We start from the raw sequence: 56,362 nt of genomic DNA, 5'->3' as shown, positions 1-56,362 counted from the left end.
TGGCCTGGGCGGCCGGTGATCGCCTGCGCCTGGGCGTGCTGCGCGTTTTAGCCCGCGACGCCTTTGGTGTGTTGGAGCTCTGCCAGCTCTTCGACATCAAGCAGCCGTCGATGAGCCATCACCTGAAAATCTTGTCGGAAGCCGGCTTGGTGGTGCATCGGCGAGAAGGCACCAACTTGTATTACCGACGAGCGCCAGCACCATCCGCCCTCGTCGCCGAGTTGTTTTGCGCCCTTGACGCGACCACCACCGACACATTGACCAGTCAGCGCTTAGAGGCGGTGCAAGCCACTCGCGCCGAGGCCAGTCGGCGCTTCTTCGCGCAGTTCGGCAACGAATACCGTGAGCATCAGGATTTAATCGCGCGACTGAGTGACTACGGCCCTCGCGTGGTGGAGCGTACGGCCGCCCACGCCAGTGATGCCATTGTGTTGGAAATCGGGCCCGGCGGCGGCGAGTTGCTACCCGAATTCGCGTCTATTGCAAAAGAAGTGATTGCCTTGGATGTCAGTGCCGAAATGCTGACGCAAGCCAAAGCGCGTGCGCGCCAACAGCAGGTGAGCAACATTCGCTTTGTGCATGGCGACACGGCCAGCGCCTTAGTGCTGAACCTCCCGCCCGCAAACGCCATTGTGATGAATATGGTGCTGCACCATATCGCTAAACCCGCCGACATTTTTCATCACGTCGCGGCGCTACTCGCTCCGGGCGGACGCTTTTTGCTGACCGAGCTTTGCGAGCACAGTCAGGGTGAAAAGGCCCGCGAAGTCTGCGGCGATGTATGGCCCGGCTTCCACCCAGACACGCTAACAGCGTGGGCCGCTGACGCCGGCCTCGTCCCCAGCCACGAAGAATATCAAGCGCAGCGCAACGGCTTCCGTTTGCAACTCCGCGAATTTACCCAACCGGTCAGCGCCACGACCGTAAACCCTATTGCATTGACCTGAGCAGGAACCCCGCATGAGCGAATACAGCATCTTCACCTCGGAATCCGTTTCCGAAGGCCACCCAGACAAAATGGCGGACCAGATTTCCGACGCCATTCTCGACGCCATCATCGTGCAAGACCCACACGCTCGTGTGGCCTGCGAAACGCTGGTGAAGACGGGCGTTGCGATGGTCGCCGGCGAAGTCACCACCACCGCCGTCGTCGATTACGAGAGCATCATCCGTAAAGTCATCCTCGACATTGGCTACGACTCTTCCGACGTGTGTTTTGACGGCAAGACCTGTGGCGTGTTGAATTTGCTCGGCCAACAGTCGCCAGACATCAACCAAGGCGTGGACCGCGCTAAGCCGGAAGATCAGGGTGCGGGCGACCAAGGCCTGATGTTTGGCTATGCCAGCAATGAAACCGAATTGCTGATGCCAGCACCGATTCTGTATTCGCACCGTTTGGTTGAGCGTCAAGCTCAGGCTCGCAAGAGCGGCGAACTTGCCTTCTTGCGCCCCGATGCTAAATCGCAGGTCACCTTCCGTTATGCCGATGGCAAGCCCGTCGCCGTTGAGGCCGTGGTGCTGTCCACCCAACATTCGCCGGACGTGAGCGATGCCACGCTGCGCGAAGGGGTGATGGAACTGATCATCAAGCAAGTGCTACCTGCTGAGTGGCTAACGAAAGACACCAAGTTCTTTATTAACCCCACCGGCCGTTTTGAAATTGGCGGCCCGATGGGCGACTGCGGCCTGACCGGTCGTAAGATCATTGTGGATAGCTACGGCGGCATGGCTCGTCACGGCGGCGGCGCATTCTCGGGCAAAGATCCGTCCAAGGTTGACCGTTCGGCTGCATACGCCGGCCGTTATGTGGCAAAAAACATTGTGGCTGCCGGCCTCGCAGACCGCTGCGAGATTCAGGTCTCGTATGCCATTGGCGTAGCCGAGCCAACCTCGGTGTCAATTAACACCTTTGGCACCGGCAAGCTCAGCGATGATCGCATTGTGCAATTGGTGCGTGAGCACTTCGAGTTGCGTCCGTATGGCCTAACCCGCCAGCTTGATCTGTTGCACCCCATTTATGGGCCAACAGCATCGTATGGCCACTTTGGTCGTAACCCCTTCGAGCGCACCTACGACTACACCGTGCTGGAAGCGGGCCGTAAAGTCGCCAAGTCGCACACGGCAACTGCGTTCACCTGGGAGCGCACCGACAAGGCCGACGCCCTTCGTGCGGCAGCGGGCCTCTAAGCGCCCACTCCCTCCAACGGGCCGCCCTCACCAGCCCCATTAACATCAGCCGCGCTGCGCTTCTGCACAGCGCGGCTTTTTCATGGTCAAGGCTTGCGTATTGCGACGTTCTCCGCAAAGCTCGGCTCATGCATCCTGCCCCCAGAAGCAGCGAGCGAACACGAGTGAGGAAGCCTTATGCGTCGATCAGGACGCCGTTACCGCAGTGGCCGTGCCGCTGAGCATTACGATGTGATTGTGATTGGTTCCGGTATTGGCGGGCTGAGCTTGGCCGCGCTGATGAGCAAGCTCGGCAAGCGCGTCTGCGTGCTAGAACAACACTACACCGCCGGCGGCTTCACCCACAGTTATGAACGCGAAGGCTTTGAGTGGGATGTGGGCGTGCACTACATCGGTGAAGTGCACAAACCGCACAGCACGCTACGCCGACTCTTTGATGTGATTAGCGATGGCGCGCTGAAGTGGGCGCCCATGGACCCCGTCTATGACCGCATCATCATTGGCGATCGCCGTGTTGACTTCGTGGAGGGCCGTGGCGCGCTGGCCGACAATCTCATCGCCCAGTTTCCAGCCGAAGAGGCAGCGATTCGCCGCTACATCGAGCTCATTGATGAAGCCGCCCGCTCCGCCCAAAAATTCTTTGCCGGGCAAGCGATGCCGCGCTGGTTAGGCCGAACCTATCATGCCGCTCGCCCCCTGTTGGTGCCGAAAAACTGCTTCCGCAGTGTCCGTGAGGTCTTGGAAGAACTCACTCAAGATCAGGAATTAATTGGCGTGCTCACTGGTCAGTGGGGTGACTACGGCATGGTCCCTCGCGATGCCTCCTTTCTCATGCACGCCACCGTGGTGAAACATTATTTTGGCGGCGGCAGCTATCCCGTGGGTGGCTCTTGGATGATCCCAGACACCATCGTGCCGGTGATTCGCGCAGGCGGAGGCGAAGTCTTCACTTACGCCAAGGTTGAAGAGATTGTGATTGAGAAGGGTCGCGCTTGCGGTGTGCGCATGGCCAATGGTGACATTCTGCGCGCAGATCAGGTGGTCAGTGCAGCCGGGGCGCGTGTGACGTATGAGCAACTCTTGCCCGAGGCACTGCGTGAATCACTGGGTTATCCGGCCAAGCTCAAGCAGGTGAAAACCTCAGGTGCACACCTTTGCATTTATGCCGGCTTCAAAGGCACTGCAGCGGAATTAGGGCTACCCAAAACCAATCTGTGGATTTACCCCAGCGCACATCATGAGGCCAATGTTGAGGCCTTTCAGGCCGATGTGAACGCGCCCTTCCCCATGCTCTATGTCTCGTTCCCGTCGGCAAAAGACCCCGAGTGGGACAGCAACTATCCCGGCAAGAGCACCGTGGAAGTGCTGACCATGGCCCCATGGGAATGGTTCGAGAAATGGCAGGATACGACCTGGGGTCAACGCGGCGAAGACTACGACACCTTCAAGGCCAATCTGCAGCAGCGCTTGCTCGAGGCTCTCTTCAAAGAGTTGCCGCAGCTGCGTGAGGCACTGGTCTATGCGGAGCTATCAACGCCGCTCTCTACCGCATGGTTTGGCAACTATCCGCAAGGTGAAATTTACGGGCTAGATCACGACGTGGAGCGATTCCGACAAACGTGGCTGCACCCCATCACGCCTATTCCAGGCTTGGCACTCACGGGGCAAGATGTGGTGACCGCAGGCGTGGGCGGTGCGCTTATGGCAGGCATGCTCACAACCTGCGCGCTCATGGGCCGCAAGGCTAATTCCGTCATGGACCTTTTGAAGAACTGGCAACCGACACAACAGGAGGCATCGACATGACCCATGCCACGGAAGACTTTCGTCAGCGCTATCGGGCGGGTATCAGCCCGCGCTATTCCGGGCCGCTCCACGCGATCTGGGTAGCGAGCATTGGCATCGCCGTGATGATTTATGCTGCCAGTCAATTAGCTCAGGTATCAGCAACAGAGTGGTTGGTTCTGGTGTTCACGCTGCTCTTAGGCAACGTCGGCGAATACAGTATTCACAAAAAACTCGGGCACCAGAAATGGCCGCCCGCTAAGCTTTTTTACCAACGTCACACCGGTGACCATCACAGTTTTTTCACCGAAAACAACATGCTCTGGAGCACCTCACGCGATTGGCGCGTGGTGCTCTTTCCAGGCTGGCTGATCTTGGTGGTCATTACGCTTATCGGCCTGCCCGGCTATTTCGCCCTGGGCTCGCTAGTCAGTGCCAACGCCGGCGCACTCTGGCTAACCGGCATCGTGGGCACGTATTTGCTCTACGAGTTGGTGCATTTCAGCGACCACTTACCGCATGGCCACTGGCTGCATCGCCTAGTGCCGGGCTTAAGTACCATGGCGGCACTGCATCGCATCCATCATGACCGCCGCCACATGACTGAAGTGAACTTCAACCTCACCTTCCCTCTGACCGACTGGGTCATGGGCACGCTCAAACACCCTGAGCGCACCCCGGCGAAGTAAGCGCCACTCAGACCGTTAAAGGCGCGGCAGCTTTGAAGAGTTTTGCCGCGCCCTGGCGCACTTCCCAAGAAGCCGCCACGGTTGCCGTTGTTTCAGCCTTGCTGCGGTCCGCAATAAACCAATAGTCCATTTGCGTGCGCTCACGACCAAACTCAACAACGGCGAAGCCATTCGAAAAGCCCTCGTGGTATTTCACCCAAGGATTCGCCAACGTCAGATTCAGCTCGAAAACGGGATTGATCAGCGAGCTCAGCGGGCCAATGCCAACGCCTTCCAAGGTTTCTGACAACCCAGGCGAAGTCACCGAAGGGCAAATAAACTCCACGGCCACCGAGTTGCCATTCAATAGGTAATCACCGGGATGAATAGGCACTTCGGCGGCAAACGATTCGTGGTAATCGCCGGTCAGCACCACCACGTTTTTAGCTTCGGCCATCACCGCCATCATTTCTTGCTGTTCGGCGCGGTAGCCATTCCAATCTTCAACGGTCAGGGTCGCGGGTAAAGGCGGCAGAGTGCCATCTAAGGGATCCAGTAGTTGCTCAAGCACATTGGGCAACGCGGCGCCCACCACGAAGGGATAGAACGGCACTTGGTTGCTCAGGACTTTCCAGCGCGCGGTACTGTCGGCCAGACCGGTTTTAAGCCACGTCTTTTGCTCGGCGCCGAGCATCGTGCGCGTGGGGCTATCCACGGCGGGGTCCACAGAACCATAGCCAACAATGGCATTGGTGGGTTGCTGGTCGCGATACAGGCGCGTATCGAGTGCCCAAAGATCCACTAAGTCACCGAATTGCATGCGTCGCCACGCCCGCAGCGGATCGGTTGCCGAGAACGGACGCAACGGCAGCCATTCCCGCCACGCTTGCAGGCCCGCCGCTAAGCGGTCGATAAAGGCGCCTTCACTGTCATCGTGATTTTCAGCGCCTTCACGCCACCAGTCATTGGCAATCTCGTGATCGTCATAAATGGTGATGAAGGGGTGGCGCGCATGCAGTTTCTGCAGGTCAGGATCGCTGCGGTATTGGCCATAACGCGTGCGGTAGTCACTGAGCGTGGTGATCTCTTTAGGCGGATTATGGACACGCCCAAAGCCAGCCCCGGGCGTCGCGACCGGACCATAGCTGGTACCGAATTCGTAGATGTAGTCGCCCATGTGCAACACGGCTTCAATGTCATTGCGCGCGGCTAAATGACGGTAGGCCGCAAAAAATCCGAACTCATATTCAGCGCAGGTGACCATGCCGAAACGCAACGCCGCAGGCTTCGCATTAAGCGCCGGAGCGGTTTTTGTTCGCCCCGTGGGCGACACGCCATCCTGCGTGGCAAAGCGATACCAATAAGGGGTGCTGGCCTGCAGGCCGGTGACATCAATATGCAGGGTGTGATCCCGCGCTGCCGATGACATGACCTTTCCCGACTGCACAATCGTTTTGAAGTCGGCGCCTCGTGAGAGTTCCCAAAACACTTCGGTCGGCGCGCCTTTGTTCGAGCCGGGCAAGGCATCATCGCTCGGGGTCACACGTGTCCAAATCACCACCGCCTCAGGCAGCGGCTCACCGGAGGCCACGCCATGACGAAAGCGTCGCGCCGAGTCACCGGTGGCGGTAATCGACGAGGCGCCCCCTTTCGTGTCCGAGCTGCTCTCGGAGGTGCCACAGGCCGTGGCAACGACCGTGACCGCAGACGCACCCATGAGACTTAACAGCTGACGGCGCGATAAATGGGGATGGTACATATCAATAGCCTCTCTAATTAAAACGTTGGCATGCGGAACATGAGCTCCACATTGCGATCACTGGGCTTGCCCTGACGGGTTGCCTCCGCACTGCACACCACATTCAAACCGGCATCGGTGCTGAGCGCCTGCAGGCTATTCGGATCCAACACATAGAACTGGCAGCGATCATCGGCCTCTGCCAGCTTGCGTGATTTTTCATAGCGATGAGTTAATACAGGGCCACGCAAGGTGCCGGTGCCATTGCCGTTATCGAACACTTCAATAAGCCGCTGCTCTTGCGGGAAATCAATGAGCGAGGCGGTTTCAATTTGCCAAAAGCCACGACAGTACGACCGACCATCACTCGCCTTACCGGTTTGACGGCAACTCACGGGCGTCGTGACCACGCCATTGCTGCCGGCAAGACCGTCCGCCGATGGCTTCACTTCAAAGGCGCGTACGCGATGCAGGTGGGTATGCCCGGCAACCCAAGCCAATACGTTAGGAAAGCTGGCGAGTTCGGCATTGACTTGCGCGGCTGTGACATCGGTCGGTACCGCTTGTGCGAACAGGCCAAACTCAGCAAACGTCAGGTCGGGGTGATGGGAAAACACCATGACCAGTTGCTTCGCCGCCCATGCCTGCTTCAGCTGTGCCTGTAGCCAGGCAAATTGCGCCGCATCCACCGTGCCATCCGAGAGCGCCAATGGGTTACGCACTAAGTCCGTTGGCAGGCGCGGGTCGGTGCCATCGATGATGGTGTTGAGCACAATCATGCGGAACTTTCCGGCTCCGGCATTGAATGCGTAATAGCCATCATTGCGAGGGTCTGCGTCGCTGCGGCGCGTGGCATCGGCCAAGTTAAAGCCATGACCTTTGGGCTGACTGCGCGTTTCGAAAAATTCATTAATGAACTCACGCTGATTCATGTGGTGGCGACCCGAGGTCAGAAACGACAACTCATTTACGCCAGCACCCACAGCCGCGGTACCCCGCAAGTAGCCATCGTGATTACCAAAGGCGATATACCAAGGCGTTTTTAGGGCTTGATTCAGGCAGTCCTCTTCTTCCTCATTGCAACGAAGCTCGGCGGGTAAGCCGGGGGCGCGGGTCAGGGTTTGACGCGAGGGGTCCAAGCTACCATCAGCGGCCCGACCCATTTGCGCGGCAAATTGATTCAGCATTTGGCGCACGGTACGCGTGAGCGTGAATTGGAAGCTAGGGTCATCCACATTGGGATCTTCACTTTGGCTGTCGGGCACGCCCCGCCCCGTAAATCGCGTACACGCCTGATCAATGACCGGCGCTGGCACGCCAGCCGGCAACCCTGCAACACAGTTTTTTTCGAAGGCACTGAGTTGGTCGAAGGTGCCATCTAAGTTATCAATAAAGCGGCGCGCCTCGGCCACGGTGGTCAAGTCTGCGCTATCGCCGGTCACGATCATGAACTCGGCGGGATAGCGCTTAAGGCAATCATTGGTTAGGCCAACAAGGTTGTTTAACACCTCATCGGAATACTCTTCTTGCAGTCGCTGAGCCGACTCAAAAATCGGGTAGATGGGGTCCGTGAAAGCCGCCCCATTAATGGTCTGCCCCTCGTCATCGAGAATATGGTCGTCGGTGTAATGCAAGAAGCGCAGCATGAGATTGGCATTGTTGCTGCGCGAGCCCGCCGCCAATTCTTGGCGCGTGACAAAGGCATCTCGGCTGAAGAACTCACAGGCGGCAGGTGAGCGCGCATTCGCGGCGACATTTCCCGTCGGCGACTTCGATGAAGTTTCGCGATCAAAGCCACAACTGGCGACCATTGCGGTGATAACAAAGAGCAAGGCCGCTAATGCAGGCTGGCGCATAATGTGCCTCAGTTTTATTTTTATAGTTTTGGCCCGTAGGCGCTTTTATTTGAGCGAAGTTTAGCCAGATTTCATCTTTTATGACAGCCACGTGACACCACAAGGAGCGCTTATGCACCCCATCGCGACGACCATCGGCTTACTGCTGCTATCAAACGTATTTATGCTGTTTGCTTGGTATGCGCACTTACGCACACTCCCCACAAAGCCGCTGTGGATCGCCATCGCCTTCAGCTGGGGCATCGCGTTATTTGAGTACATTCTCATGGTGCCGGCCAATCGTATTGGCCATACCGTGCTCACGGTCAGTCAACTGAAAATCTTGCAAGAAGCCATCACCCTGCTACTTTTTGTGCCCTTCGTGGTGATTTTTATGAAAGAGCCCTTAAAGCTCGATTTTCTCTGGGCCGGGCTTTGTTTAATGGCGGCGGTGTATTTTATTTTCCGCAGCTAGCAGCGGGGACCGAAGCCCCCGCCTTAACGCGTTACATGCGGAAGATTAAACCGGCTTGCAGGATGGGAAGAATCTGATAGCTGCGCAACTCATCTTCGACTTTCTTACGTTCACTGGCCGTATACGTGTCACACGCCGCTTGATTTCCAGGATTCTTACACGTTGCTTTAGAGCTTACTTCAGGCTCACCGGCATACATCGCACCCAGGCTAAGGTGATAACCCAGCCCTGTTTTGCTCAAGTCACTTTCCCAACCGAGTGTGAATGCGGGCGCAATACTCTGCGGATAGTTCGCCTCAATGTCTACCGAGCTCACCGGAGCGCTTGAAGGATCTTTAAAGTCCGATGCTGTTAAATCAAATTGGGACTGCTGACCAATCACCCCTGCAGAAAGTCGAAAGCTGCCACCGAAGGGTGCCCAATTCAAAAAGAGCTGGGGATTCTTCAGGCTCAAATCGCCGTTGTACGTGGCCTCATCCGTTTTGACATCCTTAATCGAGTAATTGAGCCCGGTGTAACCAGCCGACATCGCCAAATAGGGCGTGAAGCCCCACTGCACCGTTGCGCCCACGCCCGCTAAGCCGACTTGGGGAATGACCGCAAACGTATCGGCCTGCGCGACCATGGACAAACCCGCTAAGACACTGGCAATTACTAAACGTTGCATGATGTTCCCTCAAAAGTAGACTGGCGTAAAAACTATCACAGCGCTAACGCCAATCCCTAGGATTCGCACACAAAACCTGAACAATAAATAGAATATCGAAATATTTGGATATTAGGCTGGGCCTCGCTATACTGCGCGCCTGTCCGGCGATTGAGGGGCGCTGCAGCAATCTTTTTCTAGCGGAAAACATTGTCAGGCTCAATCGCAATTATCTTCAACGGCGCCCGTTCACCCCGGAGAGTCTCCCGATGAACGCTCAAGTTAACCTGCAAACCTTCACCGACTTTAAAGTTCGTGACATTAGCCTGGCCAATTATGGCCGCAAAGAAATCATTCTGGCTGAAGCCGAAATGCCTGCCCTGATGGGCTTACGCGCTCGCTACGCACCGACTCAACCGCTCAAGGGCGCGAAGATCATCGGCTGCATCCACATGACCATCCAAACCGCCGTGCTGATCGAAACACTGGTCGCGCTCGGTGCCGAAGTGCGTTGGTCGTCGTGCAATATTTTCTCCACGCAAGATCATGCTGCCGCCGCTATTGCTGCCGCCGGTGTGCCGGTGTTCGCCTGGAAGGGTCAGACCGAAGAAGAGTTCTGGTGGTGCATCGAGCAGACCGTGCTCAGCGAAGGCAAGCCTTGGGCCGCCAACATGATTCTCGATGACGGCGGTGATGTGACCGGCCTCATCCACCAGAAATACCCACAGATGCTGGACACGATCCACGGCATCACCGAAGAGACCACGACCGGCGTGATGCGCCTGATCGAGATGGCGGCGCGCGGCGAGCTGAAAGTGCCGGCGATCAACGTCAACGACTCGGTCACCAAGTCGAAGAACGACAACAAATTCGGCTGCCGTCACTCGCTCAACGATGCCATCAAGCGCGGCACCGACATGCTGCTCATGGGCCGTCGCGCACTGGTCATCGGCTATGGCGATGTGGGCAAAGGTTCGGCCGCTTCGCTGCGTCAGGAAGGCATGATTGTTCGTGTCACCGAGATCGATCCGATCTGTGCCATGCAAGCCTGCATGGACGGTTTCGAGCTGGTCTCTGCCTACAAAGACGGCATCGTTACTGGTCGCGCAGAAGACGTGGATGCTCGCTTACTCGGCGAAACCGACCTGATCGTGACCACCACCGGCAACGACAAGGTCTGTGACAGCGCCATGTTGGGTGCATTGAAGAATGGCGCCGTGGTGTGCAACATCGGCCACTTCGACACCGAAATCGACACCGCCTTCATGCGCAAAAACTGGGTTTGGGAAGAGATCAAGCCACAGGTTCACAAGGTCTATCGCACGGCTCCCGGCGCAGAAGCCAGCCCAACCGATCCCAACTACCTGATCCTGCTCTCGGAAGGTCGCTTGGTGAACCTCGGCAACGCCACTGGCCACCCATCACGCATCATGGATGGCTCGTTTGCTAACCAGGTGCTGGCGCAGATTCATCTCTATGGCGAGCGTTTTGCTGACCTGCCAGCCGAGCAGAAGCCGGGCAAGATTCGCGTAGAAGTGTTGCCGAAGAAGCTCGACGAAGAAGTGGCTGCGGCCATGGTCGCCGGCTTCGGTGGCGTCATGACTAAACTCACCCCGGCACAGGCTCAGTACATCGGCGTGCCGGTGGATGGTCCGTTCAAGCCAGAAACGTACAAGTACTAATATGAGCCATTTCAGCATTGAATTTTTCCCGGCTAAGACCGATGTCGGCGCCGAGAAGCTGCGTGAGGTTGCGCGTCGCCTTGGCACCTTAGGCCCCGAATTTTTTTCGGTGACCTACGGTGCCGGTGGCTCCACGCGTGATCGCACGCTGGGTACGGTCAAGGATGTGCTGGCGCTGGGCTACGATGTGGCCCCGCACCTGTCTTGCATTGGCGACAGCAAAGAAGAGGTCGGCGATTTGCTCGATCTCTATCACTCGCTGGGCGTGAAGCGCATCGTGGCACTGCGCGGCGACCTGCCCTCGGGCATGGGTCGTGGTTTAGGCGAGCTGCCGTTCGCGGCAGACTTGGTGCGCTTTATTCGCGAGCGGCATGGCGATCACTTCACGATTGAAGTGGCGGCCTACCCCGAATCGCATCCGCAATCGCCCGATTTGGCCAGCGAAGTGAAACACTTTGTGGCCAAGGCGAATGCGGGAGCCAACAGCGCCATCACCCAGTACTTTTTCAATGCGGATTGCTACTTCCACTTTGTCGAGCGCGTGCGTGCGGCGGGCTGCGATATTCCGGTGATTCCCGGCATTATGCCGATCACCAATTTCGCCAACCTCGTGCGTTTCTCGGATGCCTGTGGCGCCGAGATTCCGCGCTGGATACGTAAGCAAGTGGCCAGCTTTGGCGATGACAGCGTCAGCATCCAGCAATTCGGCGAAGAAGTGATTACCCGCCTGTGTCGTCAGCTGCTCGATGGCGGCGCACCGGGTCTGCACTTCTACAGCATGAATCTGGCCGAACCCACACAGGCCTTGTGGAAAAACTTGGGGCTTCCGCTAGCCCAATAAGCACAGATGCTTGTACCGCAAAGGCAGGTCTGCTAATTGAGCAGGCCTGCCTTTTGTTTTTTCGGACCTGCCTATGTGTCGCCTGCTTTTCTTCATCAGCGTCTTTAGTTTGTTGGCCGCCTGCCAAACTGCGCCGATCAAGCCCGTCCAACCGTTCTTCGTGGCCGGCCTAGACAGCGCCACGCTGCAAAAGCACGGCGGCTTTCGTCTCGATCAACCCGTACGCTACCCCGCGCAAACACGTTATGCCTCGCTGGCCAGCCGCGCCCCGCAATATGGCTTGCTGGCAAACTCCGACCCCAACCAACCCGCTTTTGCCGTGCAAGCCTTAGACACGCTTTTTAACGTCAACCAACAGGTCAATGCCGAGTTTCAGCGTCAGTTGCTGGTGAATGCACCCGCACTGGCCGCGCAGAAAAACGCCTCAGCCCAAGTTGCCTGGCGCTTTGATGTTCTGCGCGTGGCCATCTTTGGCAAAGACGTGGGCAATACGCGCTGCGAAGCCATGTGGTTTATGCGCGCCGACTTGGTTGATAACGCCGGACAATTAGTCTGGAGCAGTGGTTACGCCAACAGCCGCCTTAGCGATAAGGTCGCCTATAGTTGCGCCCGCATCGGCAGCGATCCGGCGTATGCCGCACAGGTCGTCCAAGCCGCCCTAAACGGCGCCGTGACCGACATCATCAGCAAAGTGGTGAGCGCACCATGACTCAATTCCCTTGGCTCGGCTTAGCCTTAGCCCTTTCGGTGGCCACCGTTCATGCCGCCCCATCTGCTGCTTCATCTGCCGCTCACGCTCACGCCTTAGCAGCGATAGCGCAGCGGCAAGCCACGCCCGAAGCCGCAACCGGTCGCTACCCGCTGAGTGTCGCCAGCGGCAGACAAGCCATGGTGGTCACGGCTCACCCGCTGGCCACCGCAGCAGCCTTGTCTATGCTGCGAGCCGGTGGATCAGCCGCAGATGCCGCCGTAGCCGCGCAAGCCGTGCTGGGCCTCGTGGAGCCTCAGTCTTCCGGTTTTGGCGGCGGCAGCTTTTTACTGCATGCACATAGCGGCGAAGTTACGGCCATTGATGGCCGTGAAACCGCACCCGCTGCAGCGACGGTGAGTCGATTCTTAAAGGCCGATCAACAGCCCATGCGATTCAATGAGGCCCTGGCCGATGCCCGCGCCGTGGGCATTCCCGGCACCGTCGCGGCGCTGGCAGAAGCACACCAGCGTTGGGGCCGACTGCCGTGGTCTAAGCTACTCGCACCCGCCATCGCGCTAGCAGAAACGGGCGCGCCGGTCTCCGATCGGCTGTACCGATTGTCTGCACAAGATGAATTGTTAGCGCGCAGCCCGAGCACGGCATCGTACTTTTTAGATCCCGAAGGCCAACCTTGGCCATCCGGTACTCGCTTAAAAAACCCTGCCTACGCCACCCTGCTGAAGTCGTTAGCGAAGGAAGGTCCTCGCGCGTTCTATCAGGAAAAATGGGCCGACTCGTTTGTGCAGCAACTGCAAGCTGCCGGTAGCGACATCAGCCCTGCGGACTGGCAAACCTATCAAGCCAAGGTCACACCAGCGCTTTGCCGACCGCTAACCTGGGCTGCACAAGCCGGTCGCATCTGCTCCTCGCCACCGCCGGCAGGCGGCCTCACCGTGATCGAAAATATCTTACTGATGACGCAGGCCAATGCCGCCTTGCCGCTGGATCATCGCCTCATTGAGGCCCAGCGCCTGGGCTTTGCTGACCGCCAGCGCTACAGCGCCGACCCCGCGTTTGTGTCCGTTCCCGTAGATGGCCTGCTCAGCTCTGCCTATGTGCAAGCCCGTGCCGCGCTGATCGGTGAGCGAGCCGCTGGAACCGTCTCCGCAGGGTATGTTTTTCCCGCCCTGAGCCTGGCCACCGACCCGCAAGTGCTGGAGCATGGCACCAGCCATTTCACCATTGTGGACGCTCGTGGCCACTGGCTGGCCATGACCAGCTCCATTGAAGATGCGTTTGGCAGCCGCCTCATGGTGAATGGCCTGCTCATGAATAATCAGCTCACCGACTTCAGCTTTGTGCCAGAGCTCGATGGTCTGCTCTTGGCGAATCGCGTGGCAGCCGGCAAGCGCCCGCGCAGCGCCATGTCACCTACCTTGGTGCTAAACGCCGCCGGCAAGCCCGTGCTCAGCGTTGGCTCGCCCGGGGGCAGCCGCATCATTGGCTTTAATACCGGCGTGATTGCGCGATGGCTTAACGGCGAGCACGATGCCGGTGCGCTGGTCAGCGCGCTGCATGTGCTGAATCGCAACGGCATCACCGAATTGGAAGAAGGCTTTCCCGCCGCACGTCGCGACGCGCTTACGGAGCGCGGCCATGAGGTGAAAGAAGCCGGCATGGCCAGCGGCCTCGGTGTCATCGTGCGTAAAGCCAACGGCTTACAAGGTGCTGCCGACCCGCGTCGCGAAGGCCGCGCAGCCGGCTATTAATTTGCTCATTGAGAAATCACCATGCCCCTGCACCGTCAGATTTTTCTCGCCCTTCTGGTTGGCATTTTGCTCGCGGCGGGGCTATCGCAGGTAGACCCCGGCTCGCGGGCATTGGCGCTGGAGATCAGCCGCGTTATCGGCAACCTGTTCCTGAATGCGCTGAAAGCGGTGGCGCTGCCGCTGGTGGTGGTCACGCTGATTGCCGGCATCGGCAACTTGAATCAACGCTTAGGCCGACTCGGCGCGCTGGCGATCAGCTTTTACGGCCTCAGCACCTTGCTCGCCGTACTGGTCGGATTGTTCGTGGCGAATACCATTGCCCCCGGCCTGCACGCCACCGCACCGGCCGGCGGCTGGCTGGCCTCGGCGGGTGCGGCAGGTAGCCTGCCCGCCCTGGCATCGCCGAGCTGGGCAGACTCGCTGCTCGCCATCGTGCCCAGCAATCTGTTCAAGGCGGCCAACGAGGCCAATTTGCTCGCTTTGGTACTTTTCGCGCTGCTCGTGGGCATGGCCATTCGCACGCTGCCCGAAGCCCTGCGCGAGGTGCAACGACAGTTTTGGGACGGCCTGCAGCAGGTGCTGCTAACGCTGGTGCTGTGGCTGTTGAAAGCCGCACCGATTGGCGTGGCGGCACTGGTCTGCAACAGCGCCAGCCAGATGGGCTGGGCCGCGCTGCAACCGCTGGCGTGGTTCATGGCCACGGTCATTATCGGCCTGCTGATTCATGCCGGCGTCAGCCTCGGGCTGGTGCTCTGGCAGCTCGCTCGCGTTTCACCGCGCGACCATGCTCGCGCCATGAGCCCGGCTCTGTGGATGGCCTTCTCCACCGCATCATCCACCGCCACCCTGCCGCTGACCCTGCGCTGCCTGAACGAACGCGCCGGCGTCGACCCCGGCGTGACCAGCCTGACCGTGCCGCTGGGCGCGACGCTGAACATGGATGGCACCGCGCTCTATGAATGCGTGGCCGTGCTGTTTCTGGCGCAGCTGCTGGGCTTCGACCTCAGCCTCGCGGATCAGCTCGTGGTGGTCGCGCTGTCACTGGCCACATCCATCGGCATGGCCGGCATTCCGGCCGCCAGCCTGGTCGCCATCGCGCTGATCCTGCAACGATTGGGCATGCCGGCGGAGGCGCTGGGGTTGTTGCTAATTACGGACCGGCCGCTGGACATGTGCCGCACGGCGGTGAATGTTTGGAGTGACTCGGTGGCGGCAAGGATGGTGGCGCGGTATGCGCAGCGGAGTGCGGGCTGACCGGCGGTCGTGTCGCGAGATTTTTTCTGCGTGGCAGATGTGACATGCTCAGAGGCATAAGCTTTGCGGTGTTGGCTGTTTCAAGATTTTGAAATGGTTAGCTTTTCAAGCTAGCCATAGGCTTTATGCAGCAAGTCGAAATTATTAGGCCGCATAACTGCGGTATAAGCAGCGTTAGTCGTCTCTAAGTTCACGGAGTATTAATATGAAGTTAGATAGGCTCATAGTCTTATTTATTGTAGTTTGGATTGCGTGGGCCGTTGCTGTGCCTAGTCTACTCGGCGACTTGGATCGCGCTGCGAGTTTTGGAGATAGTTTTGGGGGAATTTCCGCACTGTTTTCCGGCCTTGCTTTGGCTTTAGCTGTGTACTCAATGGTTCTTCAACAGAAGCAGTCATCCGAATTTGAGAAGGTTACTCTAGCAACACTTGAGCAACAAGCAGCAGCGATAAAGCTCATAGAAGAGAGCCTAAAGGCGCAAGCAAGTGCTGCTAAGGTTGGAGCACTTTCGATTCTAATTGAGCAAGAGAAACAGCGTGTCGAGAGCTTGAAGCAATGGGGTGAGTCGGCAGGCGATGACAGTAAGTACGCTAATGGTATTAAAGCTGCACAACGTCGCATTGATGACTATCAGGACAAGCTCAGGCAACATGCCGACTAACAATTCATTCAGGCCGACGCTACTTCGCAGCGCGACTTAACTCCAGCGTTAGAGCCCACTATTTGCGAGGAGACTCATGGAGCAGGCATACGAAGGCAGGCAACTAAGCCAGCCCATCGTTGTCACTGATCTCCTAAACGGGAGATCAGTGACAACGATGCAGCCGCCGTATTTGCTGACAGAGGCAGACTTCCTTCGGCTGAAGGGTGGGCAGCCGATCACCGCGACGCTCGCAACAATCGTGTTCTCCGGTGTAGTCGGTTACGCGGTAAGTCTTGGTCCCAAGATTGCGCCGATGTTTGAGGATGAGAAGTCCCAGCTTTCGTCGGGTGAGCTAAGCACAATAGTGGTTGGGACAATTGCATCTGCCGCTTTCTACGCAATTGGGTTCTGGTGGCCAAACGACAAGATGAAGACGATGAAGAAGATATCGAAACATTTCGATAGTGCTCCACCGTCCTCACACTTTGTGGGAGGAAAAGAATGATTACTCGCACAACATTGCCCAGTACCTACAAGCCCTATCAGACGCTTACCATTTGTAGCAACAAGCTCATCGGCGGAGGGCATATTGTCGTTCTTGGTGAGGTACTACCGTTACTCATTGGAAAAGGTGAAGGACCGACAATATGGCTACAGGCTCCGACAGATAAGGGCGGTAAGTGCTATATCCCGCTTGTTACCGCATCAGTTGCATCGCATCCGGCAGTAGGGGTTGTCAGTAGCAATGACAGCCTCACGGTTTCGGTCGGTGGCGTGCCCGTAATCAGCGTTAAACAGCTAGATCAAGACTCCGCAGTAATTGATTTTCTAGACCTCCGACCAGTAGGTCTTAACATCTATGGGAATGCCGCTGCGCTAACAGCGGGTGGGACAACGTTTTCCCAAAACACATTTAGCGGTGGAGGTACACTCATTGCCTTTGGCGGTGAGCTCTAAAAAATCGCGGCAGGTGAAGCTTGATCTACACAGCTGCGAATGGATTAAAAACCTCCAATCCAAGCGCATTGAAATCCGCCACATTTCGAGTGGCAACGATTAGCCCGTGTACCTTCGCTATCGCAGCGGTCATTGCGCCTTCATAGATCGTATCGGACTTCCACTTCCTGTGCATGAGTCGCGCCCACGCTCTGAACGCCGCCGTATCCATCGGCAAGATGTTATTAGCTCCAGCCACCAACTCCAGCAAGGCCTCAATCTCATTGGCTTTGTCAGGGTCTTGCTCTCGCGTCAGCTCAATACTTGCTTGTATCTCGCCAAGTGTCACAGCAGACAAATACAGCTGGGCTTCATCTATTGATTCCAGTCGAGATGTGCCACCTCGAATAGCAGGACTCGTTAACGCAAATGGCCACACTGATCGAGCCCGAGATTCAAAGGTAGTAATGTGATGCCCAGAGCTTGATCCAGCGGAGCCTTAGCCCATACTTCAAAAGTCGTACGAATACGCGTACGATAAAGGCTCATCGGGAGCAAAAACATGAACACCCTTACTGCCAGTGAAGCACGCTCAAACCTGTACCGACTCATGGATCAGGCAGCCGAGTCACACCAACCGATCGTTATTTCAGGCAAGCGCAACAGTTCTGTGCTGATCTCGGCAGAAGACTGGGAGGCAATTCAGGAGACGCTGTATCTCCTGTCTGTTCCAGGCATGCGTGAATCCATCAAGCAGGGCATGGATGAACCCGTTGAAGATTGCGCCAAGGAACTTGGCTGGTGAGCTGGCAGCTTGTTTATACCAAGCAAGCTCAGAAAGATGCAGAGAAACTGGCAGCTGCAGGTTTGAAGGAAAAAGCCAAAACCTTACTCGGCATCGTTGCAGACAATCCGTTTCAGAACCCTCCCCCGTATGAAAAGCTGGTCGGCGACCTTGCCGGGGCCTACTCACGGCGCATCAATATTCAGCATCGCCTCGTGTACCAGGTGTTAGAGGCGGAGCATGTGGTGAAGGTTCTGCGACTCTGGTCGCATTACGAATAAACACTGAATCAACCCACCACCAACGACCACCCCAATCCCAACAGCCCTGCCCCCAGAATCACCTGCATGACACTGCGCTGATAGCGGAACAGCGCCAGCGCCGCCAAACCAGCAATCACGATCGAGCCCCAATCAGCGCTGGCGAGCACGCCGCCAGCGACGCCTTTTGGCCAGAACACATGCCAGGCAAAGAACAGCGCGAGGTTGACGATGACGCCGACCACGGCGGCCGTGATCGCGGTTAGTGGTGCGGTGAACTTGAGGTCATCGTGCGTGGATTCGACCAGCGGGCCGCCGGCGAGAATGAACAGGAACGAGGGCAAAAAGGTGAACCAGGTCACCAGGCAGGCGGCGACAGCGCCGGCCAGAAACAGCTGATCCGGGCCGAACACGGCCTTCACGTAGCCGCCGACAAAGGCCACGAACGCGACCACCATGATCAGCGGGCCGGGCGTGGTTTCGCCGAGCGCGAGGCCGTCGATCATTTGCGTGGGCGTGAGCCAGCCGTAGTGCGTGACCGCGCCCTGATAGACATAGGGCAGCACGGCATAGGCACCGCCGAAGGTCATCAGCGCGGCGGTGGTGAAGAACCAGGCCATCTGCGTGAGCGTGCCATCCCAGCCTTGCGTGAGCGTGAGCGCGGCCATGGGCAGCAGCCAGAGCAGCGCGCCGACGGCGACGACTTTGAGCAGGCCCATCCAGCGGAAACGGGCGTGCTCGGGCGTCGGAGTATCGTCGTCGATCAGAGCCGGCGCCGTGCGCGCCTTGACCTTGCCGCCATGGCCGCCGCCGAGCGCGAAGGCATCCGGCAGATAGCGCCCGCCGAGCCAGCCGAGCGCGGCGGCCGTGATCACGATGAGCGGGAACGGTAGCTGTAACGCAAAAATGGCGACAAAGGCGGCGGCAGCGATGGCCCAGAGCCAGCCGTTCTTCAGCGCCCGCGAGCCGATGCGATGCGCGGCCTGCAAGACGATAGCTGTGACCGCCGGCTTGATGCCGTAGAAGATGCCGGCGACGACCGGTAGCTCACCAAACGCGAGATAGATCCACGACAGCGCGATCAGGATGAACAGCGATGGCAGCACGAACAGTGCGCCGGCAGCGATGCCGCCCCAGGTACGGTGCATGAGCCAGCCGATGTAGGTCGCCAGCTGTTGCGCCTCCGGCCCCGGCAGCACCATGCAGTAGTTCAGCGCGTGCAAAAAGCGGCGCTCGGACAGCCAGCGTCGGCGTTCGACCAGCTCTTGATGCATGAGCGCGATCTGCCCGGCCGGGCCGCCGAAGCTGATGAAGCCGAGCTTGAACCAGAAGCCGAGGGCCTCGCGAAAAGAAACCGGCGCTGGCGCGCTCATGGCTGGTGCGTTCGTGGCTGGTGTATTCATGGCTGGGCCTTGAAGCCGCGCACGACCAAGATCAGCGCCTGCTTTTCTTCCGCACTGAGGCTGTCTTCAAACGACGGCATGATGCGCGGGCCAGAATTTATCTTGTCGAGAATATAGGCATCACTTTTGGCGCGCTGCCAATCGGCGCTGGTGAAGTTGCGGGCAAAATACAGATAGCCTCGGAAGCTGTCGGCGGCACCGGAAACGCCGTGGCATTTGGCGCAGTTTTCCTGATACAGCGCCGGGCCATCCACCGCCGCATGCGCCGGCAGGCAGGCCAGCAATGTCATCCCTAAAAAGATTTTCGCGTTCATTGTCATGCTCTCGGGATCAGGCCATAGGCCTTGATTGACTCATCGCCGATAATCATACCTACTAAAATCACGAACCTGACATTGGCAAACCCACAACTCATGGCCAGCAACGAAGAAATCTCCCGCCGCGACCTCAAGCATGTCTGGCACCCCTGCACGCAGATGCACGATCACGAGCAGCTGCCGCTGGTGCCGATTCGCCGTGGCGAGGGCATCTGGCTGGAGGACTTCGACGGCAAGCGCTACATGGACGCGATCAGTTCGTGGTGGGTCAATCTCTTCGGGCATGCCCACCCCGAGCTCAACGCCGCGCTCCGGCAGCAGGCCGATACGCTGGAACATGTCATCCTCGCCGGCTTCACCCACGAGGCCATCGTCGAGCTCAGCGAGCGCCTGGTCGCGCTGGCCCCGCCCGGCCTGAGCAAATGTTTTTATGCCGACAACGGCAGCTCCGGCATCGAGGTCGCGCTGAAGATGAGCCTGCATGCCTGGCGCAACCTCGGGCAAGCGGGCAAGACGCGCTTCATCGCGCTGGAAAACAGCTATCACGGCGAGACCATCGGCGCGCTCGGCGTCACCGACATTCCGCTGTTCTCAGAGACGTATCGGCCGATGCTGCAGCCGCCGTTGCGAGCACCCTCGCCCGCCAGCCGCCTGCCCAATGAATCTCCGATCGACGCTGCCCGCCGTGCCATGGCCGCGATGGAGCTGCTGCTCGCCGAGCATGCGCACGAGGTCGCCGCCGTCATCGTCGAGCCCCTGATTCAGGGCGCGGCCGGCATGCGCATGTACGACCCCATTTACCTGACGCTGTTGCGCGAGGCCTGCGACCGCCACGGTGTGCACCTCATTGCCGATGAAATCGCTGTCGGCTTCGGCCGCACCGGTACGCTCTTCGCCTGCGAACAGGCCAACATCACGCCCGACTTTCTGGTGCTGTCCAAAGGTCTGACGGCGGGCTATCTGCCGATGTCGGTGGTGATGACGCACGAGCGCATCTACGAAATCTTCTACGACCGCTACGACACGCTGAAGGGCTTTCTGCACTCGCACAGTTACACCGGCAATGCCCTCGCGGCACGCGTTGCGCTGGCCTCGCTGGACCTGTTCGCGCGTGACGATGTGATAGCTCAGAACCGCGAGCGTTCACGGGTGATGGCCGAGGCGCTGAAGCCGCTGCACGATCATCCGCAGGTGCTGGAAGTCCGGCAGACGGGCATGGTCGCCGCCATCGAGCTAGTGCGCGACAAGGCCACGCGCACGCCCTACGACTGGCGCGAGCGACGCGGCCTGGCAATCTTCCAGGCGGCGCTGAAACGCGGCCTGCTGCTGCGGCCCATCGGCAATGTGGTGTACTTCATGCCGCCCTACATCATCACCCCGGAACAGATTCGCTGGATGGTCGCGACGGCGGCGGAGGCCATTGATGAGGGTCTGCGTGCGCCGGCGGGGATGGGGTCGGAGCGTGGGCCGGCAATGGCTTAAGAAATTTTCAAGCCAACACGCTTTTTCTTGCCTACACTTGTCAAAGACTTCGTGTCATCGAATAACTTGGCTAATCGACTTGGTGGACATCGCCATGAATACAAAACTGCTCATTGATTCCGCATTGAAGCTATCTCCAGCAGAGCGTTTCACGTTGATCGACGAACTCATGAACAGCCTAGATCGCCCCGATCCATCTATTGACCGCTTGTGGGTCAAAGAGGCTGAACTGCGCTTGGCAGAACATCGTGCTGGACGAGTTAGTGGCATTTCAGCCAGTGATGTTGTCGGTGAATTCTAGTGCGCGTGGAGTTCTCGCCTCAAGCCAAGGCAGAGTTTGAGGATGGCGAGCGCTACTATGAGCAACAACTACTCGGTTTGGGCATGCGCTTTCGCAAAGATACTCGTGATGCCTTGGCTCGATTACGCCACTGGCCATTGGCAGCACCTATAGAGCACAACGAAATTCGGCGGCTCCTACTAAGCCGCTTTCCGTACAAGCTGCTGTACTCTGTTGAGCCTGACTATATCTACATTATTGCGGTCGCTCACTTACATCGCGCACCAAACTACTGGACAGCCGAGCCGCGCAAATGACCCGCCTTTACGCACCCCTGCCCTACGCCCTCGACACCGAATTCGATCTACCCGAAGACGCCCACCATCACTGGATTCGCGTCCTCCGCGCACGTCTCGGTGACACCGCGGAACTCTTCGATGGTGCCGGCCACGCCGCACGTGTCGAGCTCATCGACATCCACAAGCGTGGCGCCCGTGTGCGCGTGCTCGCACTCAATGCCAGCGCCAACGAGTCACCGCTGCACACCCATCTCGGCCAGGTCATGAGCAAGGGCGAGCGCCTCGATTACGCGCTGCAAAAAGCCGTGGAGCTGGGCGTCAGCGAGATTACGCTGCTGACCAGCGAGCGCTGCGAGCTGAAGCTGCGCGGCGAGGAGCGAGCAGACAAAAAGCTGGCGCACTGGCAGCGCGTGATGATCGGTGCCTGCGAGCAAAGCGGCCGCAATACGCTGCCGCTGTTGCACGGCCCGATTAGCGTGGCCGACTGGCAAGTGCAGGTGCAGGCCGAGCAGAAGTGGGTGCTGGCACCGGCGGTGACGGGTGGGCCGCAAGCCTCAGCCCAAAGCCCTGCCAGCGTGGCGCTGCTCATCGGCCCCGAAGGCGGCCTTAGCGAGGGAGAGATCCAAGCGGCACAACAGGCGGGCTTCCAGCCCTGGCAGCTTGGCCCGCGCGTGTTGCGCACGGAAACCGCGCCGGTCGCAGCCCTCAGTGTGTTGCAGCTGCTCTACGGCGACTACAAGACCCATCAGTAGGTGTAATTCACACCCATCGTCAGCTCGAACTGGCGCATGTCCAGCGTGATGTCCTGATCGCCCGCATCAACCCCGGCATTGATGGTCTGACCCCCGCTGAGCAGTTGCACATTGCTCAGCGGGTTCTTGCCTTTCACCGGATTCGGCGGCGCATACATGAAGCTCAAATCTAGCCCCAGCTTCTTGCTCGCCTGCCAGGCCGTGCCCACGGTGTAGTGCTTCTCAATCACGCCCGGCGCGAGGATGTTGAACAGCCCTTCGCTGGATGGAATCGGCTGCTCGGTCTGGCTGTAGCCGGCGCGCCATTTCCAGTCGCCCTGCTGATACTGATAGCCCACTTTCACCACTGAAACATCCTGCCAGCCGAAGCCGGGGCCGCCATCCGCACCGAGGCAAGCTGAACTCGCCGCCGTGCTGCCGGTCAAGCGCGGCAAAGCGCAATCATTAACGAAGCGATTCGGGTCCAGCGGCAGACCAACCGAGGCGATGTCGTTGAAGTTGATGCGCTGGTAATCGAGCAGGATGCGCTGGTTCGGCGTCGGCTTCAGCGCCAGCCCGAGGTTCCAGGTCGATGGAATATCAAAGTCGCCCTGCTCGGCGAACAAGCCTTCGTATTTCTTGAAGCGCGACATGCGGATGCGCGACTGCCAGGATGCGCCGGCATCGAGACCGGGCAGCAACTCCGTCTGCACGCCAAGGCGGAAGCCGCCGCCGTAGGAGAAGTCATAGCCTTGATCCGATACACGATCCGGACTGTTGGAGAAGGCACCGAAGGCCTGCAAACCCTTGGCCTCGAAGCGCTGCGCGGCGAAGATCGGCGACACACCAAAGGCGGTTTTCTCCCCGACCTTGACCGAGATATTCGGCGCCACAAAGAGCTGGATCAGATCTACCGAGGCCGTACCGTTGCCATTGCCGCAGAAACCCAGCAGGTCGGCATTGCCGGCCGCCGGCGCGCCGCCGCCAAAGACACCCCGGCAACGACTCACGGTCGGTGCCTGCCCCAAGACGCCACCCAGCAAGGTGCTGAGCGGGCTGCCCGAAGAGCCGGCCTTGAAGAAACTGGCGGTACTTTCACCCTCTTTATAGACCGTGTTCAGACCGCCATTGCCGTAGACCGCCAAGCCCACCGTGGTGATGTCATCGAGCGGTTTCACGAAGGCAAAACCGGGGATGGCAAACAGGTTGTGCTGGCTTTCCACCGTGCCCGGTTCGATGCCGACAATGCCAAGGCCGAGCGCGCCCGGCTGCGTCGTGCCAGCCGTGTATTCGCGCAGGGGCACGAACAGGCTGAGATTGAGATCCCAGCGCTCATCAACAAACGCGGTGCCAGCCGGGTTGATGGTGCTGATCAGGGCATCCGACGGATTCGCTGTGCCGGCACCGCCGAGCGCCCGCTGCGAGGCGCTGTAGCCGTGGGCAAAATAACCGTTGGTTGCCTGCGCCGCAGCCGGCAGCAGGAGCGTGGCCAATACCGCCAGACGCTGAATGTTCGTCACCTTGCCCACAACCCTCACCTCATTTTTGTGCTGGAAAAAGATGCGCTTTGCGTGGGTGAAGCCAAAGCTCATGCCCCGGTGTCAGATCGGCATCGCCACCATCTAAGCCAAAGCCGTCACGGCTAGACAGCTCGATCTCGAGCAAACGGTCGCCATGCGCCAGATCGAGCTGCCAGCGCGGACCGACCGCACGGATATCGCGCAGGATCACGGACTGGCTGCCGTCCACGGCATGATGCGACAGGCTCCAGTCGCTGGGTCGCACATAGGCTACGCCAGCACCATCGGCACGCGCGGGCGCGGGCAACTGCCAGCCCAGCACATCGGCACGACCGGCCGTGATATGCGCCGGCAGCTTATTCGCTTGGCCAAGAAATTCAACCACAAACGGGGACGCCGGCTGGTGATAGACCTCGGCCGGCGAACCGACCTGCTCAATGTTGCCGCGATTGAGCACGACCACGCGATCGGCCACTTCCAGCGCCTCTTCCTGATCGTGCGTCACGAACACGGACGTGATGTGCAGCTCATCATGGAGACGACGGAGCCAACGACGCAGCTCCTTGCGCACTTGCGCATCGAGGGCACCGAAGGGCTCGTCGAGCAGCAGCACGCGCGGCTCCACGGCCAAGGCACGCGCCAAGGCAATACGCTGACGCTGGCCGCCGGAGAGCTGGCTGGGATAGCGATCCGCCAGCCAATCGAGCTGCACCAGTTGCAGCAGCTCGGTGACCTTGGCCTTGATGAACTCATTGCTCGGGCGCTGCTTGCGCGGTCGCACACGCAGACCGAAAGCGACATTTTCGAACACCGTCAGGTGGCGGAACAGCGCGTAATGCTGAAACACGAAGCCGACCTGGCGTTCGCGCACCGGCGTCTCCGTGGTGTCTTCGCCGTGGAAAGACAAGCGACCGCTGTCGGCCGTTTCCAACCCAGCGATGATGCGCAGCAAGGTGGTCTTGCCGCAGCCGGATGGCCCCAGCAACGCCACCAGCTCACCGCTGGCAATCTCCAGATTGACTTCATTGAGCGCCTGAAAGGCACCGAAGTGCTTGCTAACGGACTCGATGGCAATGCTCATGCCTGTTTCTCCTCAATACTGTTTGGCGCTGGCGTTGGGCCAGACTCCTGAAAACCGCTGGACTGTGCCGCCAGCTCCGCGCTCATGCGCCATTCCACATAGGACTTCACGGCCAGCGTGACCAGCGCCAGCAGCGCCAGCAGGGTGGCCACGGCAAACGCCGCGACGAACTGATACTCGTTGTAGAGAATCTCGATGTGCAGCGGCATGGTGTTGGTCAGGCCACGAATATGACCAGACACCACCGATACCGCACCGAACTCGCCCATGGCTCGCGCATTACACAGAATCACGCCGTAGAGCAGACCCCACTTGATGTTGGGCAGGGTCACGCGCAGAAAGGTCGCGAAGCCGCTGGCGCCGAGCGTGATCGCCGCTTCCTCTTCATCCGAACCCTGGGCCTGCATGAGCGGAATCAGCTCCCGCGCCACAAACGGGAAGGTCACGAACAGCGTCGCCAGCACAATGCCCGGCACCGCGAACAAGACCTGAATGTCGTTCTCCGCCAGCCACGCACCAAAGCTGCTGTGGATGCCAAAGATGAGCACAAAGACCAGACCGGCGATTACCGGCGACACCGCAAACGGCAGGTCGATCAGCGTGATCAGGAAGGACTTGCCACGAAACTCGAACTTGGCGATAGCCCATGCCGCCGCCACGCCGAAGACAACATTGACCGGCACGGCGATGGCCGCAGCCAGCAGCGTGAGCCGGATTGCCGACCAGGCATCGGGATCATCGAACGCCGCCAAATACGCGCCCCAGCCTTGCCGCAAGGCTTCGGTAAAGACCGCAATCAGCGGCACAAACAGAAATAGGGCAAGAAACGTAAAAACCAAACTGAGCAGTACAACGCGCACCCACAATGGGTCACGCAGGGCCGCCGACTTCTTGCCGGGAATGGATACCAGAGCCATGACTTAAACTCCCCGTCCGCCGCGTTGGCGGACCCAGGCTTGCAAACTGTTGATGAGCAGTAGCAACACGAAGGAAATGACCAGCATGACGGCCGCAATGGCGGTCGCACCGGCGTAGTTGTATTGCTCCAACTGGGTCACGATCAGCAGCGGCGCGATCTCCGACACCATCGGCATATTGCCGGCGATGAAGATCACCGAACCGTACTCGCCGATGGCGCGGGCAAAGGCCAGCGCAAAGCCGGTGATCAGCGCCGGCAGCACCGCTGGCCAAATCACCGCGACAAAAGTCTGCCAGCGGCTGGCACCGAGGCTGGCGGCAGCCTCTTCCAGCTCCGTCTCCAGATCGGCCAGCACCGGCTGAACTGTGCGCACCACGAACGGCAGACCGATGAAGGTCAGCGCCACCACAATCCCGGCTGGCGTGAACGCGACCTGAATGCCATGCGGCTCCAGGATGCTGCCGAACCAGCCGTTGCCCGCGTAAAGCGCAGTCAGCGCGATGCCAGCAACCGCTGTCGGCAAGGCAAAGGGCAGATCCACCAGCGCATCCACGATGCGACGGCCGGGGAAGGAATAACGCACCAGCACCCAGGCCACGAGGAAACCGAAGAAGGCGTTGATCACGGCCGCAAGGAAGGCCGTGCCAAAGCTAATTTTGTAAGCCGAGAGTACGCGTGGCGAAAAAATGATGGTGCTAAATTCCTCCCACGTCATGCCGGCTGTTTTCAAGAACAGACCGGCCAGCGGGATCAGCACCAGCAGGCTCAGGTAGACCACGCTGTAGCCCAGCGTAAGGCCAAAGCCAGGCAAGACGCGCCTGGCTTTGCGGGGCACCGCGATATCAGGTACAGAACTTGCCATCAACGCAGACCTGCGGAATAGATGCTGTCAAACACGCCGCCATCGGCAAAGTGCTTGTCCTGAGCTTTCTGCCAGCCACCAAAGGTCTTGATGTCGAACAGCTTCACGTTGGTGAACTGCTTGGCGTACTTGGCCGCCACGGCTGGGTCACGCGGACGGTAGTAGTTCTTGGCCGCAATTTCCTGACCTTCGGCACTGTATAGATAGTCGAGATAGGCTTTGGCCACCACGGTATTACCCTTTTTCGCAGCGACACGATCAACCACCGCCACCGGCGGCTCGGCGAGGATGCTTACCGACGGCACCACGATGTCGAACTTGTCCGGCCCCAGCTCACGCGTGGCCAAGTAAGCCTCGTTTTCCCAGGACAAGAACACGTCACCAATGCCGCGCTCGGTGAAGGTGGTGAGTGCGCCGCGAGCCCCGGTATCGAGCACCGGCACATTGCGGAACAGCTTGCTGACAAACTCCTTTGCGCTGGCCTCGTTGCCGTTCGGCTGCTGCAGGGCATAGCCCCAAGCGGCGAGGTAGTTCCAGCGCGCGCCACCAGAGGTTTTGGGGTTCGGAGTAACTACCTTTACACCCGGCTTAACGATATCGCCCCAGTCCTTGATGTGCTTGGGATTACCCTTACGCACCAGAAACACAATCGTGGAGGTATAGGGTGAGCTGTTGAATTTGTAACGACTCTCCCAGTTCGGGTCGAGTAACTTAGCCTTCTCAGCGATGACATCGATGTCGTAGGCCAGTGCCAATGTCACTACGTCGGCATTGAGACCGTCGATCACCGAACGCGCCTGCTTGCCGGAGCCACCATGCGATTGGCGAATAGACACGGTATCGCCAGTCTTTTTCTGCCAGTATTTGGCGAAGGCGGCGTTGTAGTCCTGATACAGCTCACGCGTTGGGTCGTAGGAAACGTTGAGCAGGCTGTAGTCTTTGGCAGCTACAGCGCCGCTGAACAGCGTGGTGGCCAAGGCGGCCGCGAGGCTTACTTTACGAAATGACATGGTGTTCTCCAGTCGGTCAGCTGCGGACGTGCAGCGAATGGAGGCATCCTAGTCAGATGTTTTTAATCTTAAAATACTGTTTTTTCATATTTATAGAACTTTTAGTGCTATAAGAAGCGCCGCCATCATATATTCAAAATGAATAACTAAATTCATATTTATTCTTTTTAAATCTCAAAAAGAGCCGGCATGCTTGCCTCCATCAAAACCTGATCGGAGTTTCAAGATGTCTGTTTATACCGCTGCACCACGCCTGCTGGCACTTGCTGCCGCCATCTCTGCCTCGTCTGCCTGGGCGGCCGAACCATTTAGCAACGACGCCAATCGCGTTGCCGAGCTCGAACAGCGCCTGCTGATTTTGGAGCGTAAGCTCGAAATCCAGACCGAAGAAAGCGACAAGAAAGCAAAAGATACTCCGGTCGTAAGCGCGGGCGACAGGGGCTTCGGCATCAAGAGTGCCAAGGGCGATTACGAAATCAAATTCAGTGCCGTGGCTCAAGCGGACTATCGCGCCTTCCTTAGTGATGACCCTGTTGCTGCTGGCGCAACCGGTAAGCTCCAAGATGGCTTTGTATTACGCCGTATCCGTCCCACCATTTCTGGCAACCTCGGCAAACTCGTTGCCTTTCGATTTACACCTGAGTTCGCTGGAAGTGGCTTCGGTGACGCTTCAGGCAACAGCATTGTTGATGCGTATGTTGACTTGAAGTTCTCGCCCAAAGCCTCTGTGCGTATCGGCAAGCAAAAAGGACCTGTTGGCATCGAACGCTTGCAGTCAGGCTCGGCACTTCCCTTGATTGAGCGCGGCTTAACCACCGAACTGGTGCCCAATCGCGATATTGGCGTGGCAGTATTTGGCGAACTCGCCAATAAAACCGTCAACTATTCTGTTGGGGTATTCAACGGCACGGCAGATGGTCGTGATGTCTCCGTTGCCGATGATTCGGGGAAAGAGCTCGAAGGCCGTATCTTCCTCACGCCATTTAAGAATGATTACAGCCCCTTGGCAGGGCTTGGCTTTGGTGTTTCAGGCACTTACGGAACCAAGCACTCGTCACAAGGTAATACCGCAAACGCTAACAACACACTGGCGCGATATCGCTCTTTTGGTCAGCAACTAATCTTTGGTTATGAGACCGGCGTAGTTGCGGAAGGTAAGCACACACGCCTTGCGCCCCAAATTTCCTTCTACAAAGACTCCCTTGGCGTCGTTGGCGACTACGTGGTGTCGCAGCAGGAGGTAGTACGCAGCACCAACCAAGCCAAGTTAAAAAATGATGCGTACTCCATCACGGCAAGTTATGTGCTGACCGGCGAAGACGCTTCGTTTAACGGCGTCACACCCGGCAATAACTTTACGTTAAATGGTGAAGGCTGGGGCGCCCTAGAAGCAGTAGCACGCATCGGTCAATTGAGAATTGATGACGACGCTTTTGTAGGCAGCAACGCCTTACGTTTCGCTAATCCACAAACCTCTGCCAGCAAAGCCAAAAACTATGTGGTTGGCGTGAACTGGTACTTAAACAAAAACGTGAAACTGTCCACCAACTACAGCGATACCCGCTTTGATGGCGGGGCAAACGGTGGTGGTGCTGTTGTTGCCGATCGCGATGCTGAAAAGGCCCTCTTCACCCGCGTTCAGCTCAGCTACTAAGCCTCTCACTTTCCGGAGATCCCATCATGGCGGGCATTTGAATGCGCAAAGCCAGCTTGGCGACTGGCCGACAGGACAGATTTTGCTGCATGATCTGGTTTGGCGCTGACGCCGATACTAAGCTCGGCATGGCGCACTCTTCTTTGTTCCCTCTCAGGAGCTTTCCGATGTGCCAGCTGCTGGGCATGAATGCCAATGTGCCCACCGACATCTGCTTTTCCTTCAGCGGCTTCCGCCAGCGCGGCGGTCTCACCGACCATCATGCCGATGGCTGGGGCATCGGCTTTTTCGAGGATGCCGGCTGCCGCTTGTTCATCGACACCGAAGCCAGCGTGACCTCGCCGATTGCCGCGCTGGTGAGCGCTTACCCGATACGCTCGCGTCAGGTCATCGCGCATATTCGCAAGGCCACGCAAGGGCAGACGCTGCTGCAGAACACGCACCCGTTTCAGCGCGAACTCGGTGGCCGCTACTGGCTGTTCGCACACAATGGTGACCTCAAGGATTTTGTGGCGACGCCCGGCCCGGTGCGTCCGGTAGGCGATACCGACAGCGAAATGGCGTTCTGCCATCTGCTTAATCAGATCCTGCTGAGCTGCTCGGATGGCCGGCCCAGTGACGAAGAGCTGCTCACGGTGGTGACGCGCGTGGCCGGCGAGATTGCCCGCCATGGCACCTTCAATTTTCTGCTGTCCAACGGCGACTGGCTGCTCGCACATTGCTCCACGCTGCTGACCTGGATCGTGCGCGAGGCCCCGTTTTCGGTGGCACATCTGAGCGATGAAGATGTGAGTGTGGATTTCAGTGAGCACACCGGGCCGGACGATCGCGTGGCCGTGATCGCCACCGCGCCGCTCACCGACAATGAAGTCTGGACGCCGGTCGCGCCCGGCACGCTGCTGATGTTTCGTGATGGCGCGCTGCAGGCGTCGATCAGTACCTCAGATCACGCCGTGGGTATGCCATTGAATCCGCACCACACTGCCGATGCCGGCACGACATCGGAAGCTTAGTCGTCCTGATGGCAAGCCCATCACCACCTCGCGCACAGCAGCCACGCCCCAGCCTCTGCCCGCCATCAAATCCGGCGTCTGGGCTGGCCGGGCCTGACCGCGACCATCATCGGCCACAACAAGGCTGAAATGCTCACCTCGGCGGCGCAAGCGCAGCCAGACTTGTAGGCGCTCGGGCTTGCCATCAGCGAGCCGGACATCGCCTGATTCGCCGCCATGCACCAGCGCATTACGGAGTAATTGCGGCCAGACATCCCAGAGCAACGCATGGCTACTCGGCCAGTGCGGGTCGAGCTGAAGATGCAACGTCGCGGGCTGACTGCCCAACCTGACTTGCGCGGCGAAGCTTTCGCGCAAAGCGCGGCGCAGGCTTTCCGGGGAAGTCGCGACTGGCAACTTGCCTGCATCGTCCAGCCACGGCATCAACGCCGCAGAAAGCACAGGCCAGCAACCCAGCGCCTCCACTTGCTGACCCGACTGTAAATGGCTTTCGAGATCGTGCAGCGCCTGCGCCACAGCATCGGCGGAGACCGTGAGCGCCGCGCCCTTGAGCAAATGCACGGCATGGCGCAGCGGCGTCAGCGCCGACTCATCGCCCGCTTGCCAGCGCTGCCAATGTGCCGTGATCGTGACATGCAGTCGCTGCGCCTGCTGGCGAAAAAGACTCGTCAGCGTGGCATCGCTCATGTGAGGTGCGGCCAGGCATCGAACAGCAATTTGCTGCCGATGAGCACGGTGAGAACTTCGAACGAGCGCTTCACCAAGCCATTGCCGTGGCTATGCGCGAGATGCGCACCGACATAACCGCCAAGGAAGGATCCAAGCAATAACGCCGGCAGCCAATCCCAGCGCACCGGCGCTTGTTGCGCGATGAACCACGCACCCGTGCCGTTCCAGAACAGGCCAACCAAGATGAGCGTGTAGGTCACCGCTCGCGTGTAGTCCAGGCCAAACCAGCGCACCAGCCAGATCGTCACAAACAGGCCCGTGCCCGAGGTCAGCGAACCGTTGAGCACGCCGATGCCAAACAACACGCCACCGCCAATGAGCAGGCCGAGACGGTCGGTATGCTGCACGGCATGGACCTTGCCCAGCTGTGGCCGCGCCATGGAGTAAGCGCCCAACCCCAGCGTCAGCACACCCAGTGCTGCACGCGCCCAGGCCTCAGGAATTTGCAGAATGATTTGTGTACCTAGCCAGACACCGGGCAAGCCAGCCAGCAAAATGAAGCCGGCAAAGCGCCAGTTGATCGGCTCAGCCCGCAGATGCCGCAGCGTCGCACCCAACCCCAGCGCCACGCTGGCAATCTTGTGCGTGGCCAGCGCCGTCGGAAACGCCAACCCAAGAAAGATCAGCACCGGCAGTTGCAGCAGCCCGGCACCGCCACCCGCCAGCGACGACAGCGTGTTGGCGACAAACGAAATCGCCAGCAGGCCGACCTGCTCCAGCACCGCCTCCGACATTATTTCTTGCGGGCGCGGTTGCTGATTAGCGTACCCATGCCTTCGTCCGTGAAGACTTCGAGCAGGCAGGCATGCGGCACACGACCGTCAATAATATGTGCCGATTGCACGCCGCCTTTTACCGCATCCAACGCGCAGGCGATCTTCGGCAACATGCCGCCGTAGATCGTGCCGTCGGCGATGAGTGCGTCCACATCCTTAGTGGTCAGGCCGGTCAGCACCTGCTTATTCTTGTCCATCACGCCGGGAATGTTGGTGAGCAAAATCAGCTTTTCAGCCTTCAGTGCCTCAGCCACTTTGCCTGCCACGAGGTCGGCGTTGATGTTGTACGACGCGCCATCGTCGCCCACGCCTACTGGCGCGATGACGGGAATGAAATCGCTGCCGAACATAAGCTCGAGCACGTCGGTCTTGATGCCGGCCACTTCGCCGACCTGACCGATATCGACTTCCTGCATCACACCGTCGGCATCTTTGTGCGACAGCGTCATGCGCTTGGCGCGGATCAGGTTGGCGTCTTTCCCGGTGAGACCAATGGCACGACCGCCGTTCTGGTTAATCAGATTGACGATGGACTTATTCACCAAGCCGCCGAGCACCATTTCCACCACATCCATGGTCTCGCTATCGGTGACGCGCATGCCGTCGATGAACTCAGACACCTTGCCGATTTTCTTCAACAAGTCACCAATTTGCGGACCACCGCCGTGCACCACCACCGGGTTCAGGCCAACGGTTTTCATCAGCACGATGTCGCGCGCAAACGAATGCTCCAGCTCCGGATCGGTCATGGCGTTGCCACCGTATTTGACCACGATGGTGGCGCCATTGAAGCGCTGAATATAGGGCAGTGCTTCGGTCAGAACCTTGGCAATGTTAAGAGCTGCATCTTGCGTGAGAGCCATGAGATATCTCGCGTTACTGAATAGGAGTTAGTGACGACCCGAGCTGCCGAAGCCGCCAGCACCGCGTGCCGTGGCCTGGAACTCAGTAACAATGTTGAATTCGGCTTGCACCACTGGCACCAGCACGTATTGCGCGAGGCGCTCACCGGGCTGCATGACAAAAGGCTCACTGCCGCGATTCCAGCACGACACCATAAGCTCGCCCTGATAATCGGCGTCAATCAAGCCCACCAAATTGCCGAGCACGATGCCATGTTTATGGCCCAGACCCGAGCGCGGCAGGATCAGGCCGGCATAACCGGGGTCGCTGATGTAAATCGCCAGACCGGTGCGAATCAACACCGTGTCGCCTGGGTTCAGGGTCAGCGGCGCATCCAGCAATGCGCGCAGATCCAAGCCAGCAGAACCTTCGGTGGCATAGCTTGGGAGCGGCAGATCGCGACCGATACGGTCATCAAGGATGCGAACTTGCAAAGGGATTTTCATGGTTGGAGATTCCGTTTCTTCAAAATCAATGTTCAAGGCGTCAGTCGGGCGGCTAGCAGGCGCACCAGTTCGCGGGCAATCTGCGACTTCCCAGCTTTGGCTAACTCCACACGCGCCACCTTTTCGTGTGCCTGCGCATCGGGCCAAAACACGGTCATGGCATTGTCGTCGCTCTGGAAGCCGATGTCGGCCCGCGACACATCATTGCAGGCGATGAGATCAAGCTTTTTGCGTGCCAGCTTGTCACAGGCATAGGCTTCCACCGCATGCGTTTCTGCGGCGAAGCCCATCACAAACGGTTTATCCGCCTGCTCGGCAATGCTCGCCACAATGTCTGGATTTTTCACCAGCGTGATATCCAAGGTGTCGTCTTTCAGGCCTTTCTTAATCTTCTGTGCTGCGACTTGTGCCGGCCGGTAATCGGCCACAGCCGCGGTGGCGATGAACACGGTACGCGCCGAGCCCACAGCCGCCTTAGCGTCATTCACGACAGCAGCACTCGCCGCCAGCATGTCTAGCGCACTGACCACATCCACGCGCTGCACGCGAGCGGGTGTGGGCAAATGCACCGGACCGGCAATCAATGTGACGCGTGCACCGGCCTCGACACAGGCCTCGGCCAGCGCAAACCCCATCTTGCCCGAGCTGTGGTTACTCAAATAACGCACCGGGTCCAACGCTTCACGCGTGGGGCCAGCGGTGATCACCACATGTGTGCCACTGAGCAGGCCGCTCTCGAATTGATCGGCACAGAGGTCAGCGAGTTGTTGCGCCTCCAGCAAGCGACCAGCACCAATGTCGCCACAGGCCTGCGCGCCGCTGCCGGGCCCAAACACCGCAATGTCACGGCTTTTTAGGGTCTCTAAGTTGACCTGCGTCGCTGCGTCAGCCCACATCTGTTGATTCATCGCGGGAGCCACGGCCTTCTTGCCCGATGCCGCCAGCCAGCAGGTCGTCAGCAAGTCATTGGCGATGCCCTGCGCCAGCCGCGCTAAGGTGTCGGCCGATGCCGGCGCCACCAGAAACAGATCGGCCCAGCGTGCCAGCTCAATATGGCCCATGGCCGCTTCCGCCGCCGGATCGAGCAAATCCACATGCACCGGATTGCCCGACAGCGCCTGCAGCGTCAGCGGCGTGATGAATTCGCGGGCGGCCGCGGTCATCACCACCTGAACGTCAGCGCCAGCGTCGCGCAAACGGCGAATCAATTCGGCACTTTTATAGGCCGCGATCCCGCCGGTAACGCCGAGCAAAATATGTTTGTTTGACAGCCGCGCGAGCATGCGAAAGCTCCAATCCGGGTCTATACCTTATGCAGCTGCGAAAGATACCACGGCAGCGTAGGGATTTTATGTTCGACAGGAGTCACAGCTGATGCGTATTCGAGATTGGCCAGCGGCAGAGCGGCCACGGGAAAAGCTCTTAATTCAGGGGCCGGGAGCCCTTAGCACGGCTGAGCTGTTGGCCCTGCTCATAGGCCATGGTCGTGAAGGCCTGACTGCGGTGGACATGGCACGGCAAGCGTTACAACACTACGGCGGCATTCGCGACTTACTCGATGCCCCCTTGGAAGACCTGCTATTGCGCGTGAATTGGGGGCCAGCGCGTGTGGCCAGATTACATGCTGCCGTTGAGCTGAGCCGACGCTACCTCAGTGAAAGCCTGAGCCGCCAAGGCAAGCTCACTAGCCCAGCAGCCACCCGTGAATTCCTGCGCGCCCAGCTTCGCGGCTACGACCACGAAGTCTTTGCGGTGCTCTACCTCGACAATCAGCACCGCGTCATTGCCTTCGAAGAGCTCTTCCGAGGCACGCTAGACAGCTGCTCTATTCACCCCCGTGAAGTGGTGAAGCGCTCGCTGGCCCAACGCGCCGGCGCGGTCATTTTTGCGCATAACCACCCTTCCGGCGTGGCCGAGCCCTCCGCCGCCGACCGGCACATCACGCAACGACTGAAAACCGCCCTGGAACTCGTTGAGGTACGCACCCTCGACCATCTGGTGATCGGCGACGGCGAGCCCGTGTCGTTTGCCGAGCGCGGCTGGCTTTGACGGATAGCCTGAAAACTTACTGTAGCCACAATAATCATGACTGAACTATCCTACGATCCCGACAAGGCCAGACAGAATGAGCTTTTGCGTGGGCTGCACTTTGATTTGGTGCACGCATTTTCATGGAATACAGCATGGATTATCGAAGATCTGCGCCATGATTATGGCGAGCACCGGTTCAGAGCCATTGGGCTCATCGACACGCGATTGCATGTCGTGGTCTTTACGCCACGAGAAAACCGGCTTCACATCATTAGTTTGAGAAAAGCGAATGAACGCTAAATCAAGCACTTCAGCCAGCAAGGCCGCCAGCCAGCCGGATGAAACTAATCCCGAATGGATGGCTGACGACTTCCAGCACGCCCGAAGAGCAGAAGATGTGTTGCCTGAAATCTTGGGTAAGGAGCAGGCGAGCGTCTTACTGACGCGAGGCCGCCCGAAGAGCAGCAACCCAAAAGTGGCGCTGACGATTCGCTACGATGCCGAAGTTATCGAGTCGTTCCGCGCCACTGGCCCGGGCTGGCAAACTCGCATGAACTCGGCATTACGAGAATGGCTAACGCTGAAGCACTAAACGCAAAAGCCCCCGCACATCGGCGAGGGCTTTTGCTCTACATCACCACGATCAGAACTTATAGGTTGCTGACAGACGTGCCGCGATGGGCGAGCCCGGTGTGATGTTGTTGTTGTTGTGCGCGTTTACGTAGTAGTCGCGGTTAAGCAGGTTTTCGATGTTGAGTTGTAACTGCAGATTCTTCGATGCATTGAGGAAGGCCGCGGCATCGACACGACCATAGCCAGGCAGTTTCACCGTGTTGTCGTCCTGAGCGAACATGCGGCTACGGCTGACAAAGCCCAGAGCGACACCGTAACGATCGTTTACGTCATAACGATTCCACAACGAGAAGGTGTGACGCGGTGTTTGGTTGGTTTCGTTACCGGCTTTAATCGACATCGTTTGCGACTTGGTGATGGCGCTATCCGCAAACGCGTACCCACCCGTTACCGACCAGGCGTGATTGATTTTGCCGGTTGCGCTCAGCTCGGCACCCTTAACTCGTTGACCGTCGACTAGGATAGCTTGAGTGGTAACTGCGGGGTCGGTAATAGCGACATTACCGCGCTCCAAGCGATACAACGTCGCCGCCAGCGAGAGGTCTGCGCGAGGATCCCATTTCACACCCACTTCCTTATTTAAAAAGGACTCAGGATCGAAATTTCGGTTTGCGCCCGTTAACGAACTCAACTGATCCCCAGCGCGCGGAACGAAGGTTTTGCTGTAGCTGGTATAAATAGAGACTGAATCAACCGGCTTGTAAATCAACGCAGCGCGAGGAGACAGCTCTGTATCTGTTGTTTTGCCTGAGTTTGTACCCACCTTGTCGGTAAAGTCCGTCACAAAACGATCCTGACGCAGACCTAGCACCATTTGCCACTGCTTGTTGAAGGTCAGCTGATCCTGAATATAAACCGCTGAAACATCCACTTGGCTAACACTATCGCGTGCACGTGTAGCAGCAAACGTCGCTACGCCACGAGGATTAGAAGCCGACACCGAGGATGGAGTGACAGTACCATTGATACGGAAGTTCTCCGTATCCTGACGGCCAAACTCCGTACCAAGGAGCAAGTCGTGCTTGATAGAACCGGTGGTTGCGCGCACCAGTAAGTCAGTCTGATTAAACACATTCTGACGCTGGGTATCATCATGGTAGGCCGCTAATGCCACCATATTGGCACCGCTGACGCTGCCGTTGGCATACACATTCTGATAGTACTTGTCGTAATCGGCGTAGCGCGTCTTGTTGCTCAGCATCACGCCATTCTTGAACCTATGCTCAATTGCCATACCCACCGTACGCACCGTGGTTTCAGTTGGGCTTTGCTCGGCGTTGCCAAAGAACGTGGACTCGTCCGTTTTGAACGGCTTACCATTTTGTGACGGAATGCCACGATCGGTGACGCGCAGGTCATTGAAGTATTCGGCAGACAGAACCACTTTAGTGCGGTCGCTGGGCTTCAGTGTCAGGGTTGGGCTAATGCCGTTGCGGCGCACGCTGACGCCATCACGATAGCTGTCCGAGTCTTCGCTCACGACGTTGACTCGACCTGCAACCGAGCTCGTCAAGCCACCGCCCACGTCCAAAGCAATTCGCTTGTGGTCATACGAACCTACCGACACATTCACTTCGCGCACCGGCGTCCAGCCAGCCTCTTTGCTCACGCGATTGATGACACCGCCAGCGCCGCCACGACCGAAGGCCAGGCCGTTAGAGCCCTTCAGAATTTCAACGCGATCGATGTTGTAGACATCACGGTAGTACTGCACATCGTCACGCACGCCATCTAAGAAAAAGTCACCGGTGCTGGTGCTCCCGCGAATCACCGCAGCGTCACGGTTGCCTTCACCCTGCGCAAAGGTGATGCCCGGGGTGTAACGCACGGCTTCTGCCATGCTTTGTACGGCTTGATCTTTGATTTGCTGAGCCGTGACCACGCTCACAGACTGTGGGGTATCAAGCAATGCCGTATCGGTTTTGGTCGAGGCGCGGCTAAACACCGGCTGGTAGCCGTTGGTAGCGGGGGCATCTGCTGCTGCTGACACTTGCACTTCAGCCAGCACTTGCTCTTCCGCATAAAGACTGGGGGCAACGCCTGTACAGGCAAGCATGATGGCAACACTGAGGGGGTTAGGCTTGAACACGGCGCTCTCCGGCATCGAATTTGATGCGGAGAGCATAATAGAGGATACGAACGAAAACAATTCTCATTTAGAAAATGTTAGAGCTGCAAGCGCTCCGGCATGCTCTGCCATTCCGACTCTTGTATCCACTCGGGATGGCTCGGTTCCGTGAAGATAAACACAGACAACAATCCCATCAGGAAAATCACTTTCAATAGGCGATCACCATAAGTAGGTACGGGCACGCCCATGAGCGCCGCATGGGTGGGGCCCACTTCTACGCGCTGACCATCACGGATAAGCCAGGCCGCGAGCAGCAACAATGCCACCACAAAGACCCAACCTCCGGCAAAGAACAGTCCCAGCCCAATGAATAACGCGAATATCGCGACCAAGGGCATGAACGCACTGAGCCAGACCGAGAAAACTGCGGCGAACAAAATGGCCCACGCAGACACCGCAACGACAAATACGCGCATCATGATCCAACCGCGACCACCCACACGCACTTCGCCCTGATACAGCGGCCTTGTCGCCCAATACGCCGCTAGCGCCACCGGTCCCAGTAGGCACAGTAAAACCACCCAAGCGCCCGGCGAATTCATCTGCCGGCGCTGGGCATCCTGATACAGCCAGATGCTCAGTGCCGCCAACGTCAGTAACAGTGCGGTCATGCTGTCTCCTCGACCGGTTTATCTTGAGCGACATGCTCGCGGCCGAGGTAAAGATACATCGCCGGCACCACAAACAGCGTGAACAACGTACCAATGGTCATGCCGGTGGAGATCACCAGACCCATGGAGAAACGGGCAGCAGCGCCGGGGCCGGTCGCGAACAGCAGCGGCAGCATGCCCAGCACCAGCGCGGCGGTGGTCATCAGCACCGGGCGCAAACGAATCGACGAGGCCTCTTCAATCGCCAATCGCTTAGAGTAGCCCTGCTTCTGTAGCTGATTGGCGAACTCCACGATCAGGATGCCGTGCTTGGCAATGACCCCGATCAGCGTCACCAACCCCACCTGCGTATAGATGTTGATGCTCGCCCCGGGCGTCTGGAACATGGCTGCGATGTTGAGACAGAGCAGCGCGCCGCAGATCGACATCGGCACCGTGACCAACATGATGATGGGGTCACGGAACGATTCGAACTGCGCCGCCAACACCAAATAGATGATGACCATGGCAAAGAAGAAGGTGACGACCAACGCCGAACCTTCGTTTTTGTACTGACGTGAGCCGCCAGCGTAATCAACACCGTAGTCCTTGGGCAGCACTTGCGCCGACGCTTGCTCAAGCACGCCCAACGCGTCACCCAAGGTTACGCCCGGACGCTGCACGCCCGAGATGGTGACGGCGTTGAGCTGCTGGAAACGGTTCAAGGCTTGCGGCTGCACGGTATCGCGCAGGGTCACTACGGTAGACAGCGGAATCAGCTCACCCGATGCTGTGCGCGTGTAGTACTGCGAGAGCTGATCCGGATTCAGACGCTCACTGCGCTCAACCTGTGGAATGACCTTGTACGAGCGTGACTCCATGCTAAAGCGATTGGCATAGCCGCCAGACAACATGGCCGACATGTCTGCCGCCAGCGTACTCATGTTAATACCGAGCAAGGCGGCCTTTTCGCGATCCACATCCACCTTGACCTGCGGCTTGTCGATCTTCAGGTCGGCACGCATGAAGATGAACTTCTTGCTTGCCATGGCCTGTCCGACCACCTCATTAGCCGCCTCCAGCATGGCCTGGGGTGATGCCGTGCTGGTGATGATGAACTCAACCGGGAAGCCGTTACCGCCACTGGGCAGCGACGGCGGTGCGAAAACTGCATTCTGTAGACCGGCAACGCCATTGGCTTGCCCGGTGACTTCGGTCAGCACTTCCTTGGTCGTGCGTTCGCGCTCCGTCCACGGCTTCATCACGATACCGGAGATCGCCGTGTTACTGCCCACTGCCGAACCACCGCCACCCACCCCATTGAGCAAGAAGAAGTTGTCTTTCTCGGGAATAGCATTGGCGATCTTCACCAGCTCATCGGTGAACTTGGTCAGATAGTCCAGCGACGAAAACGAATCGCTTTGCGAAAAGATCAGGAAGAAGCCCTGGTCTTCTTCCGGTGCGAGCTCCTGCGGCGAGCTCTTAAACAGGAAGAAGCACGACACCAGCACAATCGCGCCAAAGGTCGCGATGACATGCTTGTCATCGAGTGCGCCGTGCAACTTGCGCTGATAGTTCAGGCGCAGCGCTTCAAACTTCGTATCCAGCCAGTGCGCGAAACGGTTGCCCTGCTCTTCCTTTTTGGAGTGCAAGAGCATGGCCGACATCATCGGCGACAGCGTCAGCGCAATCACACCCGACAGCAGCACCGCGCCCGCCAGCGTAAAGGCAAATTCAACAAAGAGCGTACCGGTCAGCCCGCCAATAAAACCAATCGGCAGATACACCGCAACCAAGGTGATGGTCATGGCAATCACCGGCCCGACCAGCTCGCGCGCGCCCTTAATCGCCGCATCGAAAGGCTTCATGCCATCTTCGATATGGCGATGAATATTTTCCAGCACGATGATGGCGTCATCGACCACCATGCCGATCGCCAGCACCATGGCCAACAACGTGAGCAGGTTGATCGAGAAGCCCATTAGCACCATTAAAAAGCAGGCACCGATCATGGACAGCGGCACAGTGACCGCCGGAATCAGCACGCTGCGCATGGAACCCAGGAACAGATAGATCACCACGATGACAATAGCCACCGCTTCAATCAGCGTCTTGATGACTTCGTTAATGGCATCCTGAATGTAGCGCGTGGAGTCGTAAGGAATATTCGCCTTCAGACCTTCCGGCAGCTGTTTGAGGATGTCCGGCCAGACGTTTTCGCGCAGGTCCTTGATGACATCCAGCGAGTTCGCGTCCGGGGCAATTTCAATGCCCATGAACGTGGCGCTCTTGCCGTTGAACGACACCTGCGTGCCATAGCTTTCGGAGCCCAGCACCACATCGGCGATGTCGCCAAGACGAACCATGGCGTCGGGCGTGGAGCGCACGACCAGGGAGCGGAATTGCTCAGGCGTATTTAGATCGGTTGCGGCGGTGAGATCGACCTGCACCATCGACCCCTTAGTGGCTCCGAGGGCAGCCTGCACGTTGTTATTACGCAGAGCGCCGTAAACATCGCTCGCGGTCACACCCAAGGCGGCCATGCGTTCCGGCTTCATCCAGATGCGCATGGCGAAGGTGCGATCACCGAGGATCTTGGCGCGCTGCACACCCGCCACCGTAGCCAGACGAGGCTCGACGACACGCACCAGGTAGTCGGTGATCTGATTGTTGTCGAGAATGTCCGAATAGAACGACAGATACATCGCCGCCGTGGTGTCACCCACCGACAGCTCGACGGTCGGGTCTTCCGATGCTTCCGGCAGCTGGTTGCGCAGCTTATTTACCTTGGCGGCAATCTGCGTGAGCGCCTCGTTGGGGTCATAGTCCAGACGCAGGTAAACCTGAATCGAACTGACACCCGAGATGCTCGTCGACTTCACATAGTCGATGCCCTGCGCCGAGGCGATCTCACGCTCCAGTGGCGTGGTGATGAAGCCCTGAATCAGGTCGGCATCGGCACCGACATAGACCGTGGTGACGTTGACCACGGCATTTTGCAGCTCGGGGTACTGACGCACGTTCAGGTCAAACGCTGATTTCAAACCCAGCAGCAGGATCATCAGGCTGACCACCAGCGCCAGCACCGGGCGTTTGATGAAGATATCGGTAAAGTTCATGGTCGCGACCCTGCTCAGCTGTCAGTCGGTGTAGGCGTTGCCGAAGCGGACGGCTGCACGGTGTTATTGATCTTGACCTTGCTGTCGTTCTGCAATTTCAGCAGGCCGCTGGTGGCGACTTGCTCGCCAGCCTTCAGGCCATCGGTGACCACCACCAAATCACCGCGTGTCTCGCCGGTCTTAATGAAACGGCGGCGCACCACCAGCTCATCGGTGACCTTGCCGTCAGCCGCTTTGCCTTTTACCGACTGAATGACATACACCGAGTTGCCGTAGGGGTTGTAGCTCACGGACGTTTGCGGGATGGTGACCACACTAGCGGTCTTGGCGAGACCGATGCTGGCGCGAGCAAACAGGCCCGGACGCAACGCTTCATCGGCATTGTCGAAGCGCGCACGCACCTTAAAGTTACGTGTTTTGCTATCCATCATGGGCTCAATGGCCGAGATTACGCCGCTGAACGTGCGGCCCGGCTGCGAGTCCACCACCACGGTCACGGTCTGGCCCTTTTCCACGGCGGCCTGATTTTGCTCAGGCAAGGTGAAGTCCACAAACACGGGGTTGATGGCCTGCAACGACACGATGGGCGTGCCGGCACTCAGGTACTGGCCCACATTGACCTGGCGTATGCCAAGCTGGCCGCTGAACGGCGCACGAATCTGCTTTTGCGCCAACTTTGCACGCTGAGCATCGGCACCGGCACGAGCGGCACTGAGGTCGGCCTGAGCACGATCCAGTTCAGACTTAGAAATGGCATCGAGCTTAAACAAGCGCTCTAAACGCGCATATTCGGACTTGGCTAAATCGGCCTGAGCTTGCAAGCGTGCCAGATCCGCCCGTTCTGTTCCGGCAGAAAGGGTCACCAACAGATCGCCCTTTTTGACGCGCGCGCCCGACTCAAAATGCAGCGCTGCAATAATGCCGCCCGACTCCGTAGTGACATCGGCGCCATTGCTGGCGACCACCGTGCCTACGCCGCTCAGACTGGCCGCCCAGGTTTCTGATTTGGCCGTAGCCGAGGAAACGACGGCCGGTGGCATCGGCATATTGTCGAAATACTGGTTCATCATTTTGCCGCCGAACCACTTCATGCCGAACACGCCACCGAAAACGATTCCGGTGCCAATCAACATCCACATCATGCGTTTGTTCATCTTTTTTATTCCTGGGCGCGCGGCGCTTAATTCGAAGTCAGTAGCGTGTCGACAGTGGTCAGGTCATTGGCATCCAACACCCCGGCCTGCTGTTTTAGTTGCAGCATTTTTAACAGCACGTCGTAACGGCTGCGATCTAAATTACGTTTGGCTTGCACCGTATTGGATTGCGCATTCAAGACATCGGTAATGGTGCGCTTACCGGCCTCGTAGCCATACCGCGTGGCTTGCTCAGCCGCTTGCGATGACTCTAGCGAGCGCTGAAAAGCCTGGCTTTGCGCGCGCGCCGTTTGAACTTCACGGAACAGTCGACGCGTTTCACGCAACAGTTCGCGCTCGCTGCGCGCTTGCTCGGCTTGGGCTTGCGCCAAGCGTGCTTGCGCTTCACGGACCTTACTCGACATGGCGCCACCCGCAAACAGTGGCAGCCTCAGCTCAACGCCCACCTCCGTGCTGTTGGCCTTGGAACCAATGCGTGATTCAGACATATCCTGACGCCCATGCGTGGCGACTAGGTCTAATACCGGCAAGGACTCCGAACGACGACTGGTGGCATTGGCCTGTGCAACGGCGACTTGCGCCAGCGCTTGCTGATACGCTGGGTTGCTGGCGCGCGCGCGGGTCAGCCAAACTTCGGCATCCAAACTATCCAAAGCGGGTAACTCAGTCGCCGACTTCAGTACAAATAACTGCGCACGGCCATTGCCCGTGACTTCATCTAGCGCATCCTGTGCCGAATCCACGGCCTGCTGAGCGGCCAGCAAATTGGCCTGAGCCAAATCTTCACGCGCCTGCGCTTCCTTCAGATCAGTACCCGCGACTAACTGCACGTCATAACGTTTGCGCACATCGCCCAGCGACTTGCTCACCGCCTCCGCCTCGCTCTGCGCCAGCGCCAATTCATTGCTGGCATTGAGCACCGCTAAATAGCGCTCGGCCACACGAATCACTAGCGCTTGCCCGCGCTGAATAAAAGCTTGCTCCGCGAGCTGATCTTGCGCGTCTGCCCGACGACCACGCGCCAACAGGTCATAACGGAATAAGGGCTGACGCAACTCCGCGCCGAGCTGCCAGCTATCGTAGCGCTCTTGGAAACCGCTGGTCGTTGCAGTCGGATCCTTAAAAGGCGTGCTAATCACATCTGAGTCGGTATTTTTTATCGCGCCGGTCACGTTCAGTGACGGTAAGCGTGTGGCGCGTTCTTGCACGCCCGCTTCGCGATCTGCAGCTCGCTCTGCCAACGACGCGGCCACCGCAGGATCACTGGCGATGGCGCGTTGCAAGGCCTCGCGCAACGTCATGGTTTCCGTAGCCGCTGGCTCCGGTGCCAGGCGCATGGCATACGCAGATACCGATACCGTGCTGGCGAATACGGCACAGCCCAGCAACAAGGCCGCCGGTTTTAACGTGACTCTATTCTGACTCATCAAACACCTCAGTTCGGACGCGAGCAATCAAGGCCTCTAGTGCGCCAGTATCCGCCGGATCAATTAACGGTAACCAGCCCATACCATTGAGCAAATGTTGCATATGGCGGGCGAGCAAAAAGTAAGGGGTATGCACATTAAAGTGGTCTAGCAGACCATCCGCATGGACCAAGTTGTGCACGCCTAGGGTCAAGGACCAACAACCCGTGGCAACAGACTCAGGGCGCATCCCCCGCGGATCGAGATCACCGCAGGCAATGGCATCATTCACAATCGCTAACACGGCATCACAGACAGGCTGGCTAGCAGCAAAATGTGCCTCACGACGACATAAGCTGGCTGCACTCCAGACCACCTCGCAATGCGCATACTGCGCCACGCGAAAATGTTCTGGACTGCGCTGCACAAAAATCATGTCGGCCACCGTAATGGCAAACATGCGTTCGCGCGTGCTGGCTTTCCAGCCTGACGCTTTTTGAAATAGAGCCGCTTGCTCAGCAACCGACTCCGTCATCAGGGCAACGAGCAAGTCTTCCTTACTGGCAAAGTGCTGATAGAGCGTGCCCATGGCGTACTCACTGACTTCAGCCAGCTTCGCCATCTGCAGATTCAGCAAGCCATCGCGCACAATGAGCTGTCGCGCAGCGGCTAATAGTCGCTGCTCGCGCTCCTGAAACTGCCGCTCGCGTCGCTCTTTGGTACCCATGGCATCATCGATAAAAATTAAGGCTCGAATACTGAACTTGATTCACTTTTTCTGCAAGCCAACAAAACTCACAGTGAATAAGGCCAGATGAATAAACATTAATGTCTGAGTAAGCCCCTCGAAAGACCGCCATATGCAAGATCCTCATCCTCTTAGTGAGAGTCCGGTATGGCCACCACACGCAAACCCTACGATCTACTGGTGTGGCTAGGATTAGCCCTAACCGCCGTTTTTATTTCACGCTGCAGCCCGATTGACTGGCAAGTAGCGTCCTATTTTCACGGTAACGAGGCAGGCGGCTTTCCGCTGCGAAATAACGCTTTCTGGCTAATGGCGCATTCGCTGACGCGGGGGCTTAGCGCTGTGATGTGGCTGGCGCTATTGGCGTTCACCGTGCATCAATATTCGGTGAAGCAAACCACGGCCTTTTACGCCGGCCGTTTCATTTTACTCACCTCCCTATGGGCATTAGCCATTAATGGCTTATTGAAAACCCACTCGGTGCACAGCTGCCCCTGGAGCCTGGCGGCATTCGGCGGCCACTCCGCATTTTTCCGTCTGCTCGACCCCGAACCTATAGATGCCGGTAGCGGAGGTTGTTTTCCCAGTGGTCACGCGGCTGTGGGTTTTATGTGGTGGCCCGTGGTGTATGCCTGCGCGCTTTGGCGGCCACGACTCACGAGGCACGCTGGCGTTGCGGTGGCGGTCTTTGGTGCCCTCTGTGGCGCGATTCAGATCGTAAGAGGCGCGCACTTTGTCAGTCATGTCGTGATGACGGCTGCCGTCACCGGCGCCTGCACCAGCTTGGCTTTTCATATGTATCTGCGGATGCGGGCTGAACAGCCTCCTGCCATACCCTCTCTTCTGACTTAAGGTAACTCCCTCGTGCTCTCACACTTACCCAAGCTTCAAGCCCGACTGACGCAAAAACTATGGTTGATTAATGCGCTTGTTTCGCTGTGGCTCGCCGTCTTGGCCAATACCACCTTTATCCAAAAAGTCGCTGAATTAACGCCTTATCACGATGGGCGTTTTCCCGTTTTTATCGTGGCCATGCTGGGATTGCTAGCGGCGTACATCAACCTCTTTCTGACCTGGGTTACGTGGGGCCGTCTCGCAAAGCCCGTACTGACTTTTATCTTGATTGCCTCCGCCCTGAGCGCCTATTTCATCAACTCGTTTGGCGTTGGCATTGATGCCGGCCAAATTCAAAACATGATGGAAACAGACGCGCACGAAATCGGCGATTTACTGACATGGAATATGCTGGGCTATGTGGTTGTAATTGCGGGTCTTCCACTCATTTGGATCTGGTCTAAGCCACTGGTCAGTGAAGGCTGGCTCCAACGCCAACGCAATCGCGTACTCAGCAGTGCCGCAAGCTTATTGCTCATCGCTGCCGTTGCCGCAGGCTTCTACGCCGACCTCGCCTCAATTTTTCGCGAACATCGCAGCATTCGCTACTCCCTCGTGCCGCATAACTATGTCACGGGCCTACGCGCATATTTCAAACATCAGGAGGTCATTGAAGCTATCCCTATGCAAGCCTATGGTCAGGATGCGCACCGCTCACCGCCTCTAAGCCCGCAGGCAAAACCACGGCTTATCGTATTGGTCATGGGCGAAACCGCGCGCGCCGAAAGCTTTTCGTTACAAGGTTACGCCCGTAACACCACACCCGAATTAGCCGCTCTGCCCATCACGTATTTCACGCAAGTCAGCTCCTGCGGCACAGCGACTGCGGTGTCGTTACCCTGTCTTTTTTCTGGCTTTACCCGTTCACGTTACGATGCCGACGTAGCCAAACATCGCGAAGGGCTACTCGATATTCTGCAACGCAGCGGCTACGCCGTGAGTTGGCTAGACAATAATTCTGGCTGCAAAGGCGCATGTGATCGCGTCGAAAAAGTTCCCATGCTGGCGAATCGAGCATCGGTTTGGTGCGTCAACGGCGAATGCCAGGACGGCCTTTTACTGGAGAGTTTTCAGCAAAAACTCGCTACCGCACCAGCCATCGATCGCGTGCTCGTTCTGCACCAAGCCGGCAGTCATGGCCCCGCTTACTACCGACGATACCCCAAGGCATTTGAGCGCTTCACACCGACGTGTAACAGCAACGCGCTGCAGAGCTGCACACCCGCGCAAATCACCAACACCTATGACAATACCATTGCGTACACAGACCACATTCTTGCCAAAATAATCCAGACGATGGCTCAGGACTCACGCTATAGCAGCGCCTTGCTTTACGTGTCTGACCATGGTGAATCCACAGGCGAACACGGGCTTTATTTGCATGGCGCGCCGTATCTGTTTGCACCGTCACAGCAGACGCACGTGCCGATGCTGTCTTGGTTATCAGCTGATTTTGCCGGGCAAGAGCCCGCGCGTGCCGCCTGTTTGATAAAGCGAAAAACGCAGGCCATCTCTCACGATAATGTTTTTCACAGCGTGCTAGGGCTTGCTGGGGTGAGAACGCAGGTGTTCAACCCTGCGCTTGATCTCACGAGCGGCTGCTGACAGCGGGGTTTAACTGCGACGCTTAACTAAGCCGTCGTCAATGAGCTGCTGGAAATGCTCGCAGACGGCCTGACGCACATCGCGATACTGGATGCCCAGGCCTTCGCGGCTGCGGGCGTTGTTGAAGTGCATCGGCCAGCCCATGTTGCGCCAGACGAAATCACGGGTGTAGCCGTAAAAAGGCGACACCAGCCAGAATAAAATTTTGGGCACCGTCATGCGCGGGAAGGGATACTTCGAACCAAAGTGGGCGCGCAGTGCTGCGGCCATATCAAGCAGCGTCAGCGACTCGGCACAGAGAATGTAACGACCATTCGCTTCGGGCTTGAAGCCCGCAATAATGTGAGCGTCCGCAACATCACGAACATCGACCAGACCGTTCCACATGCACGGCGCACCCATGGCCAGCGTGCCATCACCGAATTGCTGCAGCGTGGTGATGCTTGCCGAAATGCTGTTGGTGGTCAGCGCCGGGCCCATGACCAGACCGGGATTGATGCAGACCAGATCCCAGCGACTCTGCGCTTTCTGCATGGCCCAGGCTTCTTGCTCAGCTACTGTCTTCGAGTACAGGTAGGGCTGGTGATCAACGCTGCTGGTCGTGTTCCAGAAGGTTTCATCAAGACGATTACCGGGCACATCGCGGGCATCCCAGTTGTCACCAAAGGTCGCTGCCACGCTGGAGGTCAGCACGACGCGGCGCACGCTGTCGGTGGCATTCACAGACTGCAGCACATTGCGCGTGCCTTCCAGCGCCGGACGCACCAGTGCCTCGTTGGCATCGGTAAAACCGGTGACCACAAACGGTGAGGCTGTGTGAATGACCAACTCGCAACCCTGCATCGGCACTGCAAACGCGCCTTGATCGAGCAAGTCAGCTTTGAACAATTTCAGCGTACCCGTGCTGGCATCTGCAATTTTCTGCAAATGCGCCACGCTCGCGGTTTTGCTCGGATCACGCACCGTGGCATGAACGGTATGACCTGCCTCAAGGAGTTTTTTAACAATCCAGCCGGCGACATAACCACTGGCGCCGGTGACTAAAACGGGGGCTTGCGGGTTGATCAATGACATCGTGAAGGCTCCATGGGCGAATGTCCGAGTATGGAGCCAGAAGCGTCCAGCGTCGACGCTACACCGCCGAGCGGCGTCTTATTTACTTGGTGTCGGTATCCACGCGGGAGCTGAGCACTTCGCCCTCAATGGTATCGCCACGCCCTGCGACTGATGGCTCCGCCGTATGCGGCGACGCCCGTCCTGCCCCGCCCGCTGTGCCCCGCGTTGCGAGTTTTATACCGAAGCGTTTGAGCAGAAAAGCCGAAAGCATCCCCAGAATTCCCACGCCAGCCACTGCGGTAAGGGCCAACGTTAATCCCGGCAGGAAGACTAAGAAGGCTAACCACCACGGCCAAGACCACGCATAGACAGCGCCCATAAAGCCGAAAATGGTCGCCACAATGGGCGCCAGCAGGGTCAAAGCCAACGCAACAATCGCCGTCGGCAACAGCGGCCACTCGTGATACTGATGGAAATAGGCAATCAAACCCGCCATTTGTACCAAGGCAATCAGGAAGCGCAACACACTCATCAGGACGACCGGCAAGACAGCTCTCCGAGCAAGTAAAGTGGCATCATAACGCGATCAATCCCCCGTGCAGGATCACCCGCCTCATGATTACGATTTTTCATCATGCCCGCTGCTCAAAATCTCGGGCCGCGCTCATGCTAGCGGAACAAGCAGCCGACCGCCTCGATGAACCTCTGCTTATTCGTGATTATGTCGCTGAGCCGCTCAATTACGCAGAGCTTGAAACACTTCTGGCACAGCTCGGACAGCCCGCTTCGGCGCTTTTACGGGAGGACGATGCGTGCACACTATGCCCCGCCGTGTTAGCGCATCGCGAGGACGCTATCGCCGTGCTTGAGGCTCTAGCCAAGGAACCACGCCTGCTACAACGACCCATTGTGGTACGCCAAGGGAGAGCCATTATTGGTCGCCCGCCAGAAGCGATTTTGGCTTTATTCGACTAAGGTCATGAGGCGCGTTTCTTTCGTTGCTGCAAATGAGCCGGCTCCAACGCCTCTATCTCATAACGGTTGCCAGGATAGGTACGGTTAGGCGCGTCGGCCAGCAGCGTGGGATATCCCCCCATCACAATAACTCGCTTCATACCCGCCAAGGCCTTTAGGCTGTGTCTGACGACTTTTCGCATCAACACGGGGGCTGGTTTAAGTTTCACTGCCGCAAGGAATGCTGGCTCATCAATCAGGCTGGCCACGGCTGGCGCCACCAAACCCTTTAATGGCGCGGGCAGCCATGCACGCACAATCGCCAGTGTGGCTTCAGCGACGCGCGCACTGGCATCGTCGGGCACAAAATGTCGCTCACCGTATGCCTGCACAAAGGCATCAAAAGCCGGCTTACTTTCAGGGATCCCAACCAAGCCCATGCGACGGCCGATCTCGCACCAGAAATTAAACCAAGCATTTTGCTCATGCGCCGTCATTGGCCGCCAGCTGAACTCACTCGTCCAGCGCATGGGGAACTCGATGAAGGTCCAGAGCACAAACAGAAAGTCATCTTGTGGAATGCGGTAATTGCCATGGGTCTGGTTGATGCGGGCGAGCGCACGACTGCCAACGTCGCCATCCCAGCCTGACTCCATGAAGTGGGCGATGAGCAGGCGCGTGTCGTCGTAACGCTTTTGGCCGTGATCTTGAAATTCGCGGGTGCGATCTAGCAGTTTAGAGACAGTATCGCTGGCATAGGTGTAGAACAGCGCCACCTCAAGCGACCGGGTGATATCCCAGGGGAACTCGTAGGCCGTGAGCAAATAGACAATACGCTGGCAATCGGCTTGCGCATCCAGTCCAGCGATTTCACGAGCCACGGCAGGATTAGGCATGAAGCCCAATTTCTTGGAGTATTTACGGCCTGAATGGGAGGTCATCATGCTCAAATTAACTTTTGTCGAATATTGTTACGAGCATAAATGACCAACCGGTCACGATCAAGGCTTTGCGCATCCCGCCAAGATATCTGCACATTTTGCCAATGCGCCTTTGCGTGTCGGAAAATCACGTGCGGACTGATAATAAAAGCTAAAACGCGGTAGAAATTGAGCGTCTGCAAGCAGACGATTATCGGCATCTGCGAAACCCATTTCGCCATCCCGCTTCAGCCAGCGATCAAGCCAGGCCAGCGTGTAATGTTCAGCCATCGGTCGCCCCCAGCCTCCCACACAGCGCCCGTCAATGACTTCTGGACACCATGACGTGGCCGGGAAAGTTGGCAGCAGCGACCACTCATAGTGTGAACTGCCACGAATGGTGAACTCGAAAACGGGAACGCCAGCCGTCTGCCACGCTTTAAACGGTGCCAGCTGGCCGTCTTTAGGAGGCGCTGATGTAAATGGCACGGGTGTTAAGCCGTATTCACTGTTCTGCCCCATGCTGGGCACTCGCGCCACAACTTTAGGCATTTCTCCACCCTGACCGAGCAAGCCCGTGAGCGTAGACAAGCCACCCGATGAGTCTTCACCGGGAGCCCGCAAACCATCCCAACCCACGGCCACATCGACGGGATTGCTGGCATCTATTTTTCCCGGCCACGGCTCTGCACCCGCCGCACCATAACTCTGCACGACCGACACCCCGGTAGCGCCCAAGGAGTGACCGACAATGCCGAGTCGCTCGCGATCCTGCACGCCATGCTGTGGATTAAACGCGGTGACTACCGTGGGATACGTGCCTGCACAGCTGGTGTTGTGCGGGTAGGGCTTGGCTGGCGTGGAGCGAAAGAAATCAATGGCATCCACCAAGCCTTCCCAGAACACCGCTGAATTCGCGTTACTGCCCTGCCCGCCCGTGGGCGTCTGCTGATCGGAGCGACCCTGCCCGCGCGGATCAAAGGTCATCACGGCATATCCCGATCGCACTAACGCCTGTGCCATCCACCAATACAGCGGCTCTGGCGCCTGCACAGAACCGTTTTCGATGACCACGGTAGGCAACGGCCCCGTTGAGTTTTTCGGGCGCCAGACATGGCCCGAAATTCGCGCACACTCGCGATCGTAGTAGGTCACCGACTCAACAACGGCCTCGCGCTCGTAAAACGGATCTACCCCGGGATAGCGAAACGGATCACCGGCACATTGCATGCTCCAGCTCGCACACAAGGGCGTTACCGGGGTGTTGAGCGGAATGCCGCCTGCGCCCACCGGCAAATAGCTGGGGTCAGACGCGATTCGGGCTAGATACGCCTGCAAATTCGCCAGGCTTTGCGCTTGTAAGCGCTGCAGAAAAACGGGATTGGTCGCCTCTTCTCGCGCCGCCTCGCTGACGCGTGCAAAATTCTTCAGCTCGCAGGCAGCGAACCCAGCACTACCATCTGAATACGTACCGCAGGCTGGGTCATCCTCACCGCCGCCCAGACCACCCAGCAAAGGCAGGCCCGCGGCCGCGGGGGCAGGATCGTTAACGCCTGAAGGCGAAGAGGAGGAAGGGCCTGGGCCATCGCCACAAGCCAGAAGTGCAGTGGCGAGCAAGCCCATGCTTAAACTGCGAACACCGTTCATGACAGCAAACCTTTTCTTATTTTTATGCTCGAAAGGTACTCAGAAAACGGGCATGGAGCCAGCGATGATTCAATCAACTTTTTGGGATTTGGCGAGCGTCTTGAGTACGTCTAAGGCGATGAGCTGATTCGCTGAGGTGAGGCTGCGATAAATACGGCGAAGTTGGAGACCTGAAGCATCGTAGTCACTGGGCACTTCGCGCGCCAAGCTAGAGGCCATGGCCGAGGCACGCTCGGCCTCATTAAAAATATCGCTGACCTTCACGCCAAGCGCCTCTGCTAGCGCTGCTAACACGTCCAGCGAGGGGTTGCGACTACCGCTTTCAATACGCGACAACGTACTGGCGGCCAGATCAAGATCGTTTGCCAGCGCCTCTAACTTAAGGCCCTGTTCGATTCGTAAACCCTTGATGACTAGACCAATTTTCATGGCCTGATTGTTCTGGTTGCTTTGCCATCAAGGCAAAGCCAATAAAGCAATTTTTATTCTTTATTTTGCCTTAAAGACAAAATCGGATCGCGAAGCGAGCCGCCTGCGTATCAAAGCGCAGCCAGATGCGATAGCCATCGACATAGCGGGCGTCAGTGCTCATGCGCATCATAAAGTCATCGCCCAACAAATTTGCCAGCGTGTCCAGCAAATGTTGTCGCCGTGACAATGGAGTTTGTCCGGATAAGTCATATGCCCCCTCTCAGCGGTGAATACATCACTTGGCTAAACTCGTATCCATAAGAATCGCACTCAAGGCAACATTGACATAATAGTTGCTGCGACCAATCTTTTGCTTCTGCACAAATCCGCCATCCGCTAATGCATCAAGGTACTTAGCTGCCGTCAAACGCGACACTTTGAGGTCTCGCTGCACAAACTCGACCTTGGTATACGGGTGCGTGAACAGGTTATTGATCAGATCCTGACTATAGAACTTGAACTGTTCACGGATGCGATGCTTGTAGTCGAATAGCGCCGTCTTAATAGCGTGAATCGTATTGATGGTTTGGCCCGCCGTCTGCTCCACAGCTTCCAGCATGTACAGCACCCACGCTTCCCAAGTATCGTTTTCGCGCACTGTTTGCAGCAGCGCATAGTAGTCGGCCTTGGTGCGCACAATATGCCGCGACAGGTATAGCACCGGTACATCAAGCAGGCCTTCCTTGACGAGATAGAGCACATTGAGCAGGCGACCGGTGCGGCCGTTGCCGTCATAGAACGGATGGATAGATTCGAACTGGTGGTGCATCAGCGCCATTTTAATCAGTGGGTCAACATCAAAGTCGGCGCTGTCATTCATGAAGCGCTCAAGATCGCCCATCAAGCGAATAATCTCGTCAGGATGCTGAGGCGGTGTATAAACCGTAAGTCCTTGGCTGTTTTTCAGGACAGTGCCCGGCAACTTCCGCAACCCGGCTTGGTTGTGCTCCAGCTCGGCCTGCATCTCAATAATGTGGTTGGTAGTCATGAGCTGCGTGCTCTGTACCAGCTCATAGCCGCGCCGCAAGGCCTGACGGTAGCGATGAACCTCTTTCGCTGCCGGATTGGATACTAGCGCCACATCTTGCTTGAACAACTCATCATGTGTGGTGATGATGTTTTCAATTTCCGAGCTATCCTTAGCCTCTTGCAAGCCTAGCGTATTGATCAGGATGCCTTGATGCGGGATGGATGCCGCAACACCCTTCAGCTCAGCCAGCTTCCGGCTGCTAACAGCCAATCGCTTCAGGATGACTGGCGTATCGAAACGCGCAGGGTTCAAGGCTTGCAGCGGTAGTAATGCGGTCATGGCAAAATCCCTGCACCCTGCAACAGGGCTCGTGTATAGAAACTACTTGATTCTATACACGACCACCGCAATATGTATAGAAAATCGGATTTTCTATACATATTGTGCACGCATAAGCCGCTAAACCTCACCCCGCCGGCGTGATCTGCACCAACAACTGCCTTAAGCCAACCTGTGCGCCAGCACTCGCCGTCACCAGCTCGACCATGCCGGCCACCGGGGCCTGCAGGCGGAACTCCATCTTCATGGCTTCCAGCACCAGTAATAAGTCACCCTTGGCTACCTTCTGCCCAGCTTGTACAGCAACGCTGACCACCTTGCCGTCGATAGGCGCGAGGATGCGGCCATCGCTGCCGGCTTCGACGGTCTGTGCCGGCTCGTAGGTGGCATCGATGAAGCAGGTGGTGAGCGGCTGCGCGACATCGGCATTGGCGAGCCAAAGCTGAGCGCCCTGTGCAGAGGCTCCCCGTGCGAACCAAGCGTGCTGGCGACGGCCATGCGCGAGGTAATCAACGCGGCAACCTTGCACGGAAACGATGCGCACAGCCTCGGCCGCTGCTTCGCTGTCATCGACCGTTACGGTGTATTCGCCGAAGGCCGTGACTTCAACATCGAGCGTGACCTGCGTTTCGCCGTGACGCAGCTTGAGCAAAACCGGCGTGCCGTTGGCGCTGTGCCAGCCCAGCAAGGTGCTATCGAGCTCGCCTTTCTGCTGCAGCGCCTGGGCATCCGTATGCACGATGAGCGCCGCCGCCAGCGCGCGATGCGCCGGTGTTGGCTCGGCCAGCGCGGTGATGCGCTCAGCTGGGAAGTGTTCGGCGATGAAGCCGGTGGTCACGCCCGGGCCTTGGAACTCGTCGTGCGAGAGCAGCTGAATCAGGAAGTCGCGGTTGCTGGCGAGGCCGAGGTAGGCGGTATCGGCGAGCATGGCGATGAGCTTCTTGATCGCCTGCGTGCGCGTCTCGCCCCAGACGATGAGCTTGCCCTGCAGCGAGTCGTAGTACGGCGAGATGACGCCGCCTTCGATGACGCAGTGGTCGGCGCGCAGGCCGGGGCCAGTCGGCGTTTGCCAGGCGAGGATCTTGCCGGTTTGCGGCAGGAAACCGCGCGCCGGATCTTCGGCACAGAGACGCACTTCAATGGCGTGGCCGTGACGACGCTCATCAAGCTCAACCTGCGTCAGCGGCAGCGGCTCGCCCTGAGCGACCAGCAGCTGCCAGGCCACGAGGTCGAGGTCATAAATCATCTCAGTGACAGGGTGTTCAACCTGCAGGCGCGTGTTCATCTCCAGGAAGTAGAAATGACCATCGGCGGCGAGCATGAACTCGACGGTGCCGGCACCGACATAGTTCACGGCCTTGGCAGCGGCGACTGCGGCCTTGCCCATGCGGGCGCGCAGCGATTCGCTGACCGCTGGCGATGGCGCTTCTTCGATGACTTTCTGGTTGCGACGCTGCACCGAGCAGTCGCGCTCGCCGAGGTAGACGACATTGCCGTGACGGTCGCCGAAGACCTGGATCTCGACGTGGCGCGCCTGCAGCACGGCCTTCTCGATCAGCAGCTGGCCATCGCCAAAGGCATTCTGCGCCTCGCTGCGCGCGGACTGGATGGCGGCCTTGAGCTCGGACGCTTCGTGCACCAGACGCATGCCACGACCACCGCCGCCAGATGCGGCCTTGACCATCACCGGCAGGCCGACCTTGATAGCCTCCGCGACCAGCAGATCGTCATCCTGACCCGCGCCTTGGTAGCCCGGCACGCAGGGCACGTTGGCGGCGATCATGCGTTCCTTGGACGCGCTCTTGTTGCCCATGGCTTCGATGGCGAAAGGGTCCGGCCCGATGAACACCAGCCCGGCATCCTGCACCGCCTGCGCGAAAGCTTCACGCTCGGACAGGAAGCCGTAGCCGGGATGCACGGCGCCGGCACCGCTCTGCTGCGCGGCGGCGATTAGCTTGTCGATGCAGAGGTAGGACTCGCCGACCGGGCCCGGGCCGATACAGACGGCGGTGTCGGCTTCGCGCACATGCAGGGCATCGCGGTCAGCTTCCGAGTAGACGGCCACGGTGCGGTAG

Annotated in this window: 57 protein-coding genes and 1 riboswitch (2 of these 58 cut by a window edge); of the genes, 28 read left to right on the top strand and 29 right to left on the bottom strand. The window is 58.2% G+C overall.

The annotated features are described in order from the left end of the window. The 4 genes from A8710_RS02805 to A8710_RS02790 all read left to right on the top strand — a co-directional run. Positions 1-947 carry the 3' portion of an ArsR/SmtB family transcription factor gene (locus tag A8710_RS02805; RefSeq protein ID WP_068857943.1) on the top strand. Its footprint begins 55 nt before the window's first position, so the window shows 947 of its 1,002 coding nt (coding positions 56-1,002); its start codon lies off the left edge, out of view; the stop codon is at positions 945-947. A 13-nt stretch (positions 948-960) separates the two neighbouring features. Next, the gene (gene metK, locus A8710_RS02800; RefSeq protein WP_068857942.1) at positions 961-2,187 is read left to right on the top strand and encodes a methionine adenosyltransferase; all 1,227 of its coding nucleotides are present in this window, start codon (positions 961-963) and stop codon (positions 2,185-2,187) included. A 177-nt stretch (positions 2,188-2,364) separates the two neighbouring features. After that, on the top strand, positions 2,365-3,993 hold the full coding sequence (locus A8710_RS02795) for a phytoene desaturase family protein (RefSeq protein ID WP_068857941.1): 1,629 nt from the start codon (positions 2,365-2,367) through the stop codon (positions 3,991-3,993). Further along, on the top strand, positions 3,990-4,661 hold the full coding sequence (locus A8710_RS02790; RefSeq protein WP_068857940.1) for a sterol desaturase family protein: 672 nt from the start codon (positions 3,990-3,992) through the stop codon (positions 4,659-4,661). The genes A8710_RS02795 and A8710_RS02790 overlap by 4 nt, the downstream gene beginning before the upstream one ends. Before the next feature lie 7 nt (positions 4,662-4,668). Here A8710_RS02790 and A8710_RS02785 read toward each other — a convergent pair whose 3' ends face one another. Further along, entirely contained in the window at positions 4,669-6,399 is a 1,731-nt protein-coding gene (locus tag A8710_RS02785) for an alkaline phosphatase D family protein (protein WP_082968610.1), read from the bottom strand. 17 nt (positions 6,400-6,416) lie between these two features. Next, complete coding sequence (locus A8710_RS02780) at positions 6,417-8,234, bottom strand: metallophosphoesterase family protein (protein WP_068857939.1); 1,818 nt, start codon at positions 8,232-8,234, stop codon at positions 6,417-6,419. Between the two features lie 112 nt (positions 8,235-8,346). Here A8710_RS02780 and A8710_RS02775 point away from each other — a divergent pair, with 112 nt between their 5' ends. Further along, a complete protein-coding gene (locus A8710_RS02775; RefSeq protein WP_068857938.1) occupies positions 8,347-8,688 on the top strand; it encodes a DMT family protein in 342 nt (113 codons plus the stop codon). 31 nt (positions 8,689-8,719) lie between these two features. Here the strand turns inward: A8710_RS02775 and A8710_RS02770 are convergent, their stop codons facing one another. Then, positions 8,720-9,355, bottom strand: a complete 636-nt coding sequence (locus A8710_RS02770; protein ID WP_068857937.1) for a hypothetical protein — start codon at positions 9,353-9,355, stop codon at positions 8,720-8,722. 146 nt (positions 9,356-9,501) lie between these two features. Then, a riboswitch (S-adenosyl-L-homocysteine riboswitch) is annotated at positions 9,502-9,588 on the top strand. A 15-nt stretch (positions 9,589-9,603) separates the two neighbouring features. On the opposite strand from A8710_RS02770, the gene ahcY reads away from it, so the two are divergent. The 8 genes from ahcY (at position 9,604) to A8710_RS02730 (ending at position 17,171) form a co-directional block, all read left to right on the top strand. Beyond that, complete coding sequence (ahcY, locus tag A8710_RS02765) at positions 9,604-11,016, top strand: adenosylhomocysteinase (protein WP_068857936.1); 1,413 nt, start codon at positions 9,604-9,606, stop codon at positions 11,014-11,016. A gap of 1 nt (position 11,017) precedes the next feature. Next, positions 11,018-11,857 (top strand): methylenetetrahydrofolate reductase [NAD(P)H], encoded by an 840-nt coding sequence (metF, locus tag A8710_RS02760; protein ID WP_068857935.1) that lies wholly within the window; start codon positions 11,018-11,020, stop codon positions 11,855-11,857. Positions 11,858-11,930: 73 nt separating this feature from the next. Further along, a complete protein-coding gene (locus tag A8710_RS02755; RefSeq protein ID WP_068857934.1) occupies positions 11,931-12,566 on the top strand; it encodes a hypothetical protein in 636 nt (211 codons plus the stop codon). Next, positions 12,563-14,317: a gamma-glutamyltransferase family protein gene (locus A8710_RS02750; RefSeq protein ID WP_068857933.1), complete on the top strand. Its 1,755-nt coding sequence runs from the start codon at positions 12,563-12,565 to the stop codon at positions 14,315-14,317. Before A8710_RS02755 ends, A8710_RS02750 begins: the two co-directional genes overlap by 4 nt. Positions 14,318-14,338: 21 nt before the next feature. Next, positions 14,339-15,571, top strand: a complete 1,233-nt coding sequence (locus tag A8710_RS02745) for a dicarboxylate/amino acid:cation symporter (RefSeq protein WP_068857932.1) — start codon at positions 14,339-14,341, stop codon at positions 15,569-15,571. Positions 15,572-15,776: 205 nt separating this feature from the next. After that, on the top strand, positions 15,777-16,232 hold the full coding sequence (locus tag A8710_RS02740) for a hypothetical protein (protein WP_068857931.1): 456 nt from the start codon (positions 15,777-15,779) through the stop codon (positions 16,230-16,232). Positions 16,233-16,308: 76 nt separating this feature from the next. Then, the gene (locus A8710_RS02735) at positions 16,309-16,719 is read left to right on the top strand and encodes a hypothetical protein (RefSeq protein ID WP_068857930.1); all 411 of its coding nucleotides are present in this window, start codon (positions 16,309-16,311) and stop codon (positions 16,717-16,719) included. Next, positions 16,716-17,171, top strand: a complete 456-nt coding sequence (locus tag A8710_RS02730) for a hypothetical protein (protein ID WP_068857929.1) — start codon at positions 16,716-16,718, stop codon at positions 17,169-17,171. Before A8710_RS02735 ends, A8710_RS02730 begins: the two co-directional genes overlap by 4 nt. 25 nt (positions 17,172-17,196) lie before the next feature. Here A8710_RS02730 and A8710_RS02725 read toward each other — a convergent pair whose 3' ends face one another. Then, on the bottom strand, positions 17,197-17,589 hold the full coding sequence (locus tag A8710_RS02725; protein WP_068857928.1) for a PIN domain-containing protein: 393 nt from the start codon (positions 17,587-17,589) through the stop codon (positions 17,197-17,199). Positions 17,590-17,712: 123 nt separating this feature from the next. On the opposite strand from A8710_RS02725, the gene A8710_RS02720 reads away from it, so the two are divergent. Together A8710_RS02720 and A8710_RS02715 are read left to right on the top strand one after the other, a co-directional pair. After that, positions 17,713-17,955 carry a type II toxin-antitoxin system Phd/YefM family antitoxin gene (locus A8710_RS02720; RefSeq protein WP_068857927.1) on the top strand — a complete coding sequence of 81 codons (243 nt, stop codon included), beginning with the start codon at positions 17,713-17,715 and terminating at the stop codon, positions 17,953-17,955. Continuing rightward, positions 17,952-18,215, top strand: coding sequence for a Txe/YoeB family addiction module toxin (locus A8710_RS02715; RefSeq protein ID WP_068857926.1), 264 nt, complete (start codon positions 17,952-17,954; stop codon positions 18,213-18,215). Before A8710_RS02720 ends, A8710_RS02715 begins: the two co-directional genes overlap by 4 nt. Before the next feature lie 8 nt (positions 18,216-18,223). Here the strand turns inward: A8710_RS02715 and chrA are convergent, their stop codons facing one another. Together chrA and A8710_RS02705 are read right to left on the bottom strand one after the other, a co-directional pair. Next, the gene (gene chrA, locus A8710_RS02710) at positions 18,224-19,567 is read right to left on the bottom strand and encodes a chromate efflux transporter (RefSeq protein ID WP_227512982.1); all 1,344 of its coding nucleotides are present in this window, start codon (positions 19,565-19,567) and stop codon (positions 18,224-18,226) included. A 26-nt stretch (positions 19,568-19,593) separates the two neighbouring features. Then, positions 19,594-19,911, bottom strand: coding sequence for a c-type cytochrome (locus tag A8710_RS02705; protein ID WP_068857924.1), 318 nt, complete (start codon positions 19,909-19,911; stop codon positions 19,594-19,596). A 99-nt stretch (positions 19,912-20,010) separates the two neighbouring features. Here A8710_RS02705 and A8710_RS02700 point away from each other — a divergent pair, with 99 nt between their 5' ends. The 4 genes from A8710_RS02700 to A8710_RS02685 all read left to right on the top strand — a co-directional run bounded on the left by A8710_RS02700 (position 20,011) and on the right by A8710_RS02685 (position 22,727). Continuing rightward, positions 20,011-21,396 (top strand): adenosylmethionine--8-amino-7-oxononanoate transaminase, encoded by a 1,386-nt coding sequence (locus tag A8710_RS02700; RefSeq protein WP_068857923.1) that lies wholly within the window; start codon positions 20,011-20,013, stop codon positions 21,394-21,396. Between the two features lie 94 nt (positions 21,397-21,490). Continuing rightward, positions 21,491-21,697, top strand: a complete 207-nt coding sequence (locus A8710_RS02695) for an addiction module protein (RefSeq protein WP_068857922.1) — start codon at positions 21,491-21,493, stop codon at positions 21,695-21,697. Continuing rightward, positions 21,697-21,993, top strand: a complete 297-nt coding sequence (locus A8710_RS02690) for a type II toxin-antitoxin system RelE/ParE family toxin (RefSeq protein ID WP_068857921.1) — start codon at positions 21,697-21,699, stop codon at positions 21,991-21,993. The genes A8710_RS02695 and A8710_RS02690 overlap by 1 nt, the downstream gene beginning before the upstream one ends. Next, positions 21,990-22,727: a 16S rRNA (uracil(1498)-N(3))-methyltransferase gene (locus tag A8710_RS02685; protein ID WP_068857920.1), complete on the top strand. Its 738-nt coding sequence runs from the start codon at positions 21,990-21,992 to the stop codon at positions 22,725-22,727. Before A8710_RS02690 ends, A8710_RS02685 begins: the two co-directional genes overlap by 4 nt. Here A8710_RS02685 and A8710_RS02680 read toward each other — a convergent pair. From A8710_RS02680 to A8710_RS02660, 5 genes are read right to left on the bottom strand one after another with little or no spacing between them, the layout of a single operon-like run. Continuing rightward, positions 22,721-24,235 (bottom strand): OmpP1/FadL family transporter, encoded by a 1,515-nt coding sequence (locus tag A8710_RS02680; RefSeq protein WP_068857919.1) that lies wholly within the window; start codon positions 24,233-24,235, stop codon positions 22,721-22,723. The genes A8710_RS02685 and A8710_RS02680 overlap by 7 nt on opposite strands. A 10-nt stretch (positions 24,236-24,245) precedes the next feature. Beyond that, positions 24,246-25,307 (bottom strand): sulfate/molybdate ABC transporter ATP-binding protein, encoded by a 1,062-nt coding sequence (locus tag A8710_RS02675; RefSeq protein WP_068857918.1) that lies wholly within the window; start codon positions 25,305-25,307, stop codon positions 24,246-24,248. Further along, positions 25,304-26,224 carry a sulfate ABC transporter permease subunit CysW gene (gene cysW, locus A8710_RS02670; RefSeq protein ID WP_068857917.1) on the bottom strand — a complete coding sequence of 307 codons (921 nt, stop codon included), beginning with the start codon at positions 26,222-26,224 and terminating at the stop codon, positions 25,304-25,306. The genes A8710_RS02675 and cysW overlap by 4 nt, the downstream gene beginning before the upstream one ends. Before the next feature lie 3 nt (positions 26,225-26,227). Next, complete coding sequence (gene cysT / locus A8710_RS02665; protein ID WP_068857916.1) at positions 26,228-27,088, bottom strand: sulfate ABC transporter permease subunit CysT; 861 nt, start codon at positions 27,086-27,088, stop codon at positions 26,228-26,230. Continuing rightward, positions 27,088-28,098 (bottom strand): sulfate ABC transporter substrate-binding protein, encoded by a 1,011-nt coding sequence (locus A8710_RS02660; RefSeq protein WP_068857915.1) that lies wholly within the window; start codon positions 28,096-28,098, stop codon positions 27,088-27,090. The genes cysT and A8710_RS02660 overlap by 1 nt, the downstream gene beginning before the upstream one ends. Before the next feature lie 226 nt (positions 28,099-28,324). Between A8710_RS02660 and A8710_RS02655 the strand changes: the two genes are divergently transcribed. Together A8710_RS02655 and A8710_RS02650 are read left to right on the top strand one after the other, a co-directional pair. Beyond that, on the top strand, positions 28,325-29,752 hold the full coding sequence (locus A8710_RS02655) for an OprO/OprP family phosphate-selective porin (protein WP_068857914.1): 1,428 nt from the start codon (positions 28,325-28,327) through the stop codon (positions 29,750-29,752). A gap of 167 nt (positions 29,753-29,919) precedes the next feature. Further along, entirely contained in the window at positions 29,920-30,765 is an 846-nt protein-coding gene (locus A8710_RS02650) for a class II glutamine amidotransferase (protein ID WP_068857913.1), read from the top strand. On the opposite strand, the gene A8710_RS02645 is transcribed toward A8710_RS02650, so the two are convergent. From A8710_RS02645 to coaBC, 5 genes are read right to left on the bottom strand one after another with little or no spacing between them, the layout of a single operon-like run. Further along, on the bottom strand, positions 30,694-31,452 hold the full coding sequence (locus A8710_RS02645) for an Hpt domain-containing protein (RefSeq protein WP_068857912.1): 759 nt from the start codon (positions 31,450-31,452) through the stop codon (positions 30,694-30,696). The two genes, A8710_RS02650 and A8710_RS02645, sit on opposite strands and share 72 nt — an antisense overlap. Next, a complete protein-coding gene (locus tag A8710_RS02640; RefSeq protein ID WP_068857911.1) occupies positions 31,449-32,228 on the bottom strand; it encodes a sulfite exporter TauE/SafE family protein in 780 nt (259 codons plus the stop codon). The genes A8710_RS02645 and A8710_RS02640 overlap by 4 nt, the downstream gene beginning before the upstream one ends. Then, a complete protein-coding gene (gene argB / locus A8710_RS02635; protein ID WP_068857910.1) occupies positions 32,228-33,133 on the bottom strand; it encodes an acetylglutamate kinase in 906 nt (301 codons plus the stop codon). Before argB ends, A8710_RS02640 begins: the two co-directional genes overlap by 1 nt. Before the next feature lie 27 nt (positions 33,134-33,160). Next, positions 33,161-33,619, bottom strand: coding sequence for a dUTP diphosphatase (dut, locus tag A8710_RS02630; RefSeq protein WP_068857909.1), 459 nt, complete (start codon positions 33,617-33,619; stop codon positions 33,161-33,163). Between the two features lie 32 nt (positions 33,620-33,651). Beyond that, a complete protein-coding gene (gene coaBC, locus A8710_RS02625; protein ID WP_068857908.1) occupies positions 33,652-34,902 on the bottom strand; it encodes a bifunctional phosphopantothenoylcysteine decarboxylase/phosphopantothenate--cysteine ligase CoaBC in 1,251 nt (416 codons plus the stop codon). A 91-nt stretch (positions 34,903-34,993) separates the two neighbouring features. Here coaBC and radC point away from each other — a divergent pair, with 91 nt between their 5' ends. From radC to A8710_RS02610, 3 genes are read left to right on the top strand one after another with little or no spacing between them, the layout of a single operon-like run. Continuing rightward, complete coding sequence (gene radC / locus A8710_RS02620; protein WP_068857907.1) at positions 34,994-35,668, top strand: RadC family protein; 675 nt, start codon at positions 34,994-34,996, stop codon at positions 35,666-35,668. A 36-nt stretch (positions 35,669-35,704) separates the two neighbouring features. Further along, positions 35,705-35,950, top strand: a complete 246-nt coding sequence (locus tag A8710_RS02615; protein WP_068857906.1) for a BrnT family toxin — start codon at positions 35,705-35,707, stop codon at positions 35,948-35,950. Continuing rightward, a complete protein-coding gene (locus tag A8710_RS02610) occupies positions 35,940-36,242 on the top strand; it encodes a BrnA antitoxin family protein (RefSeq protein WP_068857905.1) in 303 nt (100 codons plus the stop codon). Before A8710_RS02615 ends, A8710_RS02610 begins: the two co-directional genes overlap by 11 nt. Positions 36,243-36,293: 51 nt before the next feature. Here A8710_RS02610 and A8710_RS02605 read toward each other — a convergent pair whose 3' ends face one another. From A8710_RS02605 to A8710_RS02580, 6 genes are all read right to left on the bottom strand, one after another. Beyond that, positions 36,294-38,372: a TonB-dependent receptor gene (locus tag A8710_RS02605; RefSeq protein WP_198341590.1), complete on the bottom strand. Its 2,079-nt coding sequence runs from the start codon at positions 38,370-38,372 to the stop codon at positions 36,294-36,296. 77 nt (positions 38,373-38,449) lie between these two features. Beyond that, the gene (locus tag A8710_RS02600) at positions 38,450-39,025 is read right to left on the bottom strand and encodes a hypothetical protein (RefSeq protein ID WP_068857903.1); all 576 of its coding nucleotides are present in this window, start codon (positions 39,023-39,025) and stop codon (positions 38,450-38,452) included. Beyond that, positions 39,022-42,123, bottom strand: coding sequence for an efflux RND transporter permease subunit (locus tag A8710_RS02595; RefSeq protein ID WP_068857902.1), 3,102 nt, complete (start codon positions 42,121-42,123; stop codon positions 39,022-39,024). Before A8710_RS02595 ends, A8710_RS02600 begins: the two co-directional genes overlap by 4 nt. Positions 42,124-42,137: 14 nt before the next feature. Beyond that, on the bottom strand, positions 42,138-43,277 hold the full coding sequence (locus tag A8710_RS02590) for an efflux RND transporter periplasmic adaptor subunit (protein ID WP_068857901.1): 1,140 nt from the start codon (positions 43,275-43,277) through the stop codon (positions 42,138-42,140). 26 nt (positions 43,278-43,303) lie between these two features. Further along, positions 43,304-44,704 (bottom strand): TolC family outer membrane protein, encoded by a 1,401-nt coding sequence (locus A8710_RS02585; RefSeq protein ID WP_068857900.1) that lies wholly within the window; start codon positions 44,702-44,704, stop codon positions 43,304-43,306. After that, positions 44,691-45,410, bottom strand: a complete 720-nt coding sequence (locus tag A8710_RS02580; protein ID WP_068857899.1) for a TetR/AcrR family transcriptional regulator — start codon at positions 45,408-45,410, stop codon at positions 44,691-44,693. Before A8710_RS02580 ends, A8710_RS02585 begins: the two co-directional genes overlap by 14 nt. A 168-nt stretch (positions 45,411-45,578) precedes the next feature. Here A8710_RS02580 and A8710_RS02575 point away from each other — a divergent pair, with 168 nt between their 5' ends. Further along, entirely contained in the window at positions 45,579-46,283 is a 705-nt protein-coding gene (locus tag A8710_RS02575) for a phosphatase PAP2 family protein (RefSeq protein WP_068857898.1), read from the top strand. Positions 46,284-46,295: 12 nt separating this feature from the next. Next, on the top strand, positions 46,296-47,930 hold the full coding sequence (locus tag A8710_RS02570; protein WP_082968607.1) for a phosphoethanolamine transferase: 1,635 nt from the start codon (positions 46,296-46,298) through the stop codon (positions 47,928-47,930). Between the two features lie 9 nt (positions 47,931-47,939). On the opposite strand, the gene A8710_RS02565 is transcribed toward A8710_RS02570, so the two are convergent. After that, positions 47,940-49,004, bottom strand: coding sequence for an NAD-dependent epimerase/dehydratase family protein (locus tag A8710_RS02565; protein WP_264753519.1), 1,065 nt, complete (start codon positions 49,002-49,004; stop codon positions 47,940-47,942). Between the two features lie 82 nt (positions 49,005-49,086). Beyond that, the gene (locus A8710_RS02560; protein WP_157686247.1) at positions 49,087-49,533 is read right to left on the bottom strand and encodes a hypothetical protein; all 447 of its coding nucleotides are present in this window, start codon (positions 49,531-49,533) and stop codon (positions 49,087-49,089) included. 68 nt (positions 49,534-49,601) lie between these two features. Here A8710_RS02560 and A8710_RS02555 point away from each other — a divergent pair, with 68 nt between their 5' ends. Continuing rightward, entirely contained in the window at positions 49,602-49,961 is a 360-nt protein-coding gene (locus tag A8710_RS02555; RefSeq protein WP_068857896.1) for an ArsC/Spx/MgsR family protein, read from the top strand. Between the two features lie 2 nt (positions 49,962-49,963). Here the strand turns inward: A8710_RS02555 and A8710_RS02550 are convergent, their stop codons facing one another. The 3 genes from A8710_RS02550 to A8710_RS02540 form a co-directional block, all read right to left on the bottom strand. After that, positions 49,964-50,884: an oxygenase MpaB family protein gene (locus A8710_RS02550; protein ID WP_082968606.1), complete on the bottom strand. Its 921-nt coding sequence runs from the start codon at positions 50,882-50,884 to the stop codon at positions 49,964-49,966. Positions 50,885-50,941: 57 nt separating this feature from the next. Beyond that, the gene (locus A8710_RS02545; RefSeq protein WP_157686245.1) at positions 50,942-52,507 is read right to left on the bottom strand and encodes an alpha/beta hydrolase; all 1,566 of its coding nucleotides are present in this window, start codon (positions 52,505-52,507) and stop codon (positions 50,942-50,944) included. Positions 52,508-52,576: 69 nt separating this feature from the next. After that, positions 52,577-52,936 (bottom strand): helix-turn-helix domain-containing protein, encoded by a 360-nt coding sequence (locus tag A8710_RS02540; protein ID WP_068857894.1) that lies wholly within the window; start codon positions 52,934-52,936, stop codon positions 52,577-52,579. A 7-nt stretch (positions 52,937-52,943) separates the two neighbouring features. Here A8710_RS02540 and A8710_RS02535 point away from each other — a divergent pair, with 7 nt between their 5' ends. Next, complete coding sequence (locus A8710_RS02535; protein ID WP_068857893.1) at positions 52,944-53,162, top strand: hypothetical protein; 219 nt, start codon at positions 52,944-52,946, stop codon at positions 53,160-53,162. A 51-nt stretch (positions 53,163-53,213) separates the two neighbouring features. On the opposite strand, the gene A8710_RS02530 is transcribed toward A8710_RS02535, so the two are convergent. After that, the gene (locus A8710_RS02530) at positions 53,214-54,287 is read right to left on the bottom strand and encodes a Fic family protein (RefSeq protein ID WP_068857892.1); all 1,074 of its coding nucleotides are present in this window, start codon (positions 54,285-54,287) and stop codon (positions 53,214-53,216) included. 127 nt (positions 54,288-54,414) lie between these two features. Beyond that, positions 54,415-56,362: the 3' portion of an acetyl/propionyl/methylcrotonyl-CoA carboxylase subunit alpha gene (locus tag A8710_RS02525; protein WP_068857891.1), read on the bottom strand. It continues 80 nt past the right edge of the window; only the last 1,948 of its 2,028 coding nucleotides appear in the window; the start codon falls outside the window, past its right edge — the gene reads right to left on this strand; the stop codon is at positions 54,415-54,417.

This window comes from Perlucidibaca aquatica (genome assembly GCF_001676655.1).
Taxonomy (GTDB): domain Bacteria; phylum Pseudomonadota; class Gammaproteobacteria; order Pseudomonadales; family Moraxellaceae; genus Perlucidibaca; species Perlucidibaca aquatica.
The sequence above is the reverse complement of the archived record's forward strand: the minus strand, read 5'-3'. Positions and strand labels throughout refer to the sequence as shown.

Coding starts and splice junctions, on each gene's coding strand:
- A8710_RS02650 (WP_068857913.1), top strand. CDS start 29,920: ATGTGCCAGCTGCTGGGCATGAATGCCAATGTGCCCACCGACATCTGC.
- A8710_RS02655 (WP_068857914.1), top strand. CDS start 28,325: ATGTCTGTTTATACCGCTGCACCACGCCTGCTGGCACTTGCTGCCGCC.
- A8710_RS02555 (WP_068857896.1), top strand. CDS start 49,602: ATGATTACGATTTTTCATCATGCCCGCTGCTCAAAATCTCGGGCCGCG.
- A8710_RS02600 (WP_068857903.1), bottom strand. CDS start 39,025: ATGACCGCACTGTTACTGACGTTGGCGGCACTGAGCATCTGGCTGTAT.
- A8710_RS02545 (WP_157686245.1), bottom strand. CDS start 52,507: ATGAACGGTGTTCGCAGTTTAAGCATGGGCTTGCTCGCCACTGCACTT.
- A8710_RS02735 (WP_068857930.1), top strand. CDS start 16,309: ATGGAGCAGGCATACGAAGGCAGGCAACTAAGCCAGCCCATCGTTGTC.
- radC (WP_068857907.1), top strand. CDS start 34,994: ATGCGTATTCGAGATTGGCCAGCGGCAGAGCGGCCACGGGAAAAGCTC.
- A8710_RS02590 (WP_068857901.1), bottom strand. CDS start 43,277: ATGAACAAACGCATGATGTGGATGTTGATTGGCACCGGAATCGTTTTC.
- A8710_RS02720 (WP_068857927.1), top strand. CDS start 17,713: ATGAACACCCTTACTGCCAGTGAAGCACGCTCAAACCTGTACCGACTC.
- A8710_RS02595 (WP_068857902.1), bottom strand. CDS start 42,123: ATGAACTTTACCGATATCTTCATCAAACGCCCGGTGCTGGCGCTGGTG.
- A8710_RS02645 (WP_068857912.1), bottom strand. CDS start 31,452: ATGAGCGATGCCACGCTGACGAGTCTTTTTCGCCAGCAGGCGCAGCGA.
- A8710_RS02705 (WP_068857924.1), bottom strand. CDS start 19,911: ATGAACGCGAAAATCTTTTTAGGGATGACATTGCTGGCCTGCCTGCCG.
- A8710_RS02770 (WP_068857937.1), bottom strand. CDS start 9,355: ATGCAACGTTTAGTAATTGCCAGTGTCTTAGCGGGTTTGTCCATGGTC.
- A8710_RS02585 (WP_068857900.1), bottom strand. CDS start 44,704: ATGAGTCAGAATAGAGTCACGTTAAAACCGGCGGCCTTGTTGCTGGGC.
- A8710_RS02755 (WP_068857934.1), top strand. CDS start 11,931: ATGTGTCGCCTGCTTTTCTTCATCAGCGTCTTTAGTTTGTTGGCCGCC.
- dut (WP_068857909.1), bottom strand. CDS start 33,619: ATGAAAATCCCTTTGCAAGTTCGCATCCTTGATGACCGTATCGGTCGC.
- A8710_RS02750 (WP_068857933.1), top strand. CDS start 12,563: ATGACTCAATTCCCTTGGCTCGGCTTAGCCTTAGCCCTTTCGGTGGCC.
- cysT (WP_068857916.1), bottom strand. CDS start 27,088: ATGGCAAGTTCTGTACCTGATATCGCGGTGCCCCGCAAAGCCAGGCGC.
- A8710_RS02640 (WP_068857911.1), bottom strand. CDS start 32,228: ATGTCGGAGGCGGTGCTGGAGCAGGTCGGCCTGCTGGCGATTTCGTTT.
- A8710_RS02775 (WP_068857938.1), top strand. CDS start 8,347: ATGCACCCCATCGCGACGACCATCGGCTTACTGCTGCTATCAAACGTA.
- A8710_RS02790 (WP_068857940.1), top strand. CDS start 3,990: ATGACCCATGCCACGGAAGACTTTCGTCAGCGCTATCGGGCGGGTATC.
- A8710_RS02695 (WP_068857922.1), top strand. CDS start 21,491: ATGAATACAAAACTGCTCATTGATTCCGCATTGAAGCTATCTCCAGCA.
- metF (WP_068857935.1), top strand. CDS start 11,018: ATGAGCCATTTCAGCATTGAATTTTTCCCGGCTAAGACCGATGTCGGC.
- A8710_RS02540 (WP_068857894.1), bottom strand. CDS start 52,936: ATGAAAATTGGTCTAGTCATCAAGGGTTTACGAATCGAACAGGGCCTT.
- coaBC (WP_068857908.1), bottom strand. CDS start 34,902: ATGCTCGCGCGGCTGTCAAACAAACATATTTTGCTCGGCGTTACCGGC.
- A8710_RS02730 (WP_068857929.1), top strand. CDS start 16,716: ATGATTACTCGCACAACATTGCCCAGTACCTACAAGCCCTATCAGACG.
- A8710_RS02610 (WP_068857905.1), top strand. CDS start 35,940: ATGAACGCTAAATCAAGCACTTCAGCCAGCAAGGCCGCCAGCCAGCCG.
- A8710_RS02785 (WP_082968610.1), bottom strand. CDS start 6,399: ATGTACCATCCCCATTTATCGCGCCGTCAGCTGTTAAGTCTCATGGGT.
- A8710_RS02675 (WP_068857918.1), bottom strand. CDS start 25,307: ATGAGCATTGCCATCGAGTCCGTTAGCAAGCACTTCGGTGCCTTTCAG.
- A8710_RS02615 (WP_068857906.1), top strand. CDS start 35,705: ATGACTGAACTATCCTACGATCCCGACAAGGCCAGACAGAATGAGCTT.
- A8710_RS02580 (WP_068857899.1), bottom strand. CDS start 45,410: ATGGGTACCAAAGAGCGACGCGAGCGGCAGTTTCAGGAGCGCGAGCAG.
- A8710_RS02660 (WP_068857915.1), bottom strand. CDS start 28,098: ATGTCATTTCGTAAAGTAAGCCTCGCGGCCGCCTTGGCCACCACGCTG.
- A8710_RS02795 (WP_068857941.1), top strand. CDS start 2,365: ATGCGTCGATCAGGACGCCGTTACCGCAGTGGCCGTGCCGCTGAGCAT.
- A8710_RS02685 (WP_068857920.1), top strand. CDS start 21,990: ATGACCCGCCTTTACGCACCCCTGCCCTACGCCCTCGACACCGAATTC.
- ahcY (WP_068857936.1), top strand. CDS start 9,604: ATGAACGCTCAAGTTAACCTGCAAACCTTCACCGACTTTAAAGTTCGT.
- A8710_RS02565 (WP_264753519.1), bottom strand. CDS start 49,004: ATGTCATTGATCAACCCGCAAGCCCCCGTTTTAGTCACCGGCGCCAGT.
- A8710_RS02550 (WP_082968606.1), bottom strand. CDS start 50,884: ATGATGACCTCCCATTCAGGCCGTAAATACTCCAAGAAATTGGGCTTC.
- A8710_RS02740 (WP_068857931.1), top strand. CDS start 15,777: ATGAAGTTAGATAGGCTCATAGTCTTATTTATTGTAGTTTGGATTGCG.
- metK (WP_068857942.1), top strand. CDS start 961: ATGAGCGAATACAGCATCTTCACCTCGGAATCCGTTTCCGAAGGCCAC.
- A8710_RS02530 (WP_068857892.1), bottom strand. CDS start 54,287: ATGACCGCATTACTACCGCTGCAAGCCTTGAACCCTGCGCGTTTCGAT.
- chrA (WP_227512982.1), bottom strand. CDS start 19,567: ATGAGCGCGCCAGCGCCGGTTTCTTTTCGCGAGGCCCTCGGCTTCTGG.
- argB (WP_068857910.1), bottom strand. CDS start 33,133: ATGGCTCTCACGCAAGATGCAGCTCTTAACATTGCCAAGGTTCTGACC.
- A8710_RS02745 (WP_068857932.1), top strand. CDS start 14,339: ATGCCCCTGCACCGTCAGATTTTTCTCGCCCTTCTGGTTGGCATTTTG.
- A8710_RS02780 (WP_068857939.1), bottom strand. CDS start 8,234: ATGCGCCAGCCTGCATTAGCGGCCTTGCTCTTTGTTATCACCGCAATG.
- A8710_RS02700 (WP_068857923.1), top strand. CDS start 20,011: ATGGCCAGCAACGAAGAAATCTCCCGCCGCGACCTCAAGCATGTCTGG.
- A8710_RS02575 (WP_068857898.1), top strand. CDS start 45,579: ATGGCCACCACACGCAAACCCTACGATCTACTGGTGTGGCTAGGATTA.
- cysW (WP_068857917.1), bottom strand. CDS start 26,224: ATGGCTCTGGTATCCATTCCCGGCAAGAAGTCGGCGGCCCTGCGTGAC.